This window comes from Bradyrhizobium tropiciagri (assembly GCF_018130545.1).
GTDB classification, from domain to species: domain Bacteria; phylum Pseudomonadota; class Alphaproteobacteria; order Rhizobiales; family Xanthobacteraceae; genus Bradyrhizobium; species Bradyrhizobium tropiciagri_A.
This window is the reverse complement of record NZ_JAFCKF010000008.1, coordinates 1-55,606: the sequence shown is the minus strand read 5'-3', so window position 1 is coordinate 55,606 and position 55,606 is coordinate 1. Positions and strand designations below refer to the sequence as shown.

The 55,606-nt window shown below is 65.1% G+C and carries 55 protein-coding genes and 1 pseudogene (1 of these 56 cut by a window edge); 23 read left to right on the top strand and 33 right to left on the bottom strand.

What is annotated here, in order from left to right:
• The 4 genes from JQ616_RS30265 to JQ616_RS30250 form a co-directional block, all read right to left on the bottom strand.
• Positions 1 to 485: the 5' portion of a DMT family transporter gene (locus JQ616_RS30265; RefSeq protein WP_212021048.1), read on the bottom strand. Its footprint begins 415 nt before the window's first position; 485 of the gene's 900 nt are visible here — the first part of the coding sequence; its start codon is at positions 483 to 485; its stop codon lies beyond the left edge, outside the window.
• A 172-nt stretch (positions 486 to 657) separates the two neighbouring features.
• Complete coding sequence (locus JQ616_RS30260) at positions 658 to 939, bottom strand: GIY-YIG nuclease family protein (RefSeq protein ID WP_212021047.1); 282 nt, start codon at positions 937 to 939, stop codon at positions 658 to 660.
• A gap of 295 nt (positions 940 to 1,234) precedes the next feature.
• Positions 1,235 to 1,993, bottom strand: coding sequence for a bifunctional 2-polyprenyl-6-hydroxyphenol methylase/3-demethylubiquinol 3-O-methyltransferase UbiG (ubiG, locus tag JQ616_RS30255; protein ID WP_212021046.1), 759 nt, complete (start codon positions 1,991 to 1,993; stop codon positions 1,235 to 1,237).
• A gap of 11 nt (positions 1,994 to 2,004) precedes the next feature.
• On the bottom strand, positions 2,005 to 2,472 hold the full coding sequence (locus JQ616_RS30250; RefSeq protein WP_212021043.1) for a PH domain-containing protein: 468 nt from the start codon (positions 2,470 to 2,472) through the stop codon (positions 2,005 to 2,007).
• Positions 2,473 to 2,694: 222 nt separating this feature from the next.
• Between JQ616_RS30250 and JQ616_RS30245 the strand changes: the two genes are divergently transcribed.
• The 3 genes from JQ616_RS30245 (at position 2,695) to prfA (ending at position 7,790) form a co-directional block, all read left to right on the top strand.
• Positions 2,695 to 3,951: an aspartate kinase gene (locus JQ616_RS30245; RefSeq protein WP_212021042.1), complete on the top strand. Its 1,257-nt coding sequence runs from the start codon at positions 2,695 to 2,697 to the stop codon at positions 3,949 to 3,951.
• 434 nt (positions 3,952 to 4,385) lie between these two features.
• Positions 4,386 to 6,653, top strand: coding sequence for a phosphoenolpyruvate--protein phosphotransferase (gene ptsP, locus JQ616_RS30240; RefSeq protein ID WP_212021041.1), 2,268 nt, complete (start codon positions 4,386 to 4,388; stop codon positions 6,651 to 6,653).
• Positions 6,654 to 6,710: 57 nt separating this feature from the next.
• Positions 6,711 to 7,790 carry a peptide chain release factor 1 gene (prfA, locus tag JQ616_RS30235; RefSeq protein ID WP_212021040.1) on the top strand — a complete coding sequence of 360 codons (1,080 nt, stop codon included), beginning with the start codon at positions 6,711 to 6,713 and terminating at the stop codon, positions 7,788 to 7,790.
• Between the two features lie 22 nt (positions 7,791 to 7,812).
• Here the strand turns inward: prfA and JQ616_RS30230 are convergent, their stop codons facing one another.
• The gene (locus JQ616_RS30230) at positions 7,813 to 8,274 is read right to left on the bottom strand and encodes a MarR family winged helix-turn-helix transcriptional regulator (RefSeq protein ID WP_212021658.1); all 462 of its coding nucleotides are present in this window, start codon (positions 8,272 to 8,274) and stop codon (positions 7,813 to 7,815) included.
• A 143-nt stretch (positions 8,275 to 8,417) separates the two neighbouring features.
• On the bottom strand, positions 8,418 to 8,906 hold the full coding sequence (locus JQ616_RS30225; RefSeq protein WP_212021039.1) for a hypothetical protein: 489 nt from the start codon (positions 8,904 to 8,906) through the stop codon (positions 8,418 to 8,420).
• A gap of 244 nt (positions 8,907 to 9,150) precedes the next feature.
• Between JQ616_RS30225 and JQ616_RS30220 the strand changes: the two genes are divergently transcribed.
• The 4 genes from JQ616_RS30220 (at position 9,151) to JQ616_RS30205 (ending at position 14,051) form a co-directional block, all read left to right on the top strand.
• Positions 9,151 to 10,506: a substrate-binding protein gene (locus JQ616_RS30220; protein ID WP_212021037.1), complete on the top strand. Its 1,356-nt coding sequence runs from the start codon at positions 9,151 to 9,153 to the stop codon at positions 10,504 to 10,506.
• A 103-nt stretch (positions 10,507 to 10,609) separates the two neighbouring features.
• On the top strand, positions 10,610 to 11,485 hold the full coding sequence (locus JQ616_RS30215; RefSeq protein ID WP_050630714.1) for a branched-chain amino acid ABC transporter permease: 876 nt from the start codon (positions 10,610 to 10,612) through the stop codon (positions 11,483 to 11,485).
• A 14-nt stretch (positions 11,486 to 11,499) separates the two neighbouring features.
• Positions 11,500 to 13,356, top strand: coding sequence for a branched-chain amino acid ABC transporter ATP-binding protein/permease (locus JQ616_RS30210; protein WP_212021034.1), 1,857 nt, complete (start codon positions 11,500 to 11,502; stop codon positions 13,354 to 13,356).
• Positions 13,353 to 14,051, top strand: coding sequence for an ABC transporter ATP-binding protein (locus tag JQ616_RS30205; protein ID WP_212021032.1), 699 nt, complete (start codon positions 13,353 to 13,355; stop codon positions 14,049 to 14,051). Before JQ616_RS30210 ends, JQ616_RS30205 begins: the two co-directional genes overlap by 4 nt.
• Before the next feature lie 9 nt (positions 14,052 to 14,060).
• Here JQ616_RS30205 and JQ616_RS30200 read toward each other — a convergent pair whose 3' ends face one another.
• Entirely contained in the window at positions 14,061 to 14,486 is a 426-nt protein-coding gene (locus JQ616_RS30200) for an HIT family protein (protein ID WP_212021656.1), read from the bottom strand.
• 105 nt (positions 14,487 to 14,591) lie between these two features.
• Here JQ616_RS30200 and prmC point away from each other — a divergent pair, with 105 nt between their 5' ends.
• Both prmC and JQ616_RS30190 read left to right on the top strand, forming a co-directional pair.
• Positions 14,592 to 15,482, top strand: coding sequence for a peptide chain release factor N(5)-glutamine methyltransferase (prmC, locus tag JQ616_RS30195; RefSeq protein ID WP_212021030.1), 891 nt, complete (start codon positions 14,592 to 14,594; stop codon positions 15,480 to 15,482).
• Positions 15,483 to 15,975: 493 nt separating this feature from the next.
• Positions 15,976 to 16,761, top strand: a complete 786-nt coding sequence (locus JQ616_RS30190; protein WP_212021028.1) for a DUF4167 domain-containing protein — start codon at positions 15,976 to 15,978, stop codon at positions 16,759 to 16,761.
• A 62-nt stretch (positions 16,762 to 16,823) separates the two neighbouring features.
• Here the strand turns inward: JQ616_RS30190 and JQ616_RS30185 are convergent, their stop codons facing one another.
• Positions 16,824 to 17,576 carry a class I SAM-dependent methyltransferase gene (locus JQ616_RS30185; protein WP_074132158.1) on the bottom strand — a complete coding sequence of 251 codons (753 nt, stop codon included), beginning with the start codon at positions 17,574 to 17,576 and terminating at the stop codon, positions 16,824 to 16,826.
• A gap of 185 nt (positions 17,577 to 17,761) precedes the next feature.
• Between JQ616_RS30185 and gloB the strand changes: the two genes are divergently transcribed.
• Together gloB and JQ616_RS30175 are read left to right on the top strand one after the other, a co-directional pair.
• A complete protein-coding gene (gene gloB, locus JQ616_RS30180) occupies positions 17,762 to 18,529 on the top strand; it encodes a hydroxyacylglutathione hydrolase (RefSeq protein ID WP_212021026.1) in 768 nt (255 codons plus the stop codon).
• The gene (locus JQ616_RS30175; RefSeq protein WP_212021654.1) at positions 18,529 to 18,960 is read left to right on the top strand and encodes a cupin domain-containing protein; all 432 of its coding nucleotides are present in this window, start codon (positions 18,529 to 18,531) and stop codon (positions 18,958 to 18,960) included. Before gloB ends, JQ616_RS30175 begins: the two co-directional genes overlap by 1 nt.
• 135 nt (positions 18,961 to 19,095) lie before the next feature.
• Here JQ616_RS30175 and yddG read toward each other — a convergent pair whose 3' ends face one another.
• From yddG to JQ616_RS30160, 3 genes are all read right to left on the bottom strand, one after another.
• The gene (gene yddG / locus JQ616_RS30170; protein WP_212021016.1) at positions 19,096 to 19,962 is read right to left on the bottom strand and encodes an aromatic amino acid exporter YddG; all 867 of its coding nucleotides are present in this window, start codon (positions 19,960 to 19,962) and stop codon (positions 19,096 to 19,098) included.
• A 148-nt stretch (positions 19,963 to 20,110) separates the two neighbouring features.
• The gene (gene phbB, locus JQ616_RS30165; protein ID WP_212021014.1) at positions 20,111 to 20,836 is read right to left on the bottom strand and encodes an acetoacetyl-CoA reductase; all 726 of its coding nucleotides are present in this window, start codon (positions 20,834 to 20,836) and stop codon (positions 20,111 to 20,113) included.
• Between the two features lie 249 nt (positions 20,837 to 21,085).
• Complete coding sequence (locus tag JQ616_RS30160) at positions 21,086 to 22,264, bottom strand: acetyl-CoA C-acetyltransferase (protein WP_212021012.1); 1,179 nt, start codon at positions 22,262 to 22,264, stop codon at positions 21,086 to 21,088.
• Positions 22,265 to 22,577: 313 nt separating this feature from the next.
• On the opposite strand from JQ616_RS30160, the gene phaR reads away from it, so the two are divergent.
• Entirely contained in the window at positions 22,578 to 23,168 is a 591-nt protein-coding gene (gene phaR / locus JQ616_RS30155; RefSeq protein ID WP_212021010.1) for a polyhydroxyalkanoate synthesis repressor PhaR, read from the top strand.
• Positions 23,169 to 23,334: 166 nt separating this feature from the next.
• On the opposite strand, the gene JQ616_RS30150 is transcribed toward phaR, so the two are convergent.
• Entirely contained in the window at positions 23,335 to 25,026 is a 1,692-nt protein-coding gene (locus tag JQ616_RS30150) for a putative bifunctional diguanylate cyclase/phosphodiesterase (protein WP_212021001.1), read from the bottom strand.
• 220 nt (positions 25,027 to 25,246) lie between these two features.
• Between JQ616_RS30150 and JQ616_RS30145 the strand changes: the two genes are divergently transcribed.
• Positions 25,247 to 25,531: a hypothetical protein gene (locus JQ616_RS30145; protein ID WP_212020999.1), complete on the top strand. Its 285-nt coding sequence runs from the start codon at positions 25,247 to 25,249 to the stop codon at positions 25,529 to 25,531.
• Positions 25,532 to 25,543: 12 nt separating this feature from the next.
• On the opposite strand, the gene JQ616_RS30140 is transcribed toward JQ616_RS30145, so the two are convergent.
• The 4 genes from JQ616_RS30140 to mtgA form a co-directional block, all read right to left on the bottom strand.
• Positions 25,544 to 26,014 carry a YybH family protein gene (locus JQ616_RS30140; RefSeq protein ID WP_212020997.1) on the bottom strand — a complete coding sequence of 157 codons (471 nt, stop codon included), beginning with the start codon at positions 26,012 to 26,014 and terminating at the stop codon, positions 25,544 to 25,546.
• Positions 26,015 to 26,033: 19 nt separating this feature from the next.
• Entirely contained in the window at positions 26,034 to 26,660 is a 627-nt protein-coding gene (locus tag JQ616_RS30135; protein ID WP_212020996.1) for a hypothetical protein, read from the bottom strand.
• A gap of 144 nt (positions 26,661 to 26,804) precedes the next feature.
• Positions 26,805 to 26,990 carry a 50S ribosomal protein L32 gene (rpmF, locus tag JQ616_RS30130; protein WP_021077536.1) on the bottom strand — a complete coding sequence of 62 codons (186 nt, stop codon included), beginning with the start codon at positions 26,988 to 26,990 and terminating at the stop codon, positions 26,805 to 26,807.
• 160 nt (positions 26,991 to 27,150) lie between these two features.
• Positions 27,151 to 27,822 (bottom strand): monofunctional biosynthetic peptidoglycan transglycosylase, encoded by a 672-nt coding sequence (gene mtgA, locus JQ616_RS30125; RefSeq protein ID WP_212020992.1) that lies wholly within the window; start codon positions 27,820 to 27,822, stop codon positions 27,151 to 27,153.
• 200 nt (positions 27,823 to 28,022) lie between these two features.
• On the opposite strand from mtgA, the gene JQ616_RS30120 reads away from it, so the two are divergent.
• On the top strand, positions 28,023 to 28,943 hold the full coding sequence (locus JQ616_RS30120; protein WP_212020990.1) for a polyprenyl synthetase family protein: 921 nt from the start codon (positions 28,023 to 28,025) through the stop codon (positions 28,941 to 28,943).
• Between the two features lie 16 nt (positions 28,944 to 28,959).
• Entirely contained in the window at positions 28,960 to 29,640 is a 681-nt protein-coding gene (locus JQ616_RS30115; RefSeq protein ID WP_212020988.1) for a DUF1345 domain-containing protein, read from the top strand.
• Positions 29,641 to 29,720: 80 nt separating this feature from the next.
• On the opposite strand, the gene JQ616_RS30110 is transcribed toward JQ616_RS30115, so the two are convergent.
• Positions 29,721 to 31,622: a caspase family protein gene (locus JQ616_RS30110; protein ID WP_212020980.1), complete on the bottom strand. Its 1,902-nt coding sequence runs from the start codon at positions 31,620 to 31,622 to the stop codon at positions 29,721 to 29,723.
• A gap of 83 nt (positions 31,623 to 31,705) precedes the next feature.
• On the opposite strand from JQ616_RS30110, the gene JQ616_RS39485 reads away from it, so the two are divergent.
• Positions 31,706 to 32,263: a hypothetical protein gene (locus tag JQ616_RS39485; protein ID WP_249137469.1), complete on the top strand. Its 558-nt coding sequence runs from the start codon at positions 31,706 to 31,708 to the stop codon at positions 32,261 to 32,263.
• A gap of 6 nt (positions 32,264 to 32,269) precedes the next feature.
• Here JQ616_RS39485 and JQ616_RS30100 read toward each other — a convergent pair whose 3' ends face one another.
• Positions 32,270 to 32,728, bottom strand: coding sequence for a GFA family protein (locus tag JQ616_RS30100; protein WP_212020978.1), 459 nt, complete (start codon positions 32,726 to 32,728; stop codon positions 32,270 to 32,272).
• A 98-nt stretch (positions 32,729 to 32,826) separates the two neighbouring features.
• On the opposite strand from JQ616_RS30100, the gene JQ616_RS30095 reads away from it, so the two are divergent.
• Both JQ616_RS30095 and JQ616_RS30090 read left to right on the top strand, forming a co-directional pair.
• Positions 32,827 to 33,201: a nuclear transport factor 2 family protein gene (locus JQ616_RS30095; RefSeq protein ID WP_212020976.1), complete on the top strand. Its 375-nt coding sequence runs from the start codon at positions 32,827 to 32,829 to the stop codon at positions 33,199 to 33,201.
• A gap of 102 nt (positions 33,202 to 33,303) precedes the next feature.
• On the top strand, positions 33,304 to 34,911 hold the full coding sequence (locus JQ616_RS30090) for a Na+/H+ antiporter (RefSeq protein WP_212020974.1): 1,608 nt from the start codon (positions 33,304 to 33,306) through the stop codon (positions 34,909 to 34,911).
• Between the two features lie 72 nt (positions 34,912 to 34,983).
• Here the strand turns inward: JQ616_RS30090 and JQ616_RS30085 are convergent, their stop codons facing one another.
• The 7 genes from JQ616_RS30085 to ispG form a co-directional block, all read right to left on the bottom strand.
• Positions 34,984 to 36,324, bottom strand: a complete 1,341-nt coding sequence (locus tag JQ616_RS30085) for a Rieske 2Fe-2S domain-containing protein (protein ID WP_212020972.1) — start codon at positions 36,322 to 36,324, stop codon at positions 34,984 to 34,986.
• A 171-nt stretch (positions 36,325 to 36,495) separates the two neighbouring features.
• Positions 36,496 to 37,095: a DsrE family protein gene (locus tag JQ616_RS30080; protein ID WP_212020970.1), complete on the bottom strand. Its 600-nt coding sequence runs from the start codon at positions 37,093 to 37,095 to the stop codon at positions 36,496 to 36,498.
• A gap of 39 nt (positions 37,096 to 37,134) precedes the next feature.
• Positions 37,135 to 37,767: a hypothetical protein gene (locus JQ616_RS30075; RefSeq protein WP_212020968.1), complete on the bottom strand. Its 633-nt coding sequence runs from the start codon at positions 37,765 to 37,767 to the stop codon at positions 37,135 to 37,137.
• A complete protein-coding gene (locus JQ616_RS30070; protein WP_212020966.1) occupies positions 37,764 to 38,807 on the bottom strand; it encodes a TAXI family TRAP transporter solute-binding subunit in 1,044 nt (347 codons plus the stop codon). The genes JQ616_RS30075 and JQ616_RS30070 overlap by 4 nt, the downstream gene beginning before the upstream one ends.
• A 63-nt stretch (positions 38,808 to 38,870) precedes the next feature.
• Positions 38,871 to 41,117 carry a hypothetical protein gene (locus JQ616_RS30065; RefSeq protein ID WP_212020965.1) on the bottom strand — a complete coding sequence of 749 codons (2,247 nt, stop codon included), beginning with the start codon at positions 41,115 to 41,117 and terminating at the stop codon, positions 38,871 to 38,873.
• A 279-nt stretch (positions 41,118 to 41,396) separates the two neighbouring features.
• Complete coding sequence (locus tag JQ616_RS30060) at positions 41,397 to 42,290, bottom strand: TauD/TfdA dioxygenase family protein (protein ID WP_212020964.1); 894 nt, start codon at positions 42,288 to 42,290, stop codon at positions 41,397 to 41,399.
• Positions 42,291 to 42,562: 272 nt separating this feature from the next.
• Positions 42,563 to 43,852, bottom strand: coding sequence for a flavodoxin-dependent (E)-4-hydroxy-3-methylbut-2-enyl-diphosphate synthase (gene ispG, locus JQ616_RS30055; protein WP_212020963.1), 1,290 nt, complete (start codon positions 43,850 to 43,852; stop codon positions 42,563 to 42,565).
• A 258-nt stretch (positions 43,853 to 44,110) separates the two neighbouring features.
• On the opposite strand from ispG, the gene JQ616_RS30050 reads away from it, so the two are divergent.
• Positions 44,111 to 44,986 (top strand): sulfurtransferase, encoded by an 876-nt coding sequence (locus tag JQ616_RS30050; RefSeq protein WP_212020962.1) that lies wholly within the window; start codon positions 44,111 to 44,113, stop codon positions 44,984 to 44,986.
• A gap of 305 nt (positions 44,987 to 45,291) precedes the next feature.
• On the opposite strand, the gene JQ616_RS30045 is transcribed toward JQ616_RS30050, so the two are convergent.
• The 3 genes from JQ616_RS30045 to JQ616_RS30035 form a co-directional block, all read right to left on the bottom strand.
• On the bottom strand, positions 45,292 to 45,480 hold the full coding sequence (locus JQ616_RS30045; RefSeq protein WP_212020961.1) for a hypothetical protein: 189 nt from the start codon (positions 45,478 to 45,480) through the stop codon (positions 45,292 to 45,294).
• 106 nt (positions 45,481 to 45,586) lie between these two features.
• A complete protein-coding gene (locus tag JQ616_RS30040) occupies positions 45,587 to 46,543 on the bottom strand; it encodes a DMT family transporter (RefSeq protein WP_212020960.1) in 957 nt (318 codons plus the stop codon).
• A gap of 199 nt (positions 46,544 to 46,742) precedes the next feature.
• A complete protein-coding gene (locus JQ616_RS30035; protein ID WP_212021650.1) occupies positions 46,743 to 47,228 on the bottom strand; it encodes a Fur family transcriptional regulator in 486 nt (161 codons plus the stop codon).
• 164 nt (positions 47,229 to 47,392) lie between these two features.
• Here JQ616_RS30035 and JQ616_RS30030 point away from each other — a divergent pair, with 164 nt between their 5' ends.
• The 4 genes from JQ616_RS30030 to JQ616_RS30015 all read left to right on the top strand — a co-directional run bounded on the left by JQ616_RS30030 (position 47,393) and on the right by JQ616_RS30015 (position 52,306).
• On the top strand, positions 47,393 to 47,872 hold the full coding sequence (locus tag JQ616_RS30030) for a MarR family winged helix-turn-helix transcriptional regulator (RefSeq protein ID WP_249137468.1): 480 nt from the start codon (positions 47,393 to 47,395) through the stop codon (positions 47,870 to 47,872).
• Positions 47,865 to 49,037 carry an HlyD family secretion protein gene (locus tag JQ616_RS30025; protein WP_212020956.1) on the top strand — a complete coding sequence of 391 codons (1,173 nt, stop codon included), beginning with the start codon at positions 47,865 to 47,867 and terminating at the stop codon, positions 49,035 to 49,037. Before JQ616_RS30030 ends, JQ616_RS30025 begins: the two co-directional genes overlap by 8 nt.
• 104 nt (positions 49,038 to 49,141) lie before the next feature.
• Positions 49,142 to 50,698 (top strand): MDR family MFS transporter, encoded by a 1,557-nt coding sequence (locus tag JQ616_RS30020; protein WP_212020953.1) that lies wholly within the window; start codon positions 49,142 to 49,144, stop codon positions 50,696 to 50,698.
• Positions 50,699 to 50,995: 297 nt separating this feature from the next.
• The gene (locus tag JQ616_RS30015) at positions 50,996 to 52,306 is read left to right on the top strand and encodes an ABC transporter substrate-binding protein (protein ID WP_050404758.1); all 1,311 of its coding nucleotides are present in this window, start codon (positions 50,996 to 50,998) and stop codon (positions 52,304 to 52,306) included.
• A gap of 194 nt (positions 52,307 to 52,500) precedes the next feature.
• Here JQ616_RS30015 and JQ616_RS30010 read toward each other — a convergent pair whose 3' ends face one another.
• From JQ616_RS30010 to JQ616_RS39480, 5 genes and pseudogenes are all read right to left on the bottom strand, one after another.
• Positions 52,501 to 53,670 (bottom strand): Gfo/Idh/MocA family protein, encoded by a 1,170-nt coding sequence (locus JQ616_RS30010; RefSeq protein WP_212020952.1) that lies wholly within the window; start codon positions 53,668 to 53,670, stop codon positions 52,501 to 52,503.
• A 16-nt stretch (positions 53,671 to 53,686) separates the two neighbouring features.
• Entirely contained in the window at positions 53,687 to 54,538 is an 852-nt protein-coding gene (locus JQ616_RS30005; protein ID WP_212020951.1) for a shikimate dehydrogenase, read from the bottom strand.
• Between the two features lie 17 nt (positions 54,539 to 54,555).
• Positions 54,556 to 55,020, bottom strand: coding sequence for an SRPBCC domain-containing protein (locus tag JQ616_RS30000; protein WP_212020950.1), 465 nt, complete (start codon positions 55,018 to 55,020; stop codon positions 54,556 to 54,558).
• Between the two features lie 11 nt (positions 55,021 to 55,031).
• Positions 55,032 to 55,355, bottom strand: a complete 324-nt coding sequence (locus tag JQ616_RS29995) for an ArsR/SmtB family transcription factor (protein WP_212020948.1) — start codon at positions 55,353 to 55,355, stop codon at positions 55,032 to 55,034.
• Between the two features lie 155 nt (positions 55,356 to 55,510).
• Positions 55,511 to 55,606: pseudogene (locus JQ616_RS39480) on the bottom strand (protocatechuate 3,4-dioxygenase subunit alpha); the annotation flags it as partial.

Sequence of the window (55,606 nt, the reverse complement as noted above, 5' to 3'; positions counted from 1 at the left end):
CCGAGCACGGTCGGGCGCAGATCGGCAAAGCTCTTCTGCCCGCCGGGCCTGAGCGCGGTGACGACGACGCCGATGGTCGCGATCACGATCGCGATCACCTTTGATGTCGTGAGATGGTCGCCGAGGAAGATGAAGCCGAAGATCGCGGTCTGGATCGCCTCGGTCTTCATATAGGCGGTGGTCACCACGAAGGAGCGGTCGTTCATCGCCAGCAGCATGAAGCCGGTGCCGACGATCTGGCTGAGCGCGCCGGACAGCAGCCACGGCCAGAACGAGGCCGCCGGCCACGGCACGCGATCGCCGGTTGCGATGATCGCGAGCGCGAAGAACACCACCGAGAACGGCAGGCCGAACAGGAAGCGGATATTGGTCGCGCCCCAGGTCCCGAGCGGCCCAGTCAGCTGCCGCTGCATCGCATTGCGCGCCACCTGCCCAAACGCAGCGACGATGGTGAAGGGAATCCAGAGCGAGGCGATGGTGAACATGCGGATTCAGGAAAGCGTGCCGGGGGCGGGAGTACACGCGCAACGTGCCGACTGCGGATGATGCGGTCAACTGATGCGGCGCATGACAGGGCTGCGATCGAGCCGCAAATCCGGTGTCGTCCCTGCGAAAGCAGGGACCCATAACCACAGGGCGCGGTTCGGGGCACACCGGTTAGACCAGCAGGTCGCTGAGGTCCCGCCACTCCGGATTTTCGCGCTCGATCATCTCTATCTTCCAATCGCGCTTCCATTTCTTGAGTTGCTTCTCGCGCGTGATGGCGTCCTCGGCGCGCTGATATGATTCGACGTGTACGAGACGATAGACGCCGTAGGTTTTGACGAACGACGAGCCGTTACCAGCCTTGTGCTCTTCCAGTCGCTTCTGAACGGAATTCGTTACGCCGATATACAGCGTGCCATGGCGCCGGCTAGCGAGGATGTAGACGTAGTACATGCTCGGAACGCTGATCTCGCCCGATTGTTGGGCCCGGTGGTTATGGGTCCCTGCTTTCGCAGGGACGACACCGCCGGGATGGCAACAGCGTCTCACATCTGAACCAGCTGCGCCACAAACTCCGTGTCGCCCCTGCGAAAGCAGGGGCCCATAACCACAGGATGCCGTGTGGGGCACAATGGGCGGACAGCAATCTACATGCTCGGAATGAGGATCTCGCCCAATTAGCTAGGCCGGTGGTTATGGGTCCCTGCTTTCGCAGGGACGACACCGGTGATGCGGAGACCAAACAGCCCTACACCTCTTCCGCGACCACCATGTAGTTCACGTCCATGTCGGTCGACACGGTCCATTTGTCGGCGAGTGGATTGTAGACCACGCCGGCCTGTTCGGTGACGGTGAGGTTGACGTCGCCGAGATAGCGCTCGAGCTCGGCGGGGGTGACGAACTTGCTCCATTCATGGGTGCCGCGCGGCAGCCAGCGCAGCACGTATTCGGCGCCGACGATCGCCAGCGCGAAGCTCTTCCAATTGCGGTTCAGGGTCGAGACCACCATCAGCCCGCCGGGCTTGAGCATGACAGCGCAGCGCTTGATGAAGGCGCCGACGTCGTTGACGTGCTCGACCACCTCCATCGCCAGCACGATATCGAAGCGCTCGCGCGCGTCCATGTCCTCGACCGTCGTGCAGCGGTAGTCGATCGACAGATGGCCCTTGTCGGCGTGCAGCTTCGCCGCCGAGATGTTGGTGGCGGACGGATCGATCCCGATCACCTGGGCGCCGAGCCGGGTGAACGGTTCGCACAGCAGGCCGGCACCGCAGCCGATGTCGAGCAGGCGCAGGCCGGACAGGCAGTTCAGGCTCTTGGCGTTGCGCTCGAACTTGCGGCAGGCGGCGTCGCGGATATAGGTCAGGCGCAGCGGATTGATCTTGTGCAGCGGCGCCATCTTGCCGCGCGGATCCCACCACTCGTCCGACAGCTTTGAGAATTTTGCGATCTCGGCCGGGTCGACCGAGCTGGCGGTGGCATTGGAAAGAGTTGTCTGCATCGTCATGTTGCGCGCCCCTATCGCGCGGTGATCGAACTGCGGAACGCCAGCGGCGAAGCGATGGTCCGGATCTTCTCAAAACCCTCGCCGACGCCGCGGATGGTCACGTCGCCATAATTGAAGATGCGCCCAAGGATGCTCTGGTTAACGTCGACGCTCTCGACCTTGTCGAGGCTCATCTCGAAGGTGCGCCGCTTGATGAACCCGGTCTTGTGGACCACGCGCAGATTGGTGACGTCGGTCTCGGTGGTCCAGCGGTGGAACCAGGCCGCGGCAGTCCAGTACAGCGCCGCGACGGCGACCACGGCGGCGGCCGCCAGGCATGCCAGTGCAAGGCCGTCGACCGTCGTCATGCGCGAGAGAACGAGCAGCGCCAGCGCGACGATCCAGGCCAGGATCGCCTGCCAGTAGAAGATCCAGTGCGCATTGGTGGAATACAGCACCTTCTCGCCAGGCTGCAGGATATCGTCGATGTAACGTCCCATCCAATCCGCCTTCGCATTACGCCCGAGTCACCCCCGCGAGTCACCCCAGCGCCACAGCCCGCCCGCAACCGGCAAAAACACCCCTAAAGGACCTCAAGAGAGCCCTACCAACCGGCTTGCCCCCGGGCGCGGCGCTATGTATACGCGCCTTTCGGTGCCCGCGCTTGCGGTTTTCGGCGTGGGTTAACCTACTTATCCTCTTAAAGGAATAGACGCGTCGTCATGGGCCGCCTCGTGATGAAATTCGGCGGTACGTCCGTCGCCAATATCGATCGTATCCGCAACGTCGCGCAGCATGTGAAGCGCGAGGTCGACGCGGGCCACGAGGTCGCCGTGGTCGTCTCCGCGATGTCCGGCAAGACCAACGAGCTGGTGGCCTGGTGCACCGAGGCCTCGCCGATGCACGACGCCCGCGAATATGACGCGGTGGTCGCCTCCGGCGAACAGGTCACCTCGGGCCTGCTCGCGATCGTGCTGCAGGGCATCGGCATCCAGGCCCGCTCCTGGCAGGGCTGGCAGATCCCGATCAAGACCTCGGACGCGCATGCTTCGGCGCGCATCCTCGATATCGACGGCACCGAGATCATCGACCGCTTCAAGGAGCGCAAGGAAGTCGCGGTGATCGCCGGCTTCCAGGGCATCAATCCGGACACCGGCCGCATCACCACGCTCGGCCGCGGCGGTTCGGACACCTCGGCGGTGGCGATCGCAGCGGCGCTGAAAGCCGACCGCTGCGACATCTACACCGATGTCGACGGCGTCTACACCACCGATCCCCGCGTGGTGCCGAAGGCGCGCCGGCTCGACAAGATCGCGTTCGAGGACATGCTGGAGCTGGCCTCGCAGGGCGCCAAGGTGCTGCAGGTTCGCTCGGTGGAACTCGGCATGGTGCACAACATGCCGATCTTCGTGCGCTCCAGCTTCGACAAGCCAGAGGATATCGACCCGCACGCCAACCAGCCGCCGGGCACGCTGATCTGCAGCGAGGAGGAAATCATGGAAATGCACGTCGTCACCGGCATCGCCTTCTCGAAGGACGAAGCCCAGATCTCCGTGCGCCAGATCGAGGACAAGCCGGGCGTCGCCGCGGCGATCTTCGGGCCGCTCGCGGATGCCAACATCAATGTCGACATGATCGTGCAGAACGTGTCCGAGGACGGCAAGACCACCGACCTGACCTTCACCGTGCCGGCCACCGACTACAACCGCGCCAAGGACACCATCACCGCCGCCAAGGCCAAGATCGGTTATGTCAGGCTCGACACCGAGACCGACGTCGCCAAGGTCTCGGTGATCGGCAGCGGCATGCGGAGCCATGCCGGCGTCGCGGCCAAGGCGTTCAAGGCGCTGGCCGACCGCAACATCAACATCCGCGCCATCACCACCTCCGAGATCAAGTTCTCGGTGCTGATCGACGCCGCCTACACCGAACTCGCGGTGCGCACCCTGCATACGCTGTACGGGCTGGATCAGGCGTAGGGCTTTTGGGGAACCCTCTTCCCTTGTGGGAGAGGGTGGCGCCGAAGGCGCCGGGTGAGGTCCGCCTCCGCGGAGAGAAACCCCTCATCCGTCGCGGACTTCGTCCGCGACATCTTCTCCACAAGGGGAGAAGGGAAGAGAGCCTGTCCGGCCCCCGCCCCGGAGTTAGAATTTCTCTTAGCGGGCGCAGCATAGGGCTGACGCAGACGTTATTTGCTACTGGCAGGCGTTTTGCTTGGCAAAGCCAGCCTCGATTGGCTATACGGCCAGTCAGGTAGGCTGTCGCAAACTATGGCACAGTTTGAGCGATCCCGAATCGGCGGGAACTGGCGCGGGCGGCGACACCGAATGACTAAAATTGTTGTTTTTGACGAGTTTTGCGCCAGCGGCCGACCAGCCCGGTGCGCCGGCCTCGTGGGGAGGGACTGAAGCACATGCGGAGCGCGTCGGGAGGCCCACGCATCCTGTTGAGACGGCTCCGCGAAACCATGGCGGAGCAAGTCTCCGCCCAGGAGCGCCTCGACAAGATCGTGGTGCTGATCGCGGCCAACATGGTGGCCGAGGTCTGCTCCTGCTACGTGCTGCGCATCGACAACACACTCGAGCTCTACGCCACCGAAGGTCTGAACCGCGACGCCGTGCACCGCACCGTGCTGAGCGCGCATGAAGGCCTGGTCGGCCTCGTCGCCAGCGAGGCGACGCCGCTCAATCTGTCCGACGCGCAAAGCCATCCGGCCTTCGCCTATCGTCCGGAGACCGGCGAAGAGATCTACCACTCGTTCCTCGGCGTGCCGATCCTGCGCGCCGGCAACACGCTCGGCGTGCTGGTGGTGCAGAACCGCGCCAAGCGCACCTATGTCGAGGAAGAGGTCGAGGCGCTGCAGACCACCGCCATGGTGCTGGCGGAGATGATCGCCTCCGGCGAGCTCGCGGCGCTGGCACAGCCCGGCGCCGAGCCCGCCGCACGGCACTCGCTGCACAAGACCGGCGCGGTGCTGTCCGACGGCATCGCGCTTGGCCATGTCGTGCTGCACGAGCCGCGCGTCGTCATCACCAATTACATTGCCGAGGACCTGCCGAAGGAGGTCAAGCGGCTCGACACGGCACTGGCGAATTTGCGCGCCGATCTCGATCGCATGCTGGAGCGCGGCGACGTCGCCGACGGCGGCGAGCACCGCGAGGTGCTGGAAGCCTACCGGATGTTCGCCAACGACCAGGGCTGGTCGCACAAGCTGCATGAGGCGGTCGCCACCGGCCTCACCGCCGAAGCCGCGGTCGAACGCGTACAGTCCGACACCCGCGCGCGCATGCTGCGCTCGACCGATCCCTATCTGCGCGACCGCCTGCACGACCTCGAGGATCTCGGCCACCGCCTGATGCGGCAACTGGTCGGCCAGGACCATGCGCCGTCGCGCGAGCAGCTGCCCGACAATGCCATCCTGATCGCCCGCGCCATGGGCCCTGCGGCGCTGCTCGACTACGACCGCAAGCGGCTGCGCGGCCTGGTGCTGGAGGAAGGCACTGCGAACTCCCACGTCTCGATCGTGGCGCGCGCGCTCGGCATTCCCGCGGTCGGCGAAGTGCCGAACGCACCCGGCATCGCCGATCCCGGTGATGCCATCATCGTCGACGGCATTTCCGGCGAGATCTATGTCCGCCCCTCCGCCGAGATCGAATCGGCCTATGCCGAGCGGGTCCGGTTCCGGGCGCGGCGGCAGGCGCAATATTCGGCGCTGCGCGACAAGCCCTGCGTCACCAGGGACGGCCAGCCGATCGAGCTCCTGATCAATGCCGGCCTGACCATCGACCTACCGCATATCGAGGACACCGGCAGCGCCGGCATCGGCCTGTTCCGCACCGAATTGCAGTTCATGGTGAGCCCGAGCCTGCCGCGTTCGAGCGACCAGCTCGCACTGTATCGCACGGTGCTCGATGCCGCGGGCGCAAAACCCGTCACCTTCCGCACGCTCGACATCGGCGGCGACAAGGCGCTGCCCTATATGGAGACCGTGGTCGAGGAAAATCCGGCGCTCGGCTGGCGCGCGATCCGGCTCGGCCTCGATCGCCCCGGCCTGCTGCGTGGCCAGATCCGCGCACTGCTGCGCGCCGGCGGCGGCCGCGCGCTGAAGATCATGTTCCCGATGATCTCCGACATCGCCGAGTTCGACCAGGCCAAGGCGATCGTCGAGCGCGAGCTGACCTATCTGCGCCAGCACGGCCATTCGCTGCCCGAGCGGATCGACATCGGCACCATGGTCGAGGTGCCGGCGCTGCTCTACCAGCTCGACGAATTGCTGAAGAAGGTCGACTTCGTCTCGGTCGGCTCCAACGACCTGTTCCAGTTCCTGTTCGCGGTCGACCGCGGCAATGCCAAGGTTTCGGAGCGCTTCGACATCCTGTCGGCGCCGATCCTGCGCGCGCTGCGCGACATCGTGCGCAAGGCCAGGACCGCGAAGAAGGTCGCATCGCTGTGCGGCGAGATGGCGTCGAAGCCGATCGGCGCGCTGGCGCTGATTGCGCTCGGCTATCGCTCGCTGTCGCTATCGGCGACTGCGCACGGCCCGGTCAAGGCATTGATCCTCGACCTCGACGCCAGAAAGGCCGAGGCGATGATCAATCCGCTGCTCGACGCCCCGGTCGGCAGCGTGTCGATCCGCGAGGCGCTGACCAAGTTTGCGGAAACCGAGGGGCTGGCCTTGTAGCGACGCTGTCGTCGCCTCTGCCGCCCTTCGCGCCTCCCGCAAATTCGAGATACTGCCATGCTACCCGAAGCCAAACTCGACGTCCTGCTCGCCCATCACGCCTCGCTCGAGGCCGAGCTGCTCGGCGAGGTCAAGTCCGATCGCTATGTTGCGATCACGCGCGAGCTCGCCGAGCTCAACCCGCTGATCGACGCGGTGAAGACTTATCGGTCAGCCCGAACCGAACTCACCGACACCGAGGCGATGCTGGCGGATGCCGGCACCGATCCCGAGATGCGCGGCATGGCGGAGGCCGAGCTGGAGACGCTGCAAGCGCGGATCGGCGATCTCGAGCAGAAGATCCGCGTTGCGCTGTTGCCGAAGGACGCGATGGACGACCGCAACGTGGTGCTGGAAATCCGCGCCGGCACCGGCGGCGACGAGGCCTCGCTGTTCGCCGGCGACCTGTTCCGGATGTATGAGCGCTTCGCGGCTTTGCAGGGCTGGAAGGTCGAGGTGATCTCGGCCAGCGAAGGCACCGTCGGCGGCTTCAAGGAAATCATCGCCGAGGTGCAGGGCCGCGGCGCGTTCGCCAAGCTGAAATTCGAGTCCGGCGTGCATCGCGTGCAGCGCGTGCCCGACACCGAAACGCAGGGCCGCATCCACACTTCGGCGGCGACGGTCGCCGTGCTGCCCGAGGTCGAGGACGTCGACGTCGACATCAAGGACACCGACTTGAGGATCGAGACCATGCGCGCCGGCGGCGCCGGCGGTCAGCACGTCAACAAGACCGAATCTGCGATCCGCATCACCCATCTGCCAACCGGCATCGTGGTGATGATGCAGGACAGCCGCTCGCAGCATAAAAACCGCGCGTCGGCGATGAACATCCTGCGCTCGCGCATCTATGATGCCGAACGCCAGCGCGTCGAGGCCGCGCGCTCCGCCGACCGCAAGGAGAAGGTCGGCTCCGGCGACCGCTCCGAGCGCATCCGCACCTATAATTTCCCGCAAGGGCGCGTCACCGACCACCGCATCAATCTGACGCTCTACAAGTTGCCGCAGGTGATCGCCGGCGAAGCGCTGGGCGAGCTGATCGATGCGCTGACCACCGAGCACCAGGCCGCGCAGCTCGCCGCCCAGGGCGCCGCGGCCTGACGCGCGCCGCCGGACGCATCGGTCACGGCTCGCCGGGCTGCGGAGCGGAGCGCAACAAGCGCCGCAACGCCGGGCTGGCGGCTCGACGAAGCTCCTCGATGTTCTTTTTCGAGATCGCCTGAAGCTTCTGCTCGCCCTTTGCCGTCAGCTTGAGCTGGACCCGCCTCGCGTCCTCGGGGTCGGTCACCCGGTTGATCAGCCCGAGCTTCGCCATGCGGTTCATCAGCTCGACGGCAGAGTGATGCCGGATCAGCAGAAAGCGAGCGATATCGCCGACGGTCGGAGGACCGGGCTCGACGAAGCCCTTGATCCCGAGCAGCGCCTGATGCTGCTGCGGCGTCAGCCCAACTTTCCGGGCCCCCTCCTCGCTGAACGCGAGAAACGTCCGCAGCTCATAGCGAAACTGCGCCAGCGCCCGATAGTCGACAGCGGCATCGCGCTTCGTGGTTCCGTTCGGTGCGCGTCGCTGCTTCGGCTGAGGCATTCGGTTGTCCCGCTGGGTGCTCGCTCCGCCCCACGGCAGAAACTCCACCAGGTTACCAAGTCCGCGCCTGGCGGACCATGCTACCGCAAGCCTTCACCCTCTGTTTTCAACGGTTTGCCGACCCAGAACCCTGCGGCGCACGGTCACGGCTGCGGCCAGTGATCGTAGCTCGAGCTGAGTATCTTCAAGAGGACGATCTGGAAGGCGACCGGGATCCGCGGGCTCCTGCGTCGGATCGACTTCTCCAGCGCCTCGGTGATCTCGCTCTTGGTCAGGTCACCGGCCGAGGCACGCTCGACCAGACCACCCCAGACCTCCGACAGCGATTTGCCGGTATGATGCGGCGACGGGATCGAGATCCCGCGCGTCGCGGCCCAATCGATGATCTCGCGCATGGTTTGCCGCCCGCAATTGCGCGCGGTCGCAAGATGGCGCGCAGTGAGCAACCGCAGCAGATCGTCCGGCGGCGTCCAGCCCAGCTTCGGCGGCACTTCGTCGAGCAGCTCCAGCGACAGTTCCTTCAGAACGTTGAGCGCGCGGATGCTCAGCCCGCCCGACGGCTCAGCGCCGCCGCCCTCGGTCACGCTGTGCTCTGCGGCATTTGCGGTGCGATTTGAAGGCTCTTCGATCATCGCCCCCTCACTTACAGGACCTGCACCCGCGCGGTAAACCCTCGATGCATCGTGGCCCGATATTAATTCCATCGGAGGCCGATATGATTCGACGAAAGGTGACATTGACTAAATATGCCGGTGGGGAATTGTAGCTGCGACGGGCTGCCACATCGCAGCCGGCGCATCCCGCCGCCGATCGATCCGATCCGGCGACGAATGAACATGCGCGCCAACAATCAATATAATTGGAGGATATCGAGCGATGAGCACCAAGGATTTTCGGCCGGGCAGAACATCGAGCGTTTCGCGTCGCACCCTGTTGCAGGCCGGTGCAGGCCTGATCGGCGGCACCGTGCTGCCGGCATCGATGGCGTCCCGGGCATTTGCCGAAGACAAGCCGGCGATCGGGACCTATCCGGCCGGCACGTCCGGCTCCTCGGCCTTCATCGGCATCTCGGTGCCGCGCACCGGTACCTATGCGGTGCAAGGCGAGGATGAACTCAAGGGCTATCAGCTCGCGATCGAGCACATCAACAGCGGCCACGACCTGATCAAGAAGATCTCGCCGAAGACCAGCAAGGGCGTGCTCGGAAAGGAGCTGAAGTTCGGCGTGGCGGATTCCGCGGCGAAGCCGAACGAGGCCGTGCAGGCGCAGCAGCGCTTCATCTCGGAGAACAAGGCTGTCATGATCACCGGCGGCACCTCCAGCGCGGTCGCGGTGGCGCTGAACAAGCTGGCGCAGCGCGAGAAGGTGATCTTCGTCTGCGGCATCTCCGGATCGAACGACACCACCGGCAAGGACTGCGTGCGCTACGGCTTCCGCCAGAACTTCTTCGGCCAGACCGCGGCCGCCGCGATCGCGCCGGTGCTGATCAAGCAGTTCGGCAAGGACAAGAAGGCCGCCTACCTGACGCCCGACTACACCTACGGCCACACCGTCACCAAGTCGATGCAGGACTTCCTCGCGCAGGCGGGCTGGACCACGGTCACCAATCAGGTGTCGCCGCTCGGCGCCCCCGATTATTCGTCCTACCTGCTCAACGTCGCCAATTCCGGCGCCGACGTGCTGATCAACGTCAACTGGGGGCACGACGCCGTGCTGTCGACGCAGCAGGCCAAGCAGTTCGGCGTGCTCGACAAGATGAAGCTCGTGGTGCCCTACCAGGTGCCGTTCATCGCCCGCGAGACCGGCGGCCTGATGCAGGGCGTTTATGCCGCGACCGATTACTGGTGGACCATCGAGGACAAGTATCCGCTGGCCAAGATGTTCAACGAAGCCTTTAACAAGAAATTCGGGTACCAGCCCGAATGGGGCGCCGAGAACGCCTATATCAGCTTCGCGCACTGGGCCCGCATGGTCGAGGAGGCCGGCAGCTTCTTCCCGCCCGACGTCATCAAGGCCTATGAGAAGGGCGAGACCATCCCGTCGCTGGTCGGCGACGTGCATTACCGCCCCGAGGATCACCAGTGCGTCCGTCCTGTCATCATCGTCCGCGGCAAGATGGAAAAGGAGATGAAGAACAAGGAGGACTATTACGAGGTGGTCGAGATCGTCCCCGGCGAAGGCCTGATGCAGAAGCCGGACGCGTTCGGCTGCCATCTCGGCGACTACACCTGATTGACGTGAGACGACTCGGCGCCGTGGGCGGGGCGACCCGACCCGCGGCGCCGCCTTGTGTCAGAACGCATCCTCCATTGACCAGGCCAACTGAACGCACGCCATGATCAACTGGCCAAATTTCGTCTCGCAACTTTTCAATGGGCTGGCGCTCGGCGCGCTGCTCGCGCTGATCAGCTCCGGGCTGACGATCATCTACGGCACGCTCGGGGTGCTCAACCTCGCCCACGGCGCCATGTTCATGATCGGCGGCTACGCCGGATACGTGACCTATTCCTACACCGGCTCGTTCATCCTCGCCGTCATCGCCGGATCGTTGTTCGTGATGGCGCTTGGCGTTGCGATGGAGCGGATCATCATCCGCCATTTCTACCATCGCCCGCATGAGGACCAGCTGCTGGTCACGTTCGGCCTCGGCATCTGCTTTGTCGAGATCGTGCGGCTGATCTTCACCAGCCAGTCGCAGGTGGTGCCGCCGCCGGCGCTGTTGCAGGGCATTACCTCGCTCGGCTTCCTGTTCTACCCGACCTACCGGCTTGCCGTGGTCGGCATCGTCGCGGTCGCGCTCGGCGGGTTGTTCCTGATCCTGTATCGCACCCGACTCGGCATGATCGTGCGCGCCGGCATCGAGGACTCGGTGATGGTCGATTCGCTCGGCATCAACGTCTATCGCGTCTTCATGATCGTGTTCGGCATCGGCGCGATGGCCGCGGGCTTCGCCGGCATCATCAATGCGCCCGTGGTGTCGCTGACGCCCGGCGTCGGCGACGACATCCTGGTCGAGACCTTCGTGGTGGTGGTGATCGGCGGCGTCGGCTCGTTCCCCGGCGCCATCCTCGGCGGACTGATCGCCGGCGAGATCATCAGCATCACCTCGATGTTCAACCCCGGTTACGCCTACGTCATGCTGTTCGCGGCGATGACGCTCGTGCTCGTGCTCCGACCGCACGGCCTGCTCGGCACGCAGGGCCGCGAATGACGACGGATATTTAGATGCTGAAACAGCGCCCATACGTGATCGAATTCCTGACGGCCGCCGGCCTGGTTGTCGCGCCCTTCGTGCTGCCGTGGCTCGGCTTTGCACCCAACACGGTGAACCGGATCCTGGTCTGGGGCCTGTTCGGCCTCGGCTTCGACATCCTGTTCGGCTTCACCGGCCTGCTGTCGTTCGGTCAGTCGGCCTTCTACGGCACCGGCGGCTTCGTCGCGGCCTATCTCTTGACCCGCGCCGGCTTCCCGTACGTCGTGCTCGCGCTCGTGATCGGCATGATCGCCGCTGCCGCCACCGGCTATCTGATCGGCCTGATCGCGCTGCGCCGCACCGGCATCTACTTCGCGATGATCACGGTGGCGATCGCCGAGGTGTTCTTCTTCGTCGAATTCAATCCGCTGTCGGACTTCACCGGCGGCGAGAACGGGCTGCCCGGCGTGCCGACCCCGAGCTTCAATCTCGGCTTCACCACGCTGCACTTCACCACCGGCTGGTCGCTCTACCAGTTCCTCGCGCTGTGCTACTTCATCGGCGTCGTGATCGCGCTGCGCATCGTGCGCTCGCCGGTCGGGGCCGTGTTCAGCGCCATCCGGGACAATCCGCTGCGGGCGACCGCGGTCGGCCACAACATCCACGGCTACAAGCTGACCGCCTTCGTGATCGCCGCCGCCTATGCCGGCTTTGCCGGCGGTCTTTTGGGCGTGCTGCAGGCCTTCATGCCGCCCGACGCCTTCACCTTCGACACCTCGGGCCAGCTCGTGATGCAGACCGCGATCGGCGGCCGCGGCACGCTGTTCGGTCCGCTGGTCGGCGCCGCGGTGTGGCTGTCGCTGCAGGACTTCCTGCAGGCGGCGCTCGGGCTCGGCGCGGCCTGGAAGCTGGTGCTCGGCGTCGTGTTCGTGCTGCTGGTGTGCTTCCTGCGCCGCGGCATCATCGGCGGCCTCGCCGATCTCTGCGACCTGCTGACCGGACGGCGCGACGCCAAGGAGCCGGAGGAAAGCGAACCGGAGGCGATTGCCGTCGCAACCGAGCCGCACGCCGCGGCAGCGGCCGCGCCGGCGCCTGCCCGGCCCCGCCCCGAGGGCAGTCCGTCCGGACCGATCCTCCAGGCCAAGGGCCTGACCAAGCGCTATGGCGGCCTGCTCGCCAACAGCGACATCGACTTCACCGTCAATCACGGTGAGCTGCGCGGCATCATCGGCCCGAACGGCGCCGGCAAGTCGACCTTCTTCAAGATGCTGACCTGCGAGGTGCATCCGACCTCGGGCACCATCCTGTTCGACGGCCGCGACATCACCGGCATGAACGTCACCGACGTCTGCCAGCTCGGCCTGACCAAGAGCTATCAGGTCAACCAGCTGTTCGCCGGGCTGACGGTGCGTGAGAACCTGGTGATCGCGGCGCTGTCGGGGCTGCGCGGCAAGTTCAAGCTCGACCTGTTCCGCAGCATCGACAGCATTCCCGGCCTGTCCGAGCGCGTGCAGCACACGCTCGAGTTGGTCAATCTCACCTCGCGGCCGGATACGCCCGTCTCCGAGCTCGCCTATGGCGAGAAGCGGCGGCTGGAGATCGGGCTGGCGCTGGCGACCTCGCCGAGCCTGCTATTGCTCGACGAGCCGCTGGCCGGCATGAGCCCGCGCGAGCGCGTCGAAACCGTGAAGCTGCTGAAATCGATCAGCCAGGGCCGCACCATGATCATCATCGATCACGACATGGATGCGCTGTTCGAGCTCGCCGAGCGCGTCACCGTGCTGCAGGAAGGCCGCGTGCTGGTCGAGGGGACGCCGGAAGAGATCAAGAACAATTCGACCGTCCAGGAAGCCTATCTTGGCGGCGTGCATGGAGTGCTCGCCGCATGAGCCTGCTCGAAGTCAACGGACTGAACAGCTATTACGGGGATTCCCACATCCTGTTCGACGTCTCCATGCGCGTCGAGCGCAACGAGGTGGTGGCGCTGCTCGGCCGCAACGGCGCCGGCAAGAGCACGACGCTGAAGAGCCTGATGGGCGTGGTCACCCCGCGCCGCGGTTCGGTGAAGTTCGACGGCGTCGACATCGCCGGCAAGAAGAGCCACAAGATCGCGCAGGCCGGCATGCAGCTGGTCCATGAGGAGCGCCGCATCTTCGGCAGCCTGAGCGTCGAGGAGAACCTCGTGATCGCCGGCCTGACCGCCTCGCAGCGCTGGCCGCTCGACCGGATCTACGAGATGTTTCCGCGGCTCCGCGAGCGGCGCGGCAATCGCGGTACCGATCTATCCGGCGGCGAGCAGCAGATGCTGGCGATCGCGCGCGCCCTGGTGCGCGATCCCAAGATCATCCTGCTCGACGAGCCGTTCGAGGGGCTGGCGCCGGTGATCGTGCGCGACCTGATGAAGGCGTGTCGCGATCTCGCCGAGGCCGGGCAAACCATCGTGCTGGTGGAGCAGAACCTCGCCGCGACGCTCGCGCTGGCGCAGCGCATCTACATCATCAACAATGGGCACATCGTCCATGAAGGGCCGGCGCAGGAGATCAAGGCGCAGCCTGACGTGCTGCAACGCTATCTCGGGGTGTAGCCCGGCTATTCAGTCCGCAAGCGCCGCGATCATGCGTTTGGCATGATCGGCGAGCACATCCACCTCCGCCTTGACGGTCTGCGCCGGCAGCAGCGCAACGCCGGCCTTCACCGGCATCACATGCATATGCAGGTGGAACACGACCTGGCCACTGGCGGGCTCGCTGAACTGCTGGATGATGATGCCGTCGGCGGAGAATGCCTTCATCGCGGCGATGGCGATGCGCTTGGCCGATCGCGCCACCGCGGCAAGGTCGTCCTCCGCGATGTCGAGGATGCCGCGCGCCGGCGCCTTCGGAATCACCAGCGTATGCCCCGGCGAACGCGGCATGATGTCGAGGAAGGCAAAGGTCCGGTCGGTCTCATGGATCTTGAAGCTCGGGATCTCGCTGCGCAGGATTTTGGCGAAGATATTCTGGTCGTCATAGCCCGTCATGGTCGCGCGTCCCGGATCGATCATTTGAGGCATCGACCGTGCGCGCCGGCCACGCGCCGCGCAAGCGATATCGACGCCGCATCGACCATCGGCTAACAACGCGCGATGAGCGCATCAGCTGACAATGGCGACCAGACCGTCGAGGGTATCAGGCGCACGCTCGCCGCGCGCCTCGTAGCCGCAGGCCACGACAGCGCCGAGCTCGATGCGCGGCTGCTAGTCGGCGATGCGCTGGGGCTCGATCTGACCGGCATGGTGACCGGCGCCAAACGCATCCTGACCAAGGACGAAGCGGAGCGCGTCGAAGCCCTCGCGCGGCGCCGCCTCGCCGGCCAACCGGTCGCGCGCATCCTCGGCATCAAGGAGTTTTGGGGACTGCCGCTGCGTCTTTCCGCTGCGACGCTGGTGCCGCGCCCAGACACCGAGACCGTGGTCGAGCGCGCGCTCGAGCTGCTGCGCGCCAATGGCGCGGCGGATCGCAGCTTGCGGATCGCCGATCTCGGCACCGGTTCCGGCGCCATCCTGCTGGCGCTGCTCTCGGAACTGCCGAACGCGCATGGCTTCGCCACCGACATTTCGTCCGAAGCATTGCAGACAGCAAGCCGGAATGCCGCCGAGCTCGGCCTTGGCGATCGCGCGACGTGGATCGCATGCGATTATGCCAGCGCCTTGACCGGCACGTTCGACCTGATCGTGTCCAACCCGCCCTACATCCCCTCGGCCGACATCGCCGGGCTCGACGTCGAGGTGCGGGCGCACGACCCGCGGGCGGCGCTCGACGGCGGCGCCGACGGGCTCGACGCCTACCGCGCGCTGATTTCGCAATCTGCGGGTCTTTTGGCCTCGGGTGGATTATTGGTTGTGGAAGTTGGGCAGGGCCAAAGTGCCGACGTTGAAGCCCTGATGACGGCCTCCGGCTTATCCCCAACGGGTCCGCCCAAAGCCGATCTCGGGGGCATTCCGAGGGCCGTTTCAGCCCGCCGGCTGCCCCGATAAAGTCCTATTGGAACGCAAAAAAACCTCTTGGATTATCCCCCGGGAACGACTACGTTCCGGGCACAACATCGGTGCTGGCCCCGTAATCGTTACGGGTGATGACCAGGGTTCAGCAGAGCCCGCCGATCGAAAGGTTCCAGGAACGCAGGTCTATTGAGCGCAATAGCCGAAGCTGTGCTGCTCTGACCGCCAAGCGAACGAAAGCCTGTTATTGCGCTTGAAGACTTACGCACGAGAACTGGGCCTGTCTCAACGGGCGGTATGATTTGGTCGCTGGCGCGTTTTGTCGGCGGTTGGGGAACGCGTCTTTGCTGCACGCGACTTTGCTGAACGAGATGGTCGGCGACATCGAAACCACTTCGAACGGTATCGCGATTCCGTGTGCCTAGGCGCGCGCCGAATCGGACTCTGGGAATCGGACTTCTGAGAAATCGGACTTGAGAAATCGGACTGTGGACTGCAATCACTTCAGGGCTGGAATAAAAGGCGACAGATGAGAAACGGTCAGAACAACAAGCGGATGCGCAACCGGAATAACAACAACAATAACAACAACAATAACCGGCGCGGCCAGAATCCCCTGACACGGGTGTACGAATCGAACGGACCCGACATCAAGATCCGCGGCACGGCCTCCCACGTCGCCGAGAAATACGTCCAGCTCGCGCGCGATGCACGCTCCTCCGGCGATCCGGTGGCAGCCGAGAACTACTATCAGCACGCCGAGCACTACTACCGGATCATCGCGGCCGCGCAGGAGCAGTTCCGGCAGAATCAGCAGCAGCCGCGTCCCGACGCCGAGCCGGTCGCGACCGAGGACGGCGACGACGACAGCGACGGCTATTCGAGCTTCGGCCAGGAGCCGGGCTTCGTGCCGCAGCAGCAGCAACCCTTCATGCGCGAGAACGGCCAGCAGCCGTATCAGCGCGAACAGCAGCCGCGCGAGCATCGCGAGCGGGACGCGCAGCCGCGTGAGCATCAACCGCGCGAACATCGCGAGCGCGAGCATCGTCCGCAGCCGCAATACCAGCCGCAACCGCAGAACCAGCCGCAGCCCGCGATGGCGGATGCCGGCGGCGTCGATCGCCTGCCCTCGTTCATCACCGGCGGCGCGCAGCCGCAGGTCAATGGCGGGACCTATGAAGCCAACAATGGCGGCGCAGAGCGCGGCGAACGCAGCGAGCGCTTCCCGCGCCGTCGCCGTCGTCCGCACAGCCCGCGTCCCGACATGGCGGCGCAGCCGGCACCGAGCGACGACTTCAATCCGGGCAACGAGTAACAGACATATACAGCGCCACCCTCCCCTGGAGGGTGGCGAATCCGTGTCACGGCTGCGTTGTCTTACGACTCCGAGTGACTCGACTTGCGCGTCGCCGTCGACGACGGCACCAGCACCGGACGCAATGACGGGATCAGCTGGGTGCGCTCGCGGCGCGCAGGGATCGCGCGATAGACCTGCTTGCTCGCTTCCACGATATGCACGCCCGCGAATGGCATCGACAGCGCGGCGCCGACGCGCTCCCACGCCATCGCCGAGCGCAAGAACCAGCTGCCCTGCACCGGCGGCATGAACAGCGCCTCGCCCCATGACGCCGGCGTGAACCAGGTCTGCCGCAACAGCTGGGTGATCTGCGCCCGCGAATAGGGCCGGCCGTGCCCGAACGGCGTGGCATCGGTGCGGGTCCAGACGCCCCGCCGGTTCGGGATGATCGCGATCAGCCGCCCCGACGGCGACAGCACCCGCCACACCTCGCGCAGCAGCCGCTCGGGATCGTCGGACATCTCCAACGCATGCACCAGCAGCACGCGGTCGACCGCGGCATCCGGCAGCGGCATCGAGAATTCGTCGATCAGGGTCGCCAGCGCGGGCCGGCCGGTCGGCCATTTCAGCACGCCCTGGGCTGCCGGCATGAAGGCAATGCAGCGCTCGCAGGTATCACGGAACAGGCCGAGATAGGGTGTCGGATAGCCGAGGCCGAGCACGCGCTGGCCTTCCGCGTTCGGCCACCGTGCGCGGATGCCGCGGTTGATCAGTTGCCGCGCCACGATGCCGAGGCGCTGCGAATAGAAGTCGCGGAGGTCGATGACGTCCATGGTGGCCAGCCTAACATGCCCCTCGCCGCCGCAGGGCGCGGAAATTTGCGTTGCCGCCGGAGCGTTAACGCCATATTTCACACCTATATTGGGCGCGTTAAGAGCACGATCCGGGAAAGTTGCGACCGGTTTTTCCGAAGCGATCATGCTCTGAAATGCCCGTCCCGTTTGTTCGTGGAGATATCATGACCGCCGAAATTCGCACCTTCAGCTGCCTCACCGACAATTTCGGGTACCTGATCCACGATCCCGCGACCAAGGCAACGGCGTCGATCGACGCGCCGGAGGCCGGCCCGATCATCAAGGCGCTGGAGCGCGAAGGCTGGACGCTGACCGACATCCTGATCACCCATCACCATGGCGACCATGTCGGCGGCGTCGCCGAGCTGAAGCAGAAATATGGCTGCCGCGTCGTCGCCCCGCACGACCAATCGGCCAAGATCGCCAATGTCGATCTGCGCGCCGCCAATGCCGACATCATCAAGGTCGGCAGTCTCTTGGCCCGCGTGGTGGAAACGCCCGGCCATACGCTCGACCATATCTCCTACGTGTTCGACGGCGAGAAGGCGGTGTTCGCCGCCGACACGCTGTTCTCGATCGGCTGCGGCCGGGTGTTCGAAGGCACCTATCCGATGATGTGGGATTCGCTCCTGAAGCTGCGTTCGCTACCGGACGATTTCCGTCTCTATTGCGGCCATGAGTACACCGCTTCCAACGTGAAATTCGCGCTCACCATCGAGCCCGACAACGCAGCCTTGCAGGCGCGCGCAGCGGAAGTCACAAAACTGCGCGCCGAGAACAAGCCGACGATCCCGGTGCTGCTCGGCGACGAGAAGAAGGCCAACGTGTTCCTGCGCGCCGACGAGCCTGTTGTCGCAGCCAAGCTGCACATGAAGGGCGCCGACCCGGCCCAGGTGTTCGGCGAGCTCCGCGAGCGCAAGAACAAGTCGTGATGTCACAGCTCTCGGCTGCCGAGATCATCGCGCGGCTCGCGCTCAAGCCACATCCCGAAGGCGGACATTATCGCGAGACGTTTCGCGACGAACGCTCCGATGCCGATGGCCGTGCGCATTCGACCGCAATCTACTTCTTGCTGGCGCACGGCGAGCGCTCGCACTGGCACCGCATCGACGCGGTGGAGATGTGGCACTATTACGCCGGTGCGCCGCTGACGTTGCGGATTGCGCGGGACGGCGAGCCACAGCACGCGATCACGCTGGGGCCGGACGTCGCGCGCGGCGAACAGCCACAGGCGATCGTGCCTGTTGGCGCCTGGCAGGCCGCGGAGAGCAGCGGCGACTGGACGCTGGTCGGCTGCACCGTCGCACCGGGATTCGAATTTGCGACATTCGAGCTGGCGGCGAAGGGCTGGGAGCCGGCCTAGTTCGTCATTCCGGGATGCGCCACTTGGCGCAGGCCCGGAATCCATAACCACGATCGTGAGTATGGATTCTCAGATGCGCAATTGCGCATCATTGCTCGCGCTACGCGCGCCCCGGAATGACGAGTTGATAGAACCTCAGCGCTTCCACACCATATCCTTCGCCGCGATCAGCCCGCCACCGGCGATCAGGAGCGCGGCGATGGCGATGTTGGCGCTGGGCTTGGCAAAGCCGGCTGCGATCAAGAACCCGGTCGAGAGCAGCGGCGTGGCGTAGGATGCGGCACCGAGTACGCGGATGTCGCCACGCTTCATGCCGATGTCCCAGGCGAAGAACGCCGCGCCCACCGGACCGATGCCGAGCGCCACGACGGCAAGCCATTGTAGCGGCGTGGCGGGCCACACCGTGGTCTCCACCATCATGTGCATCAGCGCCGCAAGCGCCGCGGTCGCAAGGCAGAAGCCTGCGACCGCATCCGTCGGCACCGCCTTGAGCCGGCGCGACATCACCGAATAGGCGGCCCACACGAACGCTGCGACGAAGGCCGCCGCGAAGCCCGGGATCTGCTCCTTCGTGAAGGCGCCGGTGTTGCCGGCGAACAGCAGCACGGTGCCGGCGAGGCCAAGCAGCGCGCCGATGACGTGATGGATCGCCAGCCGCTCGCCCGGCAGCAGCGACGAGAACAGCACGATCAGCAGCGGCCAGAGATAATTGAGCAGGCCGGCCTCGGCCGGCGGCGCGAAGCGCAGCGCCAGGAAGTACAGTGCGTGATAGCCGAACAGGCCACCGACGCCGACCACCCAGGCGATCAACGGCTGCCTCAACGCGCCGAACGCCGACGGCCGCAGCAGGAAGCTTGCGAACGCGACCGCAGCGCCGATCGCAAAGGTCATGGCGGCGAGTTGGAAGGCCGGGATCGCCCCGGTCGCGACCGTCATGACCGACAGCAGCGACCACATCAGGATGGCGGTCAGGCCGACAAGGGTGGCAGTTCGGGTCGTCATCTCAATACAATCTGTCGTGGCCGCGCAAGGCTGTGTGCAGTCACGTCCTTGCTTCGCGCCCCGCGGTTGTAACGACGAAAATGCCCGGCACAAGGCCGGGCATCACGACTTGATCGGGTGCGCCTGCGACGCGACGACGCTTGTCGCGTCAGGCGTGGTACTGGCCGCCGTTCACGGTCAGCGTCGAGCCGGTGATGAAGCCGGCATCGTCGGCGGCGAGGAACACCACCGCGCGCGCGATCTCCTCGGGTTCGCCGAGCCGGTTGACCGGAATCTGCGGGATCACGTTCTTCTCGAGCACGTCCTTCGGCACCGCCTGCACCATTTCGGTGTTGATGTAGCCGGGGCAGATCACGTTGACGGTGATGCCGCCCTTGGCATTCTCGAGCGCGAGCGCCTTGGTGAAGCCGATGTCGCCGGCTTTCGCCGCCGAATAGTTGACCTGGCCGAACTGGCCCTTCTGGCCGTTGATCGAGGAGATCGAGATGACGCGGCCGAACTTGCGGGCGCGCATGCCCTCGATCACCTGGCGCGTCATGTTGAACAACGAGCCGAGGTTGGTGTTGATGACGGCATTCCACTGTTCGAGCGTCATCTTGTGGAAAGCGGTATCCTTGGTGATGCCGGCATTGTTGACGAGCACGTCAACCGGGCCAAGATCGGCCTCGACCTGCTTCACGCCGGCCGCGCAGGCCTCGAACGATGAGACGTCCCACTTGTAGACCGGGATGCCGCTCTCCGCCTTGAACTTCTCCGCCGCGGCGTCATTGCCGGCGTAGCTTGCCGCCACCTTGTAGCCCGCCGCTTTCAGCGCCTTGCTGATCGCAGCTCCAATGCCCCGCGTTCCGCCCGTCACCAATGCAACACGTGCCATGTCCGTCTCCTCCTTGGCCGTCTTTTATGACCGGATCGCTCCGGCCTTCGCACTCATAACGAAGCGCGAGATCGTCGCGCTTCAGCTCCCTTTTTGAGCATGATCTTGTCGGAAAACCGCGTCACACTCTTCCGGATCTTGCTCGCAAAACAAAAATGCCCGGCGCAAAGCCGGGCATCTTTTCTATCAGCTCGCGCCGCGGTTGACAGATGATCTTTTCATCACCTAACCGACCTCGCTGCCTTTTGTTCAGTCGCGTGCAACGCACATGGCGATGCCCATGCCGCCGCCGATGCACAGTGTCGCGAGGCCCTTCTTGGCATCGCGCTTCTGCATCTCGTGCAGCAGCGTCACAAGCACGCGCGCACCCGATGCGCCGACCGGATGGCCGATCGCGATCGCGCCGCCGTTGACGTTGACCTTGGCCGGATCCCAGCCGAGGTCCTTGTTGACGGCGCAGGCCTGCGCGGCGAACGCCTCGTTGGCCTCGATCAGGTCGAGGTCGGCGATGTTCCAGCCGGCCTTCTTCAGCGCCGCGCGCGAGGCGGGGATCGGACCGGTGCCCATGATCTTGGGATCGACGCCGGCCTGACCCCACGACACGATGCGGGCCAGCACCTTCTTGCCCTGCTTGGCGGCTTCCTTGGCGGTCATCAGCACGACGGCGGCGGCGCCGTCATTGATGCCCGAGGCGTTGCCGGCGGTCACGGTGCCGTCCTTCTCGAACGCCGCGCGCAGCTTGGCCATCGCATCGATCGTGGCGCCATGGCGCGGATATTCGTCGGCGTCGACCACGATGTCGCCCTTGCGGGATTTGATGGTGACCGGGACGATCTCGTCCTTGAACTTGCCGGCCTTCTGCGCCGCCTCGGCCTTGTTCTGCGAGCCGACCGCGAACTCGTCCTGCTGCGACCGGGTGATCTGGTACTGTTTGGCGACGTTCTCGGCGGTGTTGCCCATGTGGTAGCCGTTGAAGGCGTCCCACAGGCCATCCTTGATCATGGTGTCGATCAGCTGCAGGTCGCCCATCTTGACGCCGCCGCGCAGATACTGCGCATGCGGGGCCATGCTCATGGATTCCTGGCCGCCCGCGACGACGATCGAGGAATCGCCGTTGAGCAGCGCCTGGTAGCCGAGCGCCACCGTGCGCAGGCCCGAGCCGCAGAGCTGGTTGACGCCCCAGGCCGGGCTTTCCACCGGGATGCCGGCCGCGATCGAGGCCTGGCGGGCCGGGTTCTGGCCCTGCGCCGCGGTGAGGATCTGGCCCATGATGACTTCGGAGACCTGGCCACCCTCGACGCCAGCACGCTCCAGCGCTGCCTTGATGGCGATCGCACCGAGGTCGTGGGCCGGCGTGGTGGCGAAGGCGCCGTTGAAGCTACCGACGGGGGTGCGGGCGGCGCTGACGATGACGACATCGTCTGACATGGACATCTCCTATGGGTTGTAGCTGGGTTTCTCGACGGCGGGCGGCCGGTTTGGCGGGCCTGTCTCTTAATGACATCCTGTAAAGCTCATTGAGCCATGTCAATCGAACTGTCGCGCAAATTGCGCCGCGACGCACTCAAAATGACGCCCTTGGCACATTCCTGAGCAAATCCTATGCTTTGGAATTAACCGCAAAGCACAAAACGGTAGCCGAACGGCTTTGAAAATGCTTACCTTTGCTGCGATGCGTTGCATTTAGCCCTGCGGCGATGCTGTCGGGGTTCCAGGTTCTTCGGTGTTGAAGTGAGAGCCCATGGCAAAATCTGAACATCCGACCACGATCAAGAAATACGCGAACCGGCGGCTCTATAATACCGGTACGAGCACCTATGTGACGCTCGAGGACCTCGCAGCGATGGTGAAGGAAGGCGAGGATTTCCTCGTCTACGACGCCAAGACCGGCGACGACATTACCCGCTCTGTGCTCGCGCAAATCATCTTCGAGCAGGAAAACAAGGCCGGGCAGAACCTGCTGCCGACCACCTTCCTGCGCCAGCTGATCCGCTTCTATGGCGACAGCATGCAGATGGTGGTGCCGAAATATCTCGAACAGTCGATCGAGACGCTGACCAAGGAACAGGAGAAGTTCCGCAAGCAGATCGCGGGCGCCCTGAGCGGGACGCCGTTTGCGCCACTCGAAGAGCAGGTCCGCCGCAACATGGAGCTGTTCCAGCAGACCTTCTCGATGTTCAAGCCGTTCGCGCCGCAGCGCGGCGGCGCGGAGCCCGAGAAGGTGCCGGAGCCCGCGGCCGACGACGGCAACATCGACGACCTGCGCCGCCAGATGAAGGACATGCAGGAACGCCTCGAGCGCATGTCGCAGCCGGCGAAGAAGGACGAGTAGGTTTCTCGTCTCAGTCGCTGGGCTGGCCACCTCTGAAACCCGTCACCCTGAGGAGCGCGCATTGCGCGCGTCTCGAAGGGTCGACGGCCACCAGCCAGGCCGTGCATCCTTCGAGACGCCGCTACGCGGCTCCTCAGGATGACGGGTCTTGTAACGGCAGGCCAACCTACCCCGCAGCGGGCACGGTCTTCTCCGCGGGCGCATTCCACGGCCGGTCCGGCGAGGCGAGGCCGATCAGGCGGCCCTGGATGAAGTCGCAGCCCCATTCGCGCAGCATCACGGCGGCTTCCTCGTCCTGCACCCATTCGGCGACCGTCTTGATCTCGAGACGGCGCGCGAGATCGATCAGCGTCTGCACGAAGGCGCGGTCGTCGGCCGAGCGCACGATGTTCTGCACAAAGGCGCCGTCGATCTTCACGATGTCGACGCCGAGCTTGCGCAAATTGCGGAACGAGGTGTAGCCGGCGCCGAAATCGTCGATCGCGATCCGGCTGCCGAAATTCTTCAGCCGCGTGACGAAGCCGCGGACATCGTCGATATCCTGGATCGCGACCGTCTCGGTGATCTCGACGATCAGCCGCTCGCCGACGCCGGGATGCGCGCGCATCAAGGATTCGATGGTCGCCCACCAGTCCGGGTCCATCGTGGTGTCGGGCGAGATGTTGAGGCTGAGCTGCACGCCGGGAGCAGCGGCGAGCTCGGCGATCGCAAGCTCCAGCACGCGGTGATCGACCAGCCGGATCAGGCCGAGCCGCTCGGCGACCGGCACGATATCGGGCGCCAGCAGCGCGCGGCCGTCATCCTGCTCCATGCGGACCAGGCACTCGTAGAACGATGGCTGCCGCGAGCGCGCGTCGACCACCGGCTCGAAGCCGATCACGATACGGCGCTCGTTCAGCGCGGTGACGATCTCGTCGGTGACGCGGATGTTGACGCGGCGCTGGGCATCACGCTCGACATTCGGCTTCCACAGCGCGAACGATCCGGCGCGGCGGCTCTTGGCGGCGTCCAGCGTCTCCTGGGCGCGATTGACCGCCTCCTCCGCCGACTTGGCGTGGCGCGGAATGGTGACGGCGCCGATCGATGCCGTGACCGACACCGGGCCGGACTTGGTCGGCACCACCTCGTCGCGCACCGCGGCGAGGAAGCGTTCGGCCGCGACGTTGGTGTCGTCGACGGTGCAGTTGCGCAGGATCAGGCCGAACTTGTTGCCGGAGAAGCGGCCGAGCATATCGCCACTGCGCAGCCGGGCGCGAATCCGTTTCGCCACCTCGGCGATGACCGCATCGGCGACATCGAAACCGAAGGCATCGTTGATGCGCGCCAGATGATCGATGCCGATCAGCATGAAAGCGCAGGAGGTGCGGAAGCGCGCGCACTCCTCGATCGTCTCGGCCAGCGAGGCGACCAGATGGGTGCGGTTGAGTTCGTTGGTCAGCGGATCGTGCCGCGTCAGCTTCAACAGCTGCTCGTCGCGGGCGTGGCGTTCATTGTTGACGCGGACGATGCCCTGCACGCGCGCCGGCCGGCCGTCGGCCCCGGCAAACCAGCAGCCGGTCTCCTCGATCCAGATCACCGGCGCCGAGGTGACCGCGCGCACGCCATATTCGATCCGGTAGGGCACGCCCGCCGCGTTCTGCACCGGCGCGGATTGGCCGAGCGCATCCGCGCGAATGCTGCGCGACGGCTCGATCAGCTTGGCGAGCTCGGCGCCACTGGCGAGCGCCTCGGCAGGGATGTCCGCGAACACCGTCGCCGCATTGTCGCTCCAGGCAATCGCGTCGGTCGCCAGGTCCCAAGCGAATGTCGCTTGGCCGAGCGAGACGAGGATGCTGGCAGCTGGCGGGACAGGTGGCATCGAACATGTCTCGATCTGGGACGGCGCCCGGTGATTCTCCACAGCCTCAAGATAGTGGTTCCGGCGAATCCAACGCTAGGAGAAGTTGATAAATAATCTGGAAACCACGTTTTGCGCTGCCGCGGAACGAACTGGGGATGGCGGGCATGACCCTTGCCATGAGGGTTGTTGCGGAGGGACGTGACGTCCCAAACTATGACGCTCCAACGGGTCGCAGACGATGCTGGATATCGATCAATCGGAAATCCTGGACGGCGAGTTCACCGACACGGCCGGGGCACCCTGCACCGCCCTGGTGCCGCTGGCGGTGACCACGCATTGGGCGCCCAAGATCCCGCTGCCCCACGGCGACCCTTCATTTCTGGCTCACCTGATCGCAACTGCGGCGCACGAGCCGCAGACGCGCGGGTTGCGGCGTGGGTCATTGGCCGATGCGCAGAGCGCCTATGGCCCGCATCTCGACGAACGCCGCAGCGTGGCGCGGCGCACCCGGCAGATCATCTAGGCAGCAAGCGATTCAGCGGGCCTTGACCGGCCGGTTGCCGTGGCTGTCCTGCGGCACGCCGCGGCGCAACGACATGTGCGAGTGAATGCCGAGCCAACGCCCGTCGGCTTGCCGCGCGAGGATGATCGTCGCCCGCCCCGGCCGATCGAAGCGGCTGCCGTCCGGATGAAAGCCGGTGCTGGTCCAGGGTGTGATCACCGTCGCCATGCCGCCATCGCCGCTGACCAGCACCTCGGTGTGCGCGAGATCGAAGGCGAAATCCGCGGTGCGGGGCCAGACATTGTCCCATTGCATCTCGGTCCAGCGCGTGCGGCCATGGATCAGCTCCTGATAGGTGCCGAACGAGATGATGTCGGAATGCCAGAACGGACGGGCGGCCGCATAGTCGACCGCCCTGACGCAGGCGGAGAACCGTTCAAGCCAGTCAAAGATCGATTGGGTGGTCGTCGGATCGGCGATCGGAAGGGGCGCTTGTTGGCTCATGGCTCCCTCCGAAAACGCGTTAGCGCTGCGGCGTATCCGACGGCGGGTGACCGCCCGGTTGCAAATCCGGCGAGGTGACGGTTGGCTTTGGCGCGGACTGATCGAGCAGCACGGATTCCGCGACCGATGTCGCCGGAGGAACGGGCGCGGCCGGTGGCGGCGCGGCAGGCGCCGGTGCGGCGACAGGCGCGGGCTCGACCCGCGGCGCGGGTGCCGGCACAGGCTGCGGCGCCTCGGGCTGCGCCTTGCTGACGGTTGGCGCGGGTGCCGCGACCACCGCACGACGGCGGGTGCGGAGCGCAATGCCGGAAATGAAATCGACCAGTGCGAGCAGCGTCAGCAGGCAATAGGTCGAGTTGCCGAACTTCGGCCAGAGCACGAATTCGGCCGCGGCCGCGCCGAACACGATCAGCGACAGCAGATGATCGGTGAGATATTTCGCGCCGGGGCGCGCGCCCTTGATGACCTCGAGCAGCAACAGCAGCACGCCGGCCGCCAGCAGCATGTCGCTGAGCGTGATCTGCCACACTTCGCCCGACAGCAATGTCAGCCTGATCAGCGGGTCCGTGAAGGACACGCCGGGCATCAGGAAGGCGATGATGTTGTAGACCGCGAGCGGAACGAGCAGCAGCGGAAAACCGACCATCGGGGCTTGCGCCTTATTCAGGGAGAACCAGCAATAGCGGCGATGCTCAATGGCTTCGCCGCGGACGCGCCCGTCTTGACCGCACTCGTTGGCCGAATTCGGGCGCCACGCCGTTTTGATCAGCGCGGCAGCCGAACGTCCCGATCAGGACTCTTTCTTCGCCTTCAGGACCTGGCGGCCCTTGTACATGCCGGTCTTCAGGTCGAGGTGGTGCGGACGGCGCAGCTCGCCGGAGTCCTTGTCCTCGACATAGGTCGGGGTCTTGATCGCGTCAGCCGAACGGCGCATGCCACGGCGCGACGGCGAGGTTTTTCTTCTGGGAACGGCCATGACGGTGTCCTCTAGGGGTGTTGCGGAGGCATCGTCCGAAATGGGGACGAGCGCACAGCGCTTCAAAGCGCCAGCTGCGATGCCGGTAAGGCCGCGCTTATAGAGGAAGGCACCGCGTAAAGCTAGGGTGCGATACAGCAAAATCCGCCCAAAATCGGCCTCAGGAGCCGCGATTTTCGCGCCAGCAGTGGGTCACCGTGTTGGCCCGCGCCATATAGGTGCCGGACAGCCTGCGCACCCCCGGCCCCGGGTTCCGGGCGTTCCTTTTGACCGGATTCGGCAGAATCGCCGCCAAAAGCGCAGCTTCGCGGGGTGATAGCCCTGCCGCGGACCGGCCGAAGGCATATTGGGCGCCAGCTTCGGCACCAAACTGCCCGGAGGGGCCCATTTCCGCGATATTGAGGTAGATTTCCAGGATCCGCTGCTTGGGCAGCACGAAATCGATCCAGAGCGCCAGCGGCATTTCCAACCCCTTGCGGATCACGCTGCGGCCCGGCCACAGGAACAGGTTCTTGGCGACCTGCTGGGTGATGGTCGAGCCGCCGCGCGCCGCCTCGCCGTCCTCGGCATCGTTGAGCACCTCGCGCAGCGCCCCCCAATCGATCCCGTGGTGCTTGCAGAAATGGGCATCCTCGGAGGCGACCACCGACCGCGGCAAATAGGGCGACATGGCGCCGAATTCGATCCAATGCCGCGTCACCGGGGCCCCGCGCAGGCTCCGCCATGCCATCAGGGCCGAAACTGGCTGACCGGTGCGGTAGAACGGGGTCACCAGATAGGGCAGCAACAGCAGGGCCAGCAAAAGCAGCAATAAAATTCGGACAATGCGCAAAACGGGGGTTTCCGGGGAGGGCGTCTCCAGAGAGGATTTGCGACCCGCCCGCCAGGATACGGCCGGCGCCGTCAGACGTCTGAGGGATAATTCACGGTTTTTCCAGCACTTTTAAGGCGCAATCCGTCGCAGGGCAGCAATTGACGAAGCCGGTGTCATCAACGATTGTCCGGCCGAAAATCGATCTGGAGCAATTCTTAATGACGACCGGTACTGCAGAGTTTTCCAAGCGGCTGGACCAGACCGCGGAGGATACCGAAGCCCTGCTCGCGAAGCTGCTGTCGGATGCGACCGAAAGCGACGAGATCGTGCGGCCGAAGCGGCTGATCGAGGCGATGCGCTATTCGAGCCTCGGCGGCGGCAAGCGGTTGCGGCCGTTCCTCGCGGTCGAGAGCGCCGCGGTGTTCGGCATTCCGCGCGAATCCGCGCTACTGGTCGGCGCCGCGCTCGAATGCATCCACTGCTACTCGCTGATCCATGACGATCTGCCGGCGATGGACAATTCCGATCTGCGCCGCGGCCGCCCGACCCTGCACAAGGCCTATGACGACGCCACCGCAATCCTCGCCGGCGACGCGCTGCTCACGATCGCCTTCGACATCATCACCCGCGATGCGATCCACAAGGACGCGCAAGTCCGCCTGCTGCTGACCCGCGCGCTGGCGCGTGCGTCCGGCGTCGGCGGCATGGCCGGCGGCCAGATCCTCGACCTCGCCGGGGAAGGCCGCTTCGGCGACCGTGAGCCGGTCGACGTCGCGCGCCTGCAGCAGATGAAGACCGGCGCGCTGCTGCGTTTCGGCTGCATCGCCGGCGCGATCCTCGGCCAGGCGTCCGAGAAGGAGTACCAGGCGCTCGACGATTACGGCAAAGCGCTCGGCGAGGCCTTCCAGATCGCCGACGATCTGCTCGACGTCGAGGGCGATGCCGCCGCACTCGGCAAGCCGGCCGGCGCGGACGCCGCGCTCGGCAAGACCACCTTCGTCACCCAGCTCGGCATCGATGGCGCCAAGCAGCGCGTGCGCGACCTCCTGGCGCGCGCCGATGCCGCATTGTCGGTGTTCGACGACCGCGGCGAGGTGCTTCGTGCAGCAGCGCGCTTCGTCGCCGAGCGCAAGAACTAGCTGGAAGCGGCGTGAAATGAACAAGGAGTTCGACGACCGCCTTGTTCGTTTCCGCAAACTGCCGATGCCGGTCCGCGTCGTGGTGGGCCGGCCGCGGACCTTCGTCTCGCTCGCGGTCGGCATCACCGTCGCGCTGTTGATCCCCGGCGCGACGCGCCTCGTCACGCGCCTGCTCGCCGGCTGGGACGCCTTCGCCGCGCTCTATCTCGTGCTCGCCTATGTGATGATGCTGCGCTGTGGCGTCGCCCATATCAAGCGCAGCGCCATCCTGCAGGACGATGGCCGTTTCCTGATCCTGCTGCTGACTGCGTTCGGCGCGCTGGCGAGCCTCTTGGCCATCGTGTTCGAACTCGGCGCATCCAAGGGCAGCCCGGCCGGACTGGCGGTGGCGATCGTCACCATCACGCTGTCATGGACCGCGGTGCACACCGCGTTCGCGCTGCACTACGCTCATGAGTTCTATCGCGGCAAGACGCCCGGCGGTTTGCAGTTTCCGAGCGGCGATGCGCATGCCGACGCCGATTACTGGGACTTCGTCTATTTCTCGTTCGTGATCGGCATGACCGCGCAGGTCTCCGACGTCGGGATCACCGACAAGATCATCCGCCGCACCGCGACCGTGCACGGCATCATCTCGTTCGTGTTCAACACTGCGCTGCTGGCTTTGATGGTGAACATCGCGGCGAGCGCGATTTAGTTGGAGCGGCATGCTCGCTGCACCTCTCCCGCTTGCGGGAGAGGGAGTTCACGGCTCCTTTCGCAGCGAACGCGATTTGGCTAGTTGCAGACCTCGACGTTGCCGACATTGCCGCCGGGGCCGCCGCCGCCGCGATATTCGAGATGGCAGCCGTGCCGGACCGGACGGCACAGATAGGCATCGCACATGATCTGACCGCTGCCACCGCCGCCTTCAGCCCTTGCCCGCTTCTGCGGGCGCGGAATTGCCGCTGATGGGAGCTGCGGTTCGCCCTGATCGCGCTGCGGATGGAACGCGCGTTCGCGCTCGCGGCGCGACGAACGTTCGTCGCTGTCGCGCTTGGCGACCGGCTTCCGCTCGCGCCGCTTCTCGCATTCATTGTCGTCGTTGAGGAACGAGCCCTCGGCGCAGACGATCCTGCTGCAGCGATCGCCGTCAGCCTTGTAGCCGCGCTCGCAGACCAGCGGGCAGACACGCGCCTGCTTCAGCTTGATCGCGTCTAGCGTGTCGACGCTCGCGGTCTTGATCTCGAGCTTGGTGCCGGCATAGCGGTTGAACAGCGTCAGCGAGCGCTGCGAGGCCGCATTCCAGTCGCCGTCGACGGCGCCGGTCAGGCAGCCGACCCGGCGCAACTCGGTCTGCACCGATTTGACGACATCGGCCTCGGGCGACCCGGTCGCCAGCGCCGCCACGGTCGTGGTCTTCTCGGGCGACGCCGGAGTTGGCGATGCGGCGGCTTGCGCTGCCGCCTGATCGGTGGCCGTCTTGTCTGCCGCGGTTCGATCGGCGAGCGCCACATCGGCTTGCCGCTTCTGCTCGGCCGCTGCGGCCTGTTCCTGCGCGACCTGCTTGGCCTTCTCGGCCGCAAGACGCGCCGCTTCGGCCGCCTTGGCGTCGGCCTCCGCCTTGGCCTGCTGCGTCTTCTGCGCGCCCTCGGCGGCGAGCCGCGCGCGCTCCTGCTCGGCCTGACGCGCCTTCTCGGTGGCCGCAATGCGCGCATCCTCGGCGGTGAACTTGTCGAGTTGCAACCGCGCGAGGTTGGCATAGTAGCCGCTCGGATATTGGGCGAGGAACGCGTTCATCGCGTTCCTGTTGCCGATCTGAAGCGCCAGCTCGTAATCGCGACGCGCCTCGGATTGCGGCGACGGCGCAGGCGCCGCCGGCGCGGCAGCAGCAGTAGGCGCGGGCTTCTGCGGTGCCGGCACCAGCGGCACGTCCTCGCCACCGAGCGAGCCATAGACGAACGGTTCCTGGCGGTTGTTGGTGGTCTTCAGCACCTCGTCGCGGACATAGCCGAAGGCGCGGCGGACATCGAGACCGGGGGTCGGCAGAAACTTCGACAGCGCGATCGTGAACGGGCTGTTCTTGCCGTCGCCGTCGGCCGCAGTCGAGCCCGCCTTCGCCGAATAGGCGATCAGCACGTTCGGGCTGGTCGGCTCGACCTTGGCGAGCCCCTGCCCGATCGCCCGGGTCGCCAGCGTCCGCTTCATGGTCTTGGCAAACGGGTTGTCGCGGCAGGCATCGAGGATCACCAGCCGCAGCTTCCGGGCCGGCTCGATCGCGACCAGGATGCGGTCGAGCGAGAGCGCCTCGTCATAGACGTCGGTGTCGCGCTCCAGCTTCGCATCGACCGGGATCAGATAATTGGCGCCGTCCACCTCGATGCCATGGCCAGCGTAATAGACCAACGCGATATCGGCATCGCGGGCGAGGTCGGCGAATTCGCGCAACGCGCGGCGGGTCTCGACGGCCGGCAGATCCTTGCGGAAATCGACCACGTCGAAGCCGGCATTCTTCAGTGTCGAGGCCATCACCGATGCATCATTGACCGGGTTGGCCAGCGGCGCGGTGTTCCGATAGGCGGAGTTGCCGAGCACCAGCGCGACGCGCTTCTCGGCGAAGGCCGGCTGGCAGATCAGGAGCAGAAGACCTGCGGCAGCGAACAGCAATCGATTCAATTTCAACAGCCCAGACCCAATCATGGCGACACTTCCAGGACCCGACTTCCAATATCCGGCATGTCCTAACACGCAGCCCCAACTACCAGAAAGCGGCGCCGGGCTTTGTGAGGCGGCTCACGATCCGCGCCCGCGGGACCATGCCGCCCTCATTATTAGTCAGCGGAAGCGAGCGCCGGTTCGCAATTGGCTGGGCCGGGCATTTCGTGCACGATCGGGGCAACCAGAACAAGCATCCGGAGGACGTCATGCAGTGCACAAGCGCACCGGTTCCATCCGCCCGATCCGGCGCGACCGGCCGCTTGACCCGAAACCTCCTCGCCCTCGCGCTGCTGGCTGGTTGCGCCGCGGGCTGCGGCCTGGTCGACGCCGTGTTCGACGGCTTCAAGCACGCCAAGGCCGTGGAGAACGATCTGATTGCGATGGTCGGGGTCAAACCGGCAGTCGGGTTCAACTGGCACAATGGCCGGCTCACATCGGTTACCGTGACCTTCCCGAGCCTGCTGCAAGACAAGCCGTTGCAGGAACTGGCCGACGCCGCGCGCACCGCGGTCGGCAAGGAATTCAAGCAGCGCGCCGACGACGTCGTGCTCGCCTTCTCGCTGGGGCCGTCCGAGACCACTGCAGCACAAGCAGACCCGGTTCAAAGCAAGAACTTGCCTTGAGCGGGTTTATTCCCCGCTTTGCGTCACGTGCCCCTGATATTGCGGCAGCTCGTCCGAAATCTCGTACCACGGCGCCTTGGAGCCGACGAAGATATGCGCGCTCGGTCGGATCGCCGGCGCTTCGCGCAGCGTGCCCATCGTGACATGGACATAGGCGCCGTCGCGGACCTGCGAATAGAGCAGCGACCCGCAGCGGCCGCAATGCGCGTCGTGGGTCACGGCATCGCCGTAGATCAGGAGAGCGTCGGCGCCGCTGACGACGGCGAATTTCTCGCGCGCGATGCCTGCGAACGGCTTGAACGCCGATCCGGTGGTGCGCCGGCAATTCGAGCAGTGACAATTCAGCGCATACGCAAACGCGTCGACGACCTCGTAGCGCACGTCGCGGCAGTAGCACTCGCCGGTCAGGATGCGATCGTCTGAGTTTGCATGCGAATTTGCGTTGGAATTTTCGGATGCAGTCACAACTTACCTCTCACACGGAATTTTATCGCCGGCCATGGCGCTATCCGGCGGATCATGCCTAAATCCTAGCAGTCAAATCCTGCCGGGAGGACCAACCAATGAGCCATGATCGATCCAGCGTCGAAAGCGTCGTGCAAACCTATTTCGACGGCCTCTACGAAAGCAATGCCGACAAGCTCGCCGAAGCCTTTCATCCGAGCGCCGATCTGCGCTGGGTGGAGAAGGGCGAGCTCAAGGTCCTGACTGTTCCTGATTGGCTCGCTTTGGTGCGCAAGCGCACGTCGGCGAAGGCGGAAGGCAAGCCGCGCGAGGACTTCATCGTCACCATTGACCGCTCCGACGACAACACCGCCTTCATCAAAGTGCGCTGCCAGCTGCCGCCGCGCTATTTCACCGACTATCTGGTGGCGATGAAGCTCGCCGATGGCTGGCAGATCGTCTCGAAGTCCTACCGCTACGACCTCAAGGATTGACCGGGCGGCCAACCGCATCCCCACGACGGCTTTGTGACACGCGGTCCGGCTCCGGCCGGACCGCATTGACTGGCGCTGGTTTCCGGGCGAATTGAGCCCATTATGGAAGCCAAGTTTCAGATCTTTCTCACGTTGCTCGGCGTGCTGGCGGGAACCGCGCTGGTGGCACGCCGGACCGATATCGCGCCGGCGATCCTGCTGCTGCTGGTCGGCATCGTGCTCGCCTTCGTGCCGGGCATGCCGTCGCTGGAACTGCCGCCTGAACTGGTGCTGCTGGTGGTGCTGCCGCCGCTGATCTATTCGGCAAGCGTCGCGATGAGCTGGCGCGAGTTCAAGGCCAATCTGCGGCCGATCATCCTGCTCTCGGTCGGCTGCGTGATCTTCACCGCCTTCATGGTCGCGGCCGCGACCCATTATCTGATCGGCCTGCCCTGGAGCATCGGCTTCCTGCTCGGCGCGATCGTGGCGCCGCCCGACGTGGTGGCGCCGCTCGCGATCGCGCGCAAGCTCGGCCTGCCCCGCCGCGTCCTGGTGGTGCTCGAGGGCGAAGGGCTCGCCAACGACGCGACCGCGCTGATCCTCTACCGCTTCGCGCTGGCCGCGATCACCACCGGGCTGTTCTCGCTGCCGAAGGCGACCGGCACCTTTTTCGTGATCGTCGCCGGCGAGATCGCGTTCGGCACCGCGATCGGCTGGCTCAGCCTGCGCGCCCGCCGCCGCGCCCGGGATCCGCAGGTCGAGATCACGCTGTCGCTGATCACGCCCTATCTCGCCTACTGGATTCCCGAGCATTTCGGCGGCAGCGGCGTGATCGCGACGGTTGCCTGCGGGCTCTATATGAGCTGGAACGGACCGCTGCTGATCTCGGCCGCAACCCGCCTGCAGGGCATCTTCTTCTGGGATTTGATCATCTACCTGATCGAGGGCCTGCTGTTCCTCCTGACCGGCTTCCAGATGCGCTCGCTGGTCGAGAAGTCGAAGGCGTTTCCGCTGCACGACATCCTGACCGCCACCGCGCTGGTCGCCGTGATCGTGATCGTCGCGCGTTTCCTCTGGGTGTTTCCCGGCACCTATCTGCCGCGCTGGATCAGCAAGCGGGTGCGCGACCGCGATCCGCTGCCGTCGTGGCGGGCGGTGTTCGTGGTCGCCTTCACCGGCGTGCGCGGCGCGGTCTCGCTCGCCGCGGCACTGGCGCTGCCGCTGACGCTGCCGAATAGCGACGCCTTTCCGTATCGCGACCTGATCCTGTTCGTCGCCTTCGGCGTGATCTTCGTGACGCTGGTCGGGCTCGGTCTCGGACTGCCGCCTGTCGTGCGCTGGCTCGGCCTCGCCCAGGACGGCCGCAGCGAGCACATCGCCGAGCACGAGCAGGAGATCGCGGCCCGGCGCGAGGCGCTGAACGCCGCGCTGAAATCGCTCGATGCCATCACCGACGACCGCGAGCTCTCCGACGAGGTGATCAAGCTCTTGCGTTCGCGGCATGAGATCCGCTTCAACCAGCTGCCCGATACGCTCGACCCCGAAAAGCACGACGTCTCCGCGGCCGGCACCGCGCTGACCCGGGAGCTGATTTCCTCCGAGCGCAAGTTCATCCACATGCTGCTGCGCGACGGCAAGATCACCGACGAGACGCGGCGCCGGATCGAGCGCGACCTCGACCTGGAGGAAGCCAGCCTGTCGAACCGCGAGTATCGCGGGATTCCGTTGTAGCGCGCGTTACCCCTCCCCACGTCGTCCCGGCCGAGTGCGCAATTGCGCACTCGGCCGGGACGACGGTGTGCCCTATTCCGCAGCCGCATTCTGCCCGGGACCGCCGACGAAGCCTGAGGGATCGCCGAAGCGTTCGATCATGACCGCGGTCAGGTCCTTGGTCTTGCTGGTGACGCAAGCGCCGGAGCGCACGGTGTAGCGATCCTGATGCGCCGCATGCGGCGGCGCCTCACCCTTTTGCAGCGCGCGGGCCGCCTCCAACACCAGCTTGCGGAAATGCAGGATGCCGAGATCGGTCGGGCCGAGATGCTCGCGGGTGCGGTCGGCGATCGGGCCCTGGCTGTCCTGCACCGCCGCGTCCTGCTCGGAGACACCCTTGATGCCGGTGTAGCTCTTGGTCCGCTGCAGCTTGCGGTCGATCAGATAGTCGTTTGCCTTGTTGCGCAGCGGCACGTAATTCTCGTCGACGACGGCCATCACGCCGTTGCCGTTGGCGTAGCCCTCGCGCTCGGCCTCGGTCAGCGGACGGTCGGGATTCCACGCATAGGTGTAGATCCAGCAATTGGTGTCGGTGACCGGCACGAAGGTCTGGCCGAACATGTTCTCGCCCGGCATCGAGCTCGGCGCGTAACTGTGGAACGGCATCAGGAACTGGGCGATGCGCCAGTAGATATTGTCGCTGCCGGTGAGCCGTCCACCCGCCACCGTCAGCCCCGCCTCATGCGGATTGATCTTGATTACCGGGCGCGGGTCCTCGGCGATCCAGCGCATGTGGTCGGTCGCGACCCGCGTCAGCGGATTCACGAAATGCTTCTTGATGTCGAGGATCTCGTTCTCCTCCTTCTCGAAGGAGAGATGCGCGAAGGTGAAATGCGCGGTGTCGATCGAGCCTTCGACCGCCTGCACCCAGTTGCAGTCCTGCCATTTCTTGGTGACGAAGCGATGCGAGGCCGGCAGCAGCGCCATCTCCAGCGCCGGCAATTCGGGCATCTGATCGGCCGGGCCCATATAGGCCCAGATCATCTCGCCCCACTCGCGCACTGGATAGGACTTGATGCGGATCAGGTCCTTGGCGTTGAGGTCCGGATAGGACGTCGGCATGTCGACGCAGCGGCCGTCGGTGTCGAACTTCCAGCCGTGATAGACGCAGCGGATGCCGCATTCCTCGTTGCGGCCGAGCCAGAGATTGGCGCCGCGATGCGGGCAGTATTGATCGATGATTCCGACGACGCCTCTGCTGTCGCGGAAGGCGAGCAGCTCCTCGCCCATCACGACGATCTTCTTCGGATCGCTGTCCGGCTCCGGCAGTTCTTCCGAGAGCAGCACCGGAATCCAGAACCGGCGCAGCAACTCGCCCATCCCCGTTCCCGCATTCGACTCGGTGAGGAACTTGTTGTCTTCGGCGCGGAGCATGGCGTTTCCCCGGGGTTGTTTTTGATTTTCCCGGAGCTTGGCGGAGCCAATGCGCGGCGTCAATGCGATTGCCGACGCGGCCGGGCAGCGCCGCCCGCCGAACTGGCGGATTTGCGCCGATTTCCGGTCCGCGCCCGCTTAGGGGTCTTCAACGCAAGCTGGCGCTGCAGCTCACGGCTTCACATAGGCCCACCCCTTCTCCTGCAGTTCCATCACGCGCACGACGCCCGACTTCACGACTTCCGCCTGCTTGATGATCGGGATCGACTTGTTCTCGGCCTTCTGCATCTTCTCCTGGGTGTTGCCGCAAGCCTTGAACGACACCTCGGGCGTACTGAGGGCCATTTCCTCGATGCGCGCCTTCACCGGCGAGGTGTCCTCGCGGAGCATGTGCAGGCCAGGGCCGAACGTCACCACCTCGATCTTCACCTTCTCGCCAAGGCCCTTGTAATATTCGGCCACGTTCGTCGCGTTGTTGAGCGTGAGGTTCATGGCGGCGGGATCATTGCTGTTCACCTGCAGGATCAGGTGATGCTCCTTCCCCTTCGGCGCCGCCGGATCGTGCATGCGCGCATATGCGGCGCGCTTGCGTGTTTCGGCCGTGCCTCGCGGCTTTTCGGACTTCCGAGCGTCGCTCGCCTGGTACGCTGCGGACTGCCCGTTCGGCACCCAGTATTTGCCACCTTGCTGGGCCGCCGCCAATGACGTGGAAGCCAGCACAGCGGCGGCAATCATCGCAACAAATTTCAGGGCAGATTCAAAACTGAACATCAGATATCTCCATCTCGAAAAAATCGGCGAACACACTTTTCAGTTTCCGGGCCTTGCAACCGCGAGCGGCCATTTGCAGATCGTGGCCATCCGCGCCCGCATCGCGTCCAATCCCGCGAGCGAGAAGGTTGCGTCATGGGCAGGCCCGGCACCGGCTGCGAGGTGGACGACAAGGACCGCGCCATCGGGAAGCGATTGCACCAGACGGACAACATCGCCCGCGACCGCGACGCCGGAGCCGGACGCCGGCGCGGTTGCCGCAGCCTGCGCCGGCTTGCCGTCATTGATGCGATACGAAATCGCATAGCCGTCGCTGCGGCCCGAGATCGCGGGTCCCGCAAAGGACAGTTCTGTCCGCCCGCTGCGGCACCGGATCGACAGCTTCATCGACGATTCCGCCGAACCAACACCCGCCAGTGTCGTCGCCGTGGCGATCGGTGAATAGTCGACGGGAGACATCGTCTCGCTGATCACCCAATTGTCGGCTTTCGACGCGTCGCGGCGGGCTGGTGCGGGGGCGTGCGACAGCTTGTCGAGACACTCCAGACGCGCGTCGTGCCCCAGCTGCGAGCAGGCCCGAAGCTGCGCCATGGGATCTTCCACCCTTTGCGCCAGGGCAATGCCGTCGATGACGGCGATTGCAGCAACCAGCGGGGCGGCAAGTCTGTTCATTGCGATGCCCGTGTCGTGTGCGCCTGGCGATCGAGCCAGGCCTGCGCGGCGGGGAAGCGCGGCAGACCCGGCACCGTCGCTCCGAGGTTGATCGATTTCCACTTCGGGTCGAAGCCCGGTCCCTGCAGCTTGTCGATACGCGAGAACAGGTGGTCGACAAACCGTGCAACGCGCTCGAAGCGGTTGCTGTTGGCCGGCCAATTGAAGGCAACCAACACGGTCGGTACGGATATCGTGGCGACGCGATCACCCTGCTTGATCAGGTTCGGGTAATCGGCGGCATCGAGAGCCGCCGGCAGATAATAGTCCTCGAACTTGCTGTCATACGGGACCGGCAGGAACTTGAAGCCGGCTTCAAATCGTCCCTTCACGAATGCATCGACCGGCTTTGAGGTGATGAACACGACGGCCGCCATCTCGCCTTTGCGCATCTGCTCGAGCGCGACCTGGTGCGGAATGAACGTCTTCTCGACCTCGATGCCGAGGCGGCTGAAGATCAGCGGACCCGAATAGGCCGCGGCGGTCCCCTGGCTGTTGAAGTTCACCTTCTTGCCGGCGAGATCGCTCAGGCTCTTGATTTCCGGCCGAACGAAGACATGCAGCTCGGACGGAAACAGATTCAGGACGTAGGCGATCCGCCGCTGGATGTCCGGCACCTGGCTCTTGTATTCCTCCAGTGCATCGGAATTGATAATCGCCGCGTCGATGCCGCGCAGATACAGCAGCGAGTTCAGATTCTCCACGGGCCCACGCGTCACCACGGGCAGAACGTGCAGATTGTCGCCGTCATCGACCACGCGGGCCATCTCAGCGGCGAGGCGGATCGGCGCGCCCTCGAGCAGGCCGCCGGCGAGACCCACGGTCCAGGCATTGATGGCCAGAGCTTCCGGCCTCGGCTGCGGCGATTCAGCCCGGATCAGGTGCGCCTTGTGGGGCTGACCATGTTGCGGCCGCGCATCCGCCGCAGGATGTAGCACTGGCAGCAACGACACCAGGGCCGCAAGCAGGAACAGCGGGCGTAATCCAACAGACCCTTTCATCGGCCAACTCCTTTGCAAGATGTTCGCATCAGCGCGTTCGTCCGTGCCGCGACGATCGTTTGATCAACGCAGCGCCTCGACTCGCGCCTTTGCTTCCTTGATTCCACCCGCCTCGGCCTTCGCGTAGAGGTCACGTGCCTTGGCCGCGTCGCCACGCGTGCCCAACGTGCCCCAGTTCGAGAGGGTCTGCGGATCGTAGGTTTCCGCGAGCGCGAAGCTTGCCTGGGCGCTGCCGGTCTCGGCGACGCGTTCCAACACGATCCGCGCACCACCGATGTCGCCCTGTTCCAGCAGCAAGCGCGCCCGTGCCATCAGTCTCGCCTCCTGCGCTCCGTCGTCAGGAGGGACCACAGTGTTGCTCGCCGCTTGGGGCGTAGCGGATCGATCGTCGATTGGCCGCGCCGGTGCGCTCGCCGACGCCGCCGACGTCGACCGGCCAGTGCTGCCGGTGGCGACCACCTCAGGCGCGACGGGCGGCGCTTTTGCCGCGAACGCAGCAATATCGCGGCGTGCCGACGCAAGATCCCGCTCCAATTGCTCGGCCTTGCCATGCTCCCGCTGCAGCAGGTTGCGCTGCTCGGCCGCGGCCTGCTCGGCAGCCTGCTTCATCCCGGCGGCCTGCGCGTTGGCTTCGGTTACCCGCGCCGCCTGCACATCGAGCTCGCGGCCTTTCGCCGTGAGATCGCGCGACAATTGTTCAGCCCGCTGCCGCTCTCGGTCGAGCGATTTTCGCAATTCGGCGGCATCGCTTGACACCGCCTGCTTGTGCTGTGCCGCCTCGTCGCTGGCTTTGGCCGCCTGGGCCTCATAGGCGTAGACCTTGCTACGCGCCGTCGCGAGATCCTGCGCCAGCGCATCGGCCCGCTCGCGCTCCTTCTGCATCGATCGGCGCAGGTCCGCAGCGCCGGTTTCCGTCGCCTGCTTCGCCTTGGCCAGTTCGTCACTCGCCTTGGCCGCCTGCGCGGATTGCGCTTCCACGTCACGACGCGCCGCCGCAAGGTCCAGCTCCAGCCGCGCGGCCCGTGCGTGCTCCTGCTCCAGCGACTTCTGCCGGTCGGCGTCACCGCTTTGCGAGGCCTGCTTCAGCTTCGCCGCCTCATCGCTTGCCTTGGCGGCCTGCGCGGCCTGAGTCGTCAGGTCACGACGCGCCGCCGCAAGCTCCTTCTCCAACCGCGCGGCCCACTCGTGCTCTTGCGCCAACGACTTCTTCAGATCCGCTGCGCCGCTCTGCGAGGCCTCCTTCAGCTTCGTCGCCTCATCGCCTGCCTTGGCCGCCAGCGCGGTTTGCGTCTCCACCTCGCGACGCGCCGCTGCGAGGTCCTTCTCCAGCTTCGCGGCCCGTTCATGCTCCTGCGCCAGCGACTTTTGCGAGTCCGCTGTGCTGCTTTGCGAGGCGGCCTTCAGCTTCGCCGCCTCATCGCCGGCCTTGGCCGCCAGCGCGGTTTGCGTCTCCACGTCACGACGCGCGGCGGCGAGGTCCTTCTCCAGCTTCGCGGCCCGTTCATGCTCCTGCGCCAGCGACTTCTGCGAGTCCGCGGCGCCGCTTTGCGAAGCCGCCTTCAGCTTCGCCGCCTCGTCGCCGGCCTTGGCCGCCAGCGCTGTCTGCGTTTCCACGTCGCGACGCGCCGTCGCGAGGTCCTTCTCCAGTTTCGCGGCCCGCTCGTGCTCCTGGTCGAGCGACTTCTGCAAGCCGGCTGCGCCGCTCTGCGAAGCCTGCTTCAGCTTCGCCGCCTCGTCGCCGGCCTTGGCCGCCAGCGCTGTCTGCGTTTCCACGTCGCGACGCGCCGCCGCAAGGTCCTTCTCCAGTTTCGCGGTCCGCTCCTGTTCTTGCTCCAGGGGCTTGCGCAAGTCCGTCTTGCCGTCTTGCGAAACCTGCTTCAGCTTCGCCGTCTCGTCGTTGGCCTTGACCAGCAGTGCGGCCAGTTTGTCGACGTCGAGACGAGCCACCGCCAGGTCCTGTTCCAGCTGCGCGGTTCGTCCACGCTCATCCCGCAACGACCGCTGCAACTCCGCCGTGCTGCCTTGCGGCACGTCCTTCAGCGACTTCTTCAGTTTTTCGGCTTCGCTCTGCAACGCATTCTCGACCCGGACCGAATTTTCGCGTTCCTTGGTCAGCAGATCCTGCAGCAGTTGAATATCTTGCCGCGCCGTCGCGAGTTCGCGGGCAAGCGCCTCCGCGCTTTGCGGCTGCTCCTTGGCTGGCGCGGCGTCGCCCGCAGGGCCGGTCTTGGCTTGTGCAAGCTGCTGGGAATCGCCGGTGATGGCATTGGACTGTGCGCGCGCTGCGCCGCCGGAACCCGATGCATCCAAGAGACACATCATCACAAGGGTCGCTGCGAACCACAGGGGAGCCGCAGGACGTATCGTCCTCGCGGGGAACGGCACTTGACCTGATTTGACGCGCAAGCATGCGCTCCGCGCGTCCAGTATCACCTGTCGCATGGTGATAACGCCCATTTCTGACGCGGCATCATAGGGCTCACCGGCTCGCGGATACTATGACCCGCAAGGGTTACCCCTGCTCACCGCGCAGCTTTGGACTGGGTTGAAGCTTTGGGCCGAGCTGAAGCATCGCGCTCAGCCGCGCACTCAGACCGGCCGTTCACCCTTCACGGTGACCCGGGTGCCGGAGCGGGTGTGCGGCCAGTAATCCCACATCGCGCGGTGCTGGGCGCAGCGGTTGTCCCAGAACGCGATCGCGTTCTCGGTCCAGCGGAAGCGGCACTGGAACAGTGGGTTCTCGGCATGCTGGTAGAGATAGGCCAGCATGGCATCGCTCTCGTCGCGGGGAATGCCGACGATGAAGCGGGTGAAGCCGCGGTTGACGTAGAGCGACTTTTTCCCGGTCACCGGATGGGTGCGCACGATCGGATGCTCGGCGCGCGGATACTCCCGTTTGTCGGCGACGCCATAGTTTGCATACAGCCCACGATAAGTCTGCTCGCCGTCATGCAGCGCGGTCAGCCCGTCGAGATAGGCCTTCATGCGGTCCGACAGCGCTTCATAGGCGGCGTACATGTTGGCGAACAGCGTGTCGCCGCCGCGTGGCGGGCACTGCTTGATATAGAGGATCGAGCCCATCGGCGGCTCGAGATCGCAGGACACGTCGGTGTGCCAGCCTTCGCCATTGGCGCGCGGGGAATCCTTGTCGGCATAGATCTTCATCAGGGCCGGATCGCCCTCGTTGGGCGCAGCCGGATGCACATGCAGCTCGCCGAACTTGCGGCCGAAAGCGAGATGCTGGTCGGGGCTGATATGCTGGTCGCGGAAGAAGATGACGAGGTTTTCGGCGAGTGCGCGATGGATCTCGTCCATCTGGCGGTTGGAGCGCGCATCGTCGGAGACGAGCTTGCCGATATCGACGCCGGAGATCTCCGCGCCGATGATCGGCGTCAGCTTCTCGACGCCGATGGTCTCATAGGGCTCGGATTGATCGGCGAGGTGGCGGTAGCGCGGACCTTGCTTCCCGGACAACGAGCTCATGGGCGTGCTCCCAATGGTTCTTGATTGGGAGGCATCGTAACGCGCGTCGGTGGAAGCGCAATCTGCGCCGCAAACATACCCGTCGTCCCGGACAAGCGCAGCGAAGCGGAGCGCAGATCCGGGACCCATAACCACTGGATTGGGTTTTGCGAAGGTTCGTAATGCCCATCTCGCGCCATAACCACCGCCGGTGGTTATGGGTCCCGGCTCCCGTGCGCAATTGCGCACTAGGCCGGGACGACGGCTGAGTGTGGGGCGAGAGCGGAGTGAATTTACTCCGCGGCGCCCGCCGTCTCCGGCAGCTTGGCGCCGGCGCCGTACTTCTGGTCGATATAGTCGATCACCAGCGCCTTGAAGTCGGCGGCGATGCCCGGACCGCGCAGGGTGCGGAACTTCTTGCCGTCGACGAACACCGGCGCAGCCGGCGCTTCGCCGGTGCCGGGCAGCGAGATGCCGATATTGGCGTGCTTGGATTCGCCGGGGCCGTTGACGATGCAGCCCATCACGGCGACGTTGAGCTCTTCGACGCCCGGATATTTGGTCTTCCAGGCCGGCATCTCGTCGCGGATGAAATCCTGGATCGAGCGCGCCAGCTCCTGGAACGTGGTCGAAGTGGTGCGGCCGCAACCCGGGCACGCAGCAACCAGCGGCACGAAGGTGCGGAAGCCCATGGTCTGCAGCAATTCCTGCGCGACCTGCACTTCCAGCGTGCGATCGCCGCCGGGCTCCGGCGTCAGCGAAATGCGGATGGTGTCGCCGATGCCCTGCTGCAGCAGGATGCCGAGCGCGGCCGAAGAGGCCACGATGCCCTTCGAGCCCATGCCGGCCTCGGTGAGGCCGAGATGGATCGCATAATCCGAGCGGCGCACGACTTCCTGATAGACCGCGATCAGGTCCTGCACGGCCGAGACCTTCGCCGAGAGAATGATCTTGTTCTTGGGCATGCCGAGCTCTTGGGCGCGGGCCGCCGACAGCAAGGCCGACTGCACCATCGCCTCGCGCGTCACCGCGCGGGCATCGCGCGGATTGGCTGACGCGGTGTTCTCGTCCATCAGCTTGGTCAGCAGCTCCTGGTCGAGCGAGCCCCAATTGGCGCCGATGCGCACCGGCTTGTTGTTCTTGTTGGCGATCTCGATGATGTCGCCGAACTGGGTGTCGCGCTTGTTCTTGAAGCCGACATTGCCGGGGTTGATGCGGTACTTGTCGAGCGCCTCGGCGCAGGCCGGATACTCGGCGAGTAGCTTGTGGCCGATGTAATGGAAATCACCGATCAGCGGCGTGGTGATGCCGCGCTTGCGCAGGCCATCACGGATGTGCGGCACGGCGGCCGCGGCTTCCTCGCGGTCGACGGTGATGCGCACCATTTCGGAGCCGGCACGCGACAGTGCGGCGACCTGGGCGATGGTGCCATCGATGTCGGCGGTGTCGGTGTTGGTCATCGACTGCACGACGATCGGCGCACCGCCGCCGACGGCGACGTTACCGACCATGACCTGCGTGGTGTGGTGCCGCGGTGCGGGACCGGCGACGTCGTCTTGCGGCAAAATCTCGGGCTTGTTCATGGCGTCTCGAATATCAGGTTTTGGTGACATTCACCAAGGGGGCGATGGGCCGCGCGCGAGGCAGGCCAAACGGTCATGTTTCGGAGTGAATTCAACAGCTTATGGCGCCGATTGAGGCCAAACGCAAGCCATGCAGCGGCGTCCTGCATGGTCAGCTATATTGGGCCGAATTGGGGTGAATCAAAGGGCAAAGTGACCGCTTTTCATGTGATCCGGCGCATCTTAGCATCCCGTTAAGACATGCCGGGAGGACGTGACATGGCCGATCATAGCGAGCTGATCACCACGGCGGAACTTGCCGAGATCCTGACCCGGCCCGAGTTACGGCTGTTCGACTGCACCACCTATCTGGAGCCGGCGCCGGCCGGCAGCAATATTCCCTATGTTGTCGTCTCCGGCCGCCAGACGTTCGAGGCCGGGCATATTCCGGGCGCGAATTTCCTCGATCTGCAGGCCGAATTCTCCGATGCCCATACCGATCTGCGCTTCATGATGCCGCCGAGAGCCCAGCTCGAGGCCGCGTTCGGCCGCCACGGCATCTCGGCCAACAGCCGCGTGGTGCTGTATTCGATCGGGACCGCGATGTGGGCGACGCGGTTCTGGTGGATGCTGCGCTCGCTCGGCTTCGAGGGCGCCGCGGTGCTCGACGGCGGCATCGACAAATGGATCGCCGAGGGCCGCGACATCGAGACTGGCCTTGCCGGCGGCTATCCGCAGGCCGCGTTTCCGGCGCGGCCGAAGGACGGCATGTTCGTCGACAAGCATGACGTGCTCGCCGCCACCACGGAAGCTGACACCGTCATCGTCAACGCGCTCGGCCCGCAATTCTACAAGGGGCTGGAGCCGAGCCGTTACGGCCGACCCGGCCGCATCCCCGGCAGCGTCAGCGTGCCGGCGGCGAGCTTGATCGATCAGAAGGCCAAGACGTTCGTGCCGCTCGAGGAAGCCGAGGCAACCTTCGCTGCGCAGGGGATCACCAGGGACAAGCGCATCGTCGCCTATTGCGGCGGCGGCATCTCCGCAACCATCGACCTGTTCCAGCTGCATCGGCTCGGCTTCGACAATCTGACGCTCTATGACGGCTCGATGGGCGAATGGGCGAAGGATGCGGAGTTGCCGATCGAGCGGGGGTAGTGGCGAGCGCACCGCTCTCTCCCCAACGTCGTCCTGGCGAAAACCAGGATCCATAACCACCGCATTTGGACATGAACGGGACAGCGGCCCCAGCGTCGCGCGACAACCGACATTTGGGCAATGGGTCCTGGCTTTCGCCAGGACGACGATGAGGATGGTGGTCGATTCAAGACGCCAAACGGCGCGGTGTCATCACCCGCGAAAGCGGGTGATCCAGTATTCCAGAGACGCCAGTGCTTGAGCCGAGAGGCCGCGGCGTACTGGATCGCCCGCTCGAGCCGGGCGGATCAGGATCTCACCATCGTTCAAGCCCGCTTCTTGACGATCTCAAAGCCTCGAGCCGCCAATTCCTTCAGAATGCTCCTTGCCAAATGGGAGCACTCATCCGGCTTGATCCAGCACGAACTGCGCCAGTCCGGATCATCCTCTCTGGAATATGCGGTGAACGCGGACCGGATTCCGGCTTCGATTGCATCGGTGGCATCGATTGGCATCGGCGCGCCTCCACGGCATCTCACGCGTGGTAGGCTTCACGGAATGTTGGTGGCAACATTGATGTAGATCAACATCGGACCGCGGGCTTCGCCTTGCACCGTGGCCTCACGCCGGAACGTTCGGATCCGGCGTCACCTTCGGGTCGGGCTTGTTGACGAGATAGAGGCCCGCGATCACGAACAGCGCGGCGACGCCGAACACCGCCGTCAGGGTGTCGTGCATGATGAAATAGGCCGCGACCACGCCGAACAATGGCGTGACGAAGGTGAAGGCCGACAGCTTGCTGGCTGAATAGGTCTTCACCATCGCAAACCAGATCACGAAAGTGCAGCCCACCACCCAGACCGCCTGATAGGCGAGCAGCGAAATCGACAGAGCGCTCGGCATGTGCGTGATCTGCTCGCCCGAGATCCAGGCGGCGAAGCCGAGGATCGGAACCGACACCGCGGCCTGGTAGCCGAGCGCTTTTTCGGGCGCGGCCTTGCGCAGATTGGTGCCCTTGGCGACCAGCGTGGTTGCGGCCCACAGCACGCCGCCGCCGACCACCAGGAGATCGCCGAGCAACACCTTCGCATCGACGTTCGGCTGCGGCACGCCGATCGCGAGCGCAACGCCGGCAAAGCTCAGCGCCAGGCCGCTCCACTGTGTTGCGCTCAGCCGCTCGCCGAGGAACTGGTGCGAGCCGAGCGCGACGAAGAACGGCGCGGTGTAGAGGAACACCGAAGCGCGCGATGCCGAGGTGAAGACGAGCCCGGTGAAGATCAGCACGAACTCAATTCCGAACATCAATCCAGCGACGAGGCCGGGCACGAGCGTGCCGTCGCGTTCGAAGAATTTCACGCCGCGCAGCCACCCGACGATCAGCATCACCGGCAGCGCGCCGGCGGAGCGGATCATCGCCTGCAGCATCGGCGGCACGTCGGGCAGCGCGAGCTTGACCGCGAGCTGGTTGAAGCCCCAGCTCACGCACAGCATCAGCATCACGGCGATGGCGCCGGGCGGCAGCCCGTGGCCGACGCTGACGGGCCTGGTGACGGGGGCTGTGATCGCTTGGGTCGACATGTTTCCTCGCGGGCCGGCTTGCTGCCGTGTTGTTGTTAGGCGGACTGCGTCGTCCCTGCGAAAGCAGGGACCCATATGCCGCGGCCGGTGTTGTGGACGAGACTTGTCGTTCCAGCGTCGTATAACAATTGAGGACGGTGGTTATGGGTCCCTGCTTTCGCAGGGACGACGCCGCGGTAAGGACTTTGGCCGCGCTCGATCATTTCTGGCAATGCGCGCAGGTGCCGGCGATCTCGACCACGGAGAGCTTCGGGATGAACCCGGAGGCACGCGCCGCGGCGGTCAGGCTCTGCGCGACAGGCGCGGCGGGGATCTCGCCGACCGAGCCGCAATGGTCGCAGATCAGGAACGCCACCATCGAGGCCTCGTCATGGTCGTGGGCGCAGGCGAGGAAGGCGTTGCGGCTCTCGATGCGGTGGACGAGGCCGTTCTCCATCAGGAAGTCGAGCGCGCGATAGACGGTAATCGGTGCCGGACGCGGCATCGTCTTGGCCAGCTCGTCGATCACCTCATAGGCGCCGAGCGGGCGATGGCTCGACAGCAGCGCTTGCAGCACCTGACGCCGGATCGGGGTGAATTTCTGGCCGCGGCGGGCACAGACCTGCTCGGCATGCGCCATCGCGTCCGCGGCGCAACGGCCGTGATCGTGGTCGGGGGCAGGAAATGTCGGCTTGGCCAGGCTCATTGCCTCGATATGTAGCATTTTCGCGCCCGTTCCCATAGCCCGGCCCCACCCAATACCCCGCCGCCATGCAGCCATGCCCGCAATGCGGAGCAGCCCTCCGTTAACCCGACGTGCGGAATTAATAAGCAAGCTTATTATATTCCAAGCTTATGGAGGTACGATCGATGCGCGGTTCCGTGGACACGGAGTTCATGTTTACGCTGGGCGAACTGTTCCGGCTGATCCGCGTCTATGCCGACAAGGAGGCCGCGCGCTACGGCATCACCCGCGCGCAATGGGCCGTGTTGTTCCGGATCGAGCGCAACGAGGGCATGAAGCAGACCGAGCTCGCCGAGTTGCTCGAGATGCAGCCGATCACGCTGACACGGTTGATCGACAAGCTCTGCGACAATGGCTGGATCGAGCGCCGCAGCGACGAGAACGACCGCCGCGTCAACCGCCTCTATCTGAAGAAGGCCGCCCGCCCGCTGCTCGGCAAGCTCGCCGGCCTCCGCTCCGAAATCACCGCGACCGCGCTCGAGGGCATCAGCCCCGCTGATGCGCATCGCCTGCTCACTCAATTGGAATCGATCAAGGAAAACGTTCGCAATGCCATCCAAAGCCCAGCCGGCGAACCCTCCCGAAAGGAACAGCGCTATGGCTGAACCCGTCCTCAAGCTGGCTCCCGAGCAGAAGAGCAATCCGGACGCACACGTGCCGGCCGGCAAGGCCAGCCGCGCGCCGCGCCGTCGCCTGATGGCAGGACTGCGGCGCTATCGCCGCGTGCTGCTGCTCGTCGTGCTGCCGACCGCGGCTGCGATCGGCGGCATCGTGTTCTATCTCAATGGCGGGCGCTATGTCGGCACCGACGACGCCTATGTCGGCGCACAGAAGGTGCTGATCACGCCGGAAATCTCCGGCAAGATCGACAAGATCGTCGTCAAGGAAGGCCAGCACGTCAAGAAGGGCGACGAGCTATTCGAGATCGATCCGGTGCCGTTCCGCCTCGCGGTCGCGCAGGCCAAGGCCGCGCTCGACCAGACCAGAACCACCTATGACACGCTGGTCGACAACATCAAGATCAACACCAGGATGCTGGAATTCGCCCAGCAGAGCATCGAACTGAAGAAGCGCGACGTCGAGCGCAAGTCGACGCTCGCCAAGCAGAATTTCGGCTCGCAGCTCGACCTCGACAACGCGGCCAACGCGCAGGTGACCGCCGAGAGCCTGGCGCAATACATCAAGCAGCAGATCTCAAAGGACAAGACGCAGCTGCTCGGCGATGTCGACCTGCCGATCGAGCAATTCCCGGCCTATGCCCAGGCCAAGGCCAAGCTCGACGACGCCCAGCGCAATCTCGATCACACCGTGCTGCGCGCGCCGATGGACGGCGTCGCGACCCAGGTCGACCAGATCCAGCTCGGCCGCTTCGTCACTGCGGGCGCGCCGGTGTTCTCGGTGATCGACGTCGACCATCCCTGGGTCGACGCCAATCCGAAGGAAAGCGACTTCACCTATGTCGCGGTCGGCCAGCCGGTTGAGCTCGATGTCGACGCATTCCCGAACCATCAGTTCAAGGGCAAGATCGGCTCGCTGTCGCCGGGCACCGGCGCGCAGTTCGCGATCCTGCCGCCGCAGAACGCCACCGGCAACTTCGTCAAGGTGGTGCAGCGCGTGCCGGTGCGGATCTATTTCGACGAGAACGATCCGTTCGTGAAGAAGCTGAAGGCCGGCATGAGCGTCTACGCGACGATCGACACCAACCACCGCCGCTCGCTGGCCGGCCTGCTTGGAATGGGCTCGGCCTCCGCGCACCCGGATCACCAGTAGAGACCTTGCGAATTCAGGTCGTGTTTGCCGACCGCAGAGATAGCGCGTTCCCTCTCCCGCTTGCGGGGGAGGCGATTAAGATCGCTGAACCAGGACTGAACTGAATGAATGCACCGTCACCATCAGCCGTGCCCGGCATGCGCCGGAACATGGTGACGATCTGCGCGATGACCGCGACGATCATGCAGGCGCTCGACACCACGATCGCCAACGTCGCGCTGCCCTATATGCAGGGCTCGCTGTCGGCCTCGCAGGACCAGATCAACTGGGTGCTGACCTCCTACATCGTCGCGGCCGCGATCATGACCGCGCCGGTGGGCTGGATCGCCAACCGCTACGGCCGCAAGCGCATCTTCATCATCTGCTCGGCCGGCTTCACCCTCGCCTCGGTGCTGTGCGGCCTGGCGCAGGACATCAACCAGATGGTGCTGTTCCGCCTGCTGCAAGGCGTGTTCGGCGCCGCGTTGGTGCCGCTGTCGCAGGCGGTGATGCTCGACTCCTACGCGCTGCATGAGCGGGCGAAAGCGATGTCGATCTGGGGCATGGGCGTGATGATGGGCCCGATCATGGGGCCGTCATTGGGCGCGTGGCTGACCGAGACCTATTCCTGGCACTGGGTGTTCTTCGTCAATCTGCCGTTCGGCGCGATCACCGTGCTCGGCCTTGCCGTGTTCATGGACGAGACCAAGCAGGACCTCAATCTGCGCTTCGACTGGTTCGGCTTCGGCGCCCTCGCAATCGCGATCGGCTCGCTGCAGCTCGCGCTCGACCGTGGCGAGCAGCTCGGCTGGCTGGAATCCAACGAGATCATGATCGAATTCATCATCTCCGCAGTCGGCTTCTATTATTTCTTCGCCCATTCGCTGACCACCAGCCGGCCGTTCATCCAGTTCGCGCTGTTCAAGGACAAGAATTTCCTCGGCGGCTGCGTGTTCATGACGGTGATGGGGCTCGTGCTGTATTCGACCATGGCGCTGTCCTCGCCCTACCTGCAGAACGTGGTCGGCTATCCGATCATCACTGCCGGCCTGCTGCTGGCGACGCGCGGCTTCGGCACCTTCGTCGCGATGATGCTGGTCGGCCGCCTGATGCGCTACATCGAGGCGCGCACGCTGATCATCTCCGGCCTCGGGCTGACCGCGGCGTCGCTGTTCCAGATGACCGGCTGGACCGACATGACGCAGGCGAACGAGATCATCGTCGTCAGCGTGATCCAGGGTTTCGGCTTCGGCCTCGTCTTCGTTCCGCTGTCGACGGTGGCGTTCCTGACGCTGCCCAACCATCTGCGCACCGACGGCACCTCGATGCTGACGCTGCTACGCAACGTCGCGAGCTCGGTCGGCATCTCGATCGTGATCGCGCAGCTGACGGAAGGCGGACGGCGGATCTACGCGAAACTGTCGGAACAGATCAACCCGTTCAACCACGCGCTGCAGATGCCCGACGTGTCAGGGATGATTAACCTCAACACCGACGCCGGCCGTGCGATGGCCGACCGGATGGTGGCAGCACAGTCGCAGATCATCGCGTTCTCGCACGACTATCAGCTGGTGATGATCTTCATCCTGGTCTCGATCCCGCTCGCGCTGATGATCGGCTCGACCAAGACCGCATTGCGCGCGCAGTCGGCGCCGTCGGATCATGCCGCGGTGATGGAGTAGGCTCACGCAGTCCACCACCGTCGTCGTCCCGGCCTAGTGCGCAATTGCGCACGGGGGCCGGGACCCATAACCACAGGGTCGTGTTGTGAGAGGGACTGCGGCTCCAGCGTCGCACAACAATTTGCATTCGGGGCAATGGGTCCCGGCTTACGCCGGGACGACGTAAGAAAGGCGAGCTCCCCCTACCAATGAGCGAGCCGCAGCACCCGCGAGCCGCGTTGACATTCCGCCGCCTGCTCCCAATACTCCGCGAAAAATAAACCCGTCACACAAGCGACGGTTTCAGGGGAGGACGCGATGCCGACTTCACGCAGGACACTGCTGAAGACTTCAGCGGCTGCCGCCGCTGCTTTCAGCTTCGATTGGACACGCGCGCAGGCGCAGGCCGAGACGGTCCGGATCGGCGTGATCTATGATTTGACCGGCCCGTTCGCGGCCGGCGGCTCGGTCGCCTCCTCGATCGGCACCCAGATCGCGATCGATCTCGTCAACGAGAAGGGCGGCGTCGGCGGCAAATACAAGATCGCGCCGGTCAATGTCGATTCCCAGAGCAAGCCTGATGTCGCGATCAACGAGGCCAATCGGCTGATCGACCAGGAGAAGGTCGACATCCTCAACGGCGTATTCGCGAGCTCGCACGCGGTGCCGCTTGCCGCCAAGGTCGAGCAGCAGAAGCGGATCCTCTGGATCACGACCGCGGTCTCGACCGCCGTGTTCAAGGACAAGAACCTGCAATACGTGTTCCGCGCCCAGATCCATTCCGACCAATACGGCCAGGCCTTCGGCGGCTTCCTCGGCGAGCACGCCAAGGCCAGGCTCGGCATGGAGCCGAAGGACGTCAAGGTCGCGCTGATCCATGAGGATGGCCCCTACGGCGTCGGCGTCGCCGCAGCCGACGAGATGTTCGCGAAGGAAGCAGGACTTCAGGTCGTGCTCAAGGAAGGCTATTCGGCCTCCGCGCCCGACCTTTCGGTGCTGGTGACCAAATTGAAGCGCGCCAAGGCCGACATCATCTCGCATGCCGGTTACAACCCCGACATCACGCTGTTCCTGCGCCAGGCGCGCGAGAGCGGACTGAAGTTCAAGATGCTGTTCGGCGCCGGCGCCGGCTACAGCCAGCTCGACAAGTTGCGCACGACATTCGGCGCCGACATCGACAATTTTTGCAACATCGATCCGGTGCCGGCGCAGCTGCTCGATCCGGCCAAGCTCGCGCCGGGGGTCGGCGACCTCACCAAGGTGATGGTCGCGCGCTATCGCGAGAAGACCAGCGCCACCGAAGTGCCGCCGCACTGCTCGATGGGCTTCAACCAGACCTGGGTCCTGCTCAACAATGTACTGCCGGTCGCCAAGGAGAAATATGGCGGCTTCGATCCCGAGGCCATCCGCAAGGCGGCGCTCGACGTCGACATCCCGCCGGGCGGCACCATCCAGGGCTATGGCGTGAAATTCTATCCGCCGGGCACGCCGATGTCCGGCCAGAACGAGCGCTCGACCCCGGTCGTGATGCAGAACGCCGGCGAGCGCATCACCGTGGTGTGGCCGACCAACATCCGGACGCAGGATCCGGTGTTTCCGTTGCCGAAGGGATCAGTGTACGGGGCGTAGATTTCCGGCTCTTGCAGCACGTTGGGAGCTTAGTCCCGTCATCCTGAGGAGCGGCCTCTTGGCCGCGTCTCGAAGGATCGACGGCAACCAGCGGGGCCGCGCACCCTTCGAGGCTCGCTCCGCTCGCACCTCAGGATGACGGGTCTAGCATAAGCAAGCGAGAACAGAGCAATCACGCGGCTCCTCGCACGCGGCTACAACACTACCCGCCTGCCCTCATCCGCCGCCCAATAGCCGGCGTAATTCACCTTCGTCGTCTCATACGCCAGCGCGAGATCGGCGAGCGGCTGCCGGCCCGTTGCTACGCACTCCATGAAATCCTGGATCTCCTGCAAGTAGCCGCGGGTCCATTCCTCCTCGAGGCAGACGTACTGCCAGCCGGTTTTGCGGTCGACCTTCTCGGTGATGTAGACGCTCGCGAGCTTCTCCTCTGAGGTCTGGTAGCTCGTTAAGTGCGTGTTCGGCGTGATGTTGGCGAACAGCGAGCCGCCGCTCGTATAGGTCTCGATCAGATTGCGCACGCCGCCCATGATCATGTCGCCGGAGAACACCGTGGCCTTGGTGCCGTCCGAGAAGGTCGCGGTCAGCGTGCCCCAATCCTCGACATCGACCGGATTGGCCTTGATATAGGCGCGCTCCTCCGGCTTGAGGCCGGCGGTGACGTTGCCGACATCGCAGGTGACGCTCGCGACCGTGATGGTCTCGCCACGCGCGCGGGCCTCGACCTGCTTGAGATAGAGTACGGCAGACAACGGATGGCAGCCCATCCGGATCAGCGAGCCGCCGCCGGTCATCGCCCACTCCGCGGCATGCGCCGCATGCGAGCCGGAATGGCTCTCCTCGCCCTTCATGAACAGGATCTTGTCGCCGGTGGCGCGGATGATCTCCGCGGTCTTGGTCACCGCCGGAGCGTAGATCCAGTCCTCGGCATACATGAACAGCCTGCCAGTCTTTTCGATCGCGGCGCGCGTTGCCTCCATCTCTTCCATGACACGCTGATACATCAGAGCCTTCGGCACATTTTTGCCGATCGGCGCCTTGTCGCCTTCACGGCCGAAATAGCCGCTGAACGGCTTCTCGCAGATCACGTGCTTGCCGGCCTGCATCGCCTCGACGATCATCGCGGCGTGCAGGTTCGGCGGCGTACAGATGTCGATGACGTCGAGCTCGCGGTCGGCGATCAGCTCGGCGAAGCTGCGATAGGCGTTCGGAATCCGGTGCTTGCGGGCAAAGGCATTGACATGATCGCCGCGCGCCGCGACCGCCCTCACCTCGACATCAACGCCATAGACGCGCCGGTACGCATACATGTGCAGCTCGGACACGAAGCCGCAGCCGGCCAGACCGATCCTGATTTTTGTCATTATGTGTCTCCGCCCCTCAGGCGGGCGTAGCGTAGCGTGCGGCCATCACGGCGTCGAACGCATTTCCCATCACAGCATGCGGCGGCTCCAGTCCCGTGAACAGCTTGAACGCATCGGCCGATGCGTTGATCGCGAGGTCGCGTCCGGTCAGCACACTTGCGCCTCTCGCTTTTGCGGCTGTCAGCAGCGGCGTCCAGAGCGGCGTGTAGACCGCGTCGGCGACCCACATCGACGGATGCAGCAGCGCGTCCGGCACCGGCGTGTCGCGGCTCGGCAGCATGCCGACCGGCGTCGCATTGACGAGACCTGCCGCGCCTTCCACCGCCGCCGCGACGCTGGCGGCGTGCACCGCATGACGATCGGCCAACTGGGCCGCAAGCTGCGCGGCCTTGGCGGCATCGGCATCGAAAATCCTGACCCCGGCAACGCCGAGGCCGGCGAGCGCGAAGGCGATCGCCTTGCCGACGCCGCCGGCCCCGATCAGCGCGATCGGCCCGCGCGGCGCTGACGCAAGCCGCGGTTCGATCGCACGCGCGAATCCGGTCGCATCGGTGTTGTGACCGACCAGCCGCGCGTCACGGGCGACGATGGTGTTGACCGCGCCGATCGCGCGCGCATCCGGCGCGAGCTCGTCGATGAGATCGACCACTGCCTCCTTGTAGGGAAAGGTGACGTTGACGCCGGCAAAGCCGAGTCGCCTGATGCCCTCCAGCATCGCACGCAGCTCGTCGCGCCCGGCCGCCTTCACCTCGATCAGCTGGTAGTGGCAGCGGACGCCGAGCGCTGTGGCGGCGCGCTCGTGCATCGCAGGCGCCGCCGAATGCGCGATCGGATAGCCAATCAGACCGGTCAGGAATCGGTCGCGCATTGTCCCTCACATCGGGTTCAGCTCATGCGGTCGAGCCGAGCATAGCTGTCTTCCATGCCGTGCTCCATGCCGGTCGCGAGCATCGCCGCGCGCGTCTCCGCGTTCGGCAGCGTCATCCGCATGGTCATCACAGTGCCGCCACCGTCGGGCGCGAAGCGCGTCTCGACATGATTGTCCGGCGTCGGATCGGGCAGATGCATCCGTCCGACATGCACGATGCGGCTGAACGGCTCGAGCACGAGATACTCGCCGGTCTGATAGAAGTCGCCACCTTTGCCATTTGACCATTCGAAACGGATCTTGCCGCCGGGCCTGAGCTCGCTGATGCAGACCGGCATGGTCCAGCCATCGGGACCGAGCAGCCATTTCTGCAGCAGCTCCGGCTCGGTGTGCGCGCGATACACCGCCTCCGGAGGCGCGATGAAGCGCCTGACGACAACGATGGTGTGGTCGCCTTCGGTCTTCAGCGTCATCTTGCTCATGGGGACACCCTTCACGTCTCAGGCTTCATGGCGGCCAGCACTCCGTCCAGCCGGTCGTAATTGGTTTCCAGCGCGCGGCGCAGCATGCCGAGCCATTGATCGATCTCGGTGACCGCCGTCGGCGCGAGCCGGCACGGCCGCTTGGTGCCCTCGATCCGCCGCACGATCAGGCCGGCGCCCTCGAGCACCTTGAGATGGCGGGAGATCGCGGGCTGGGTCAGCTCGAACGGCTCGACCAGCTCCATGACCGTCGCTTCGCCTAACGCGAGACGCGCCAGGATCGCCCGGCGGGTCGGGTCGGCGAGCGCGGAAAAGGCTGCATCGAGGTTGGCCATACTTGATCTCGCATCGGTTATATAACAATAGTGTTATATAATCGATTGCGTATGGTCAAGCAAAATCCGCTGCGGCGAAGGCGCACAGCGGATTGGTCGTCTTTCAATGCGGGATTTGCGCGCCGCTCACGGCGGGCAAAGGCAGACGCGACCAGCTAGACGTCGAAGAACACCGTCTCGTTGTCGCCCTGCAGATGGACGTCGAAGGTGTAGGTGCTGGCTGCACCGGCCTTCTTCGCAATCAACGTCGC

Coding starts and splice junctions, on each gene's coding strand:
- JQ616_RS30260 (WP_212021047.1), bottom strand. CDS start 939: ATGTACTACGTCTACATCCTCGCTAGCCGGCGCCATGGCACGCTGTAT.
- ubiG (WP_212021046.1), bottom strand. CDS start 1,993: ATGACGATGCAGACAACTCTTTCCAATGCCACCGCCAGCTCGGTCGAC.
- JQ616_RS30250 (WP_212021043.1), bottom strand. CDS start 2,472: ATGGGACGTTACATCGACGATATCCTGCAGCCTGGCGAGAAGGTGCTG.
- JQ616_RS30245 (WP_212021042.1), top strand. CDS start 2,695: ATGGGCCGCCTCGTGATGAAATTCGGCGGTACGTCCGTCGCCAATATC.
- ptsP (WP_212021041.1), top strand. CDS start 4,386: ATGCGGAGCGCGTCGGGAGGCCCACGCATCCTGTTGAGACGGCTCCGC.
- prfA (WP_212021040.1), top strand. CDS start 6,711: ATGCTACCCGAAGCCAAACTCGACGTCCTGCTCGCCCATCACGCCTCG.
- JQ616_RS30230 (WP_212021658.1), bottom strand. CDS start 8,274: ATGCCTCAGCCGAAGCAGCGACGCGCACCGAACGGAACCACGAAGCGC.
- JQ616_RS30225 (WP_212021039.1), bottom strand. CDS start 8,906: ATGATCGAAGAGCCTTCAAATCGCACCGCAAATGCCGCAGAGCACAGC.
- JQ616_RS30220 (WP_212021037.1), top strand. CDS start 9,151: ATGAGCACCAAGGATTTTCGGCCGGGCAGAACATCGAGCGTTTCGCGT.
- JQ616_RS30215 (WP_050630714.1), top strand. CDS start 10,610: ATGATCAACTGGCCAAATTTCGTCTCGCAACTTTTCAATGGGCTGGCG.
- JQ616_RS30210 (WP_212021034.1), top strand. CDS start 11,500: ATGCTGAAACAGCGCCCATACGTGATCGAATTCCTGACGGCCGCCGGC.
- JQ616_RS30205 (WP_212021032.1), top strand. CDS start 13,353: ATGAGCCTGCTCGAAGTCAACGGACTGAACAGCTATTACGGGGATTCC.
- JQ616_RS30200 (WP_212021656.1), bottom strand. CDS start 14,486: ATGACGGGCTATGACGACCAGAATATCTTCGCCAAAATCCTGCGCAGC.
- prmC (WP_212021030.1), top strand. CDS start 14,592: ATGAGCGCATCAGCTGACAATGGCGACCAGACCGTCGAGGGTATCAGG.
- JQ616_RS30190 (WP_212021028.1), top strand. CDS start 15,976: ATGAGAAACGGTCAGAACAACAAGCGGATGCGCAACCGGAATAACAAC.
- JQ616_RS30185 (WP_074132158.1), bottom strand. CDS start 17,576: ATGGACGTCATCGACCTCCGCGACTTCTATTCGCAGCGCCTCGGCATC.
- gloB (WP_212021026.1), top strand. CDS start 17,762: ATGACCGCCGAAATTCGCACCTTCAGCTGCCTCACCGACAATTTCGGG.
- JQ616_RS30175 (WP_212021654.1), top strand. CDS start 18,529: ATGTCACAGCTCTCGGCTGCCGAGATCATCGCGCGGCTCGCGCTCAAG.
- yddG (WP_212021016.1), bottom strand. CDS start 19,962: ATGACGACCCGAACTGCCACCCTTGTCGGCCTGACCGCCATCCTGATG.
- phbB (WP_212021014.1), bottom strand. CDS start 20,836: ATGGCACGTGTTGCATTGGTGACGGGCGGAACGCGGGGCATTGGAGCT.
- JQ616_RS30160 (WP_212021012.1), bottom strand. CDS start 22,264: ATGTCAGACGATGTCGTCATCGTCAGCGCCGCCCGCACCCCCGTCGGT.
- phaR (WP_212021010.1), top strand. CDS start 22,578: ATGGCAAAATCTGAACATCCGACCACGATCAAGAAATACGCGAACCGG.
- JQ616_RS30150 (WP_212021001.1), bottom strand. CDS start 25,026: ATGCCACCTGTCCCGCCAGCTGCCAGCATCCTCGTCTCGCTCGGCCAA.
- JQ616_RS30145 (WP_212020999.1), top strand. CDS start 25,247: ATGCTGGATATCGATCAATCGGAAATCCTGGACGGCGAGTTCACCGAC.
- JQ616_RS30140 (WP_212020997.1), bottom strand. CDS start 26,014: ATGAGCCAACAAGCGCCCCTTCCGATCGCCGATCCGACGACCACCCAA.
- JQ616_RS30135 (WP_212020996.1), bottom strand. CDS start 26,660: ATGGTCGGTTTTCCGCTGCTGCTCGTTCCGCTCGCGGTCTACAACATC.
- rpmF (WP_021077536.1), bottom strand. CDS start 26,990: ATGGCCGTTCCCAGAAGAAAAACCTCGCCGTCGCGCCGTGGCATGCGC.
- JQ616_RS30120 (WP_212020990.1), top strand. CDS start 28,023: ATGACGACCGGTACTGCAGAGTTTTCCAAGCGGCTGGACCAGACCGCG.
- JQ616_RS30115 (WP_212020988.1), top strand. CDS start 28,960: ATGAACAAGGAGTTCGACGACCGCCTTGTTCGTTTCCGCAAACTGCCG.
- JQ616_RS30110 (WP_212020980.1), bottom strand. CDS start 31,622: ATGATTGGGTCTGGGCTGTTGAAATTGAATCGATTGCTGTTCGCTGCC.
- JQ616_RS30095 (WP_212020976.1), top strand. CDS start 32,827: ATGAGCCATGATCGATCCAGCGTCGAAAGCGTCGTGCAAACCTATTTC.
- JQ616_RS30090 (WP_212020974.1), top strand. CDS start 33,304: ATGGAAGCCAAGTTTCAGATCTTTCTCACGTTGCTCGGCGTGCTGGCG.
- JQ616_RS30085 (WP_212020972.1), bottom strand. CDS start 36,324: ATGCTCCGCGCCGAAGACAACAAGTTCCTCACCGAGTCGAATGCGGGA.
- JQ616_RS30080 (WP_212020970.1), bottom strand. CDS start 37,095: ATGTTCAGTTTTGAATCTGCCCTGAAATTTGTTGCGATGATTGCCGCC.
- JQ616_RS30075 (WP_212020968.1), bottom strand. CDS start 37,767: ATGAACAGACTTGCCGCCCCGCTGGTTGCTGCAATCGCCGTCATCGAC.
- JQ616_RS30070 (WP_212020966.1), bottom strand. CDS start 38,807: ATGAAAGGGTCTGTTGGATTACGCCCGCTGTTCCTGCTTGCGGCCCTG.
- JQ616_RS30060 (WP_212020964.1), bottom strand. CDS start 42,290: ATGAGCTCGTTGTCCGGGAAGCAAGGTCCGCGCTACCGCCACCTCGCC.
- ispG (WP_212020963.1), bottom strand. CDS start 43,852: ATGAACAAGCCCGAGATTTTGCCGCAAGACGACGTCGCCGGTCCCGCA.
- JQ616_RS30050 (WP_212020962.1), top strand. CDS start 44,111: ATGGCCGATCATAGCGAGCTGATCACCACGGCGGAACTTGCCGAGATC.
- JQ616_RS30045 (WP_212020961.1), bottom strand. CDS start 45,480: ATGCCAATCGATGCCACCGATGCAATCGAAGCCGGAATCCGGTCCGCG.
- JQ616_RS30040 (WP_212020960.1), bottom strand. CDS start 46,543: ATGTCGACCCAAGCGATCACAGCCCCCGTCACCAGGCCCGTCAGCGTC.
- JQ616_RS30035 (WP_212021650.1), bottom strand. CDS start 47,228: ATGAGCCTGGCCAAGCCGACATTTCCTGCCCCCGACCACGATCACGGC.
- JQ616_RS30030 (WP_249137468.1), top strand. CDS start 47,393: ATGCGCGGTTCCGTGGACACGGAGTTCATGTTTACGCTGGGCGAACTG.
- JQ616_RS30025 (WP_212020956.1), top strand. CDS start 47,865: ATGGCTGAACCCGTCCTCAAGCTGGCTCCCGAGCAGAAGAGCAATCCG.
- JQ616_RS30020 (WP_212020953.1), top strand. CDS start 49,142: ATGAATGCACCGTCACCATCAGCCGTGCCCGGCATGCGCCGGAACATG.
- JQ616_RS30015 (WP_050404758.1), top strand. CDS start 50,996: ATGCCGACTTCACGCAGGACACTGCTGAAGACTTCAGCGGCTGCCGCC.
- JQ616_RS30010 (WP_212020952.1), bottom strand. CDS start 53,670: ATGACAAAAATCAGGATCGGTCTGGCCGGCTGCGGCTTCGTGTCCGAG.
- JQ616_RS30005 (WP_212020951.1), bottom strand. CDS start 54,538: ATGCGCGACCGATTCCTGACCGGTCTGATTGGCTATCCGATCGCGCAT.
- JQ616_RS30000 (WP_212020950.1), bottom strand. CDS start 55,020: ATGAGCAAGATGACGCTGAAGACCGAAGGCGACCACACCATCGTTGTC.
- JQ616_RS29995 (WP_212020948.1), bottom strand. CDS start 55,355: ATGGCCAACCTCGATGCAGCCTTTTCCGCGCTCGCCGACCCGACCCGC.